The 55,124-nt window shown below is 62.0% G+C and carries 55 protein-coding genes and 1 tRNA gene (1 of these 56 running past the window's edge); 30 read left to right on the top strand and 26 right to left on the bottom strand.

The window, feature by feature from the left end; genetic code table 11:
* Positions 1 to 155 precede the first annotated feature (155 nt).
* A tRNA-Val gene (locus ACWGTI_RS09725) sits at positions 156 to 230 on the top strand.
* A 35-nt stretch (positions 231 to 265) separates the two neighbouring features.
* Here the strand turns inward: ACWGTI_RS09725 and ACWGTI_RS09730 are convergent.
* From ACWGTI_RS09730 to ACWGTI_RS09740, 3 genes are read right to left on the bottom strand one after another with little or no spacing between them, the layout of a single operon-like run.
* Positions 266 to 616, bottom strand: a complete 351-nt coding sequence (locus ACWGTI_RS09730; protein ID WP_454586921.1) for a hypothetical protein — start codon at positions 614 to 616, stop codon at positions 266 to 268.
* 21 nt (positions 617 to 637) lie between these two features.
* Positions 638 to 3,301 (bottom strand): DNA/RNA non-specific endonuclease, encoded by a 2,664-nt coding sequence (locus ACWGTI_RS09735; RefSeq protein WP_454586922.1) that lies wholly within the window; start codon positions 3,299 to 3,301, stop codon positions 638 to 640.
* Positions 3,298 to 4,248 carry a hypothetical protein gene (locus ACWGTI_RS09740; protein WP_454586923.1) on the bottom strand — a complete coding sequence of 317 codons (951 nt, stop codon included), beginning with the start codon at positions 4,246 to 4,248 and terminating at the stop codon, positions 3,298 to 3,300. The genes ACWGTI_RS09735 and ACWGTI_RS09740 overlap by 4 nt, the downstream gene beginning before the upstream one ends.
* Here ACWGTI_RS09740 and ACWGTI_RS09745 point away from each other — a divergent pair.
* Complete coding sequence (locus tag ACWGTI_RS09745) at positions 4,174 to 4,617, top strand: hypothetical protein (protein ID WP_454586924.1); 444 nt, start codon at positions 4,174 to 4,176, stop codon at positions 4,615 to 4,617. The two genes, ACWGTI_RS09740 and ACWGTI_RS09745, sit on opposite strands and share 75 nt — an antisense overlap.
* Before the next feature lie 90 nt (positions 4,618 to 4,707).
* Here ACWGTI_RS09745 and ACWGTI_RS09750 read toward each other — a convergent pair whose 3' ends face one another.
* Both ACWGTI_RS09750 and ACWGTI_RS09755 read right to left on the bottom strand, forming a co-directional pair.
* Positions 4,708 to 5,706: a trypsin-like peptidase domain-containing protein gene (locus ACWGTI_RS09750; protein WP_454586925.1), complete on the bottom strand. Its 999-nt coding sequence runs from the start codon at positions 5,704 to 5,706 to the stop codon at positions 4,708 to 4,710.
* Between the two features lie 9 nt (positions 5,707 to 5,715).
* Positions 5,716 to 7,980 (bottom strand): DNA/RNA non-specific endonuclease, encoded by a 2,265-nt coding sequence (locus ACWGTI_RS09755; protein ID WP_454586926.1) that lies wholly within the window; start codon positions 7,978 to 7,980, stop codon positions 5,716 to 5,718.
* A gap of 502 nt (positions 7,981 to 8,482) precedes the next feature.
* Here ACWGTI_RS09755 and ACWGTI_RS09760 point away from each other — a divergent pair.
* The gene (locus ACWGTI_RS09760) at positions 8,483 to 9,169 is read left to right on the top strand and encodes a Crp/Fnr family transcriptional regulator (protein ID WP_454586927.1); all 687 of its coding nucleotides are present in this window, start codon (positions 8,483 to 8,485) and stop codon (positions 9,167 to 9,169) included.
* Positions 9,170 to 9,176: 7 nt separating this feature from the next.
* Here ACWGTI_RS09760 and ACWGTI_RS09765 read toward each other — a convergent pair whose 3' ends face one another.
* A complete protein-coding gene (locus ACWGTI_RS09765) occupies positions 9,177 to 13,502 on the bottom strand; it encodes a cytochrome P450 (RefSeq protein ID WP_454586928.1) in 4,326 nt (1,441 codons plus the stop codon).
* 130 nt (positions 13,503 to 13,632) lie between these two features.
* Entirely contained in the window at positions 13,633 to 15,405 is a 1,773-nt protein-coding gene (locus ACWGTI_RS09770; protein WP_454586929.1) for an adenylate/guanylate cyclase domain-containing protein, read from the bottom strand.
* A 346-nt stretch (positions 15,406 to 15,751) separates the two neighbouring features.
* On the opposite strand from ACWGTI_RS09770, the gene ACWGTI_RS09775 reads away from it, so the two are divergent.
* The 3 genes from ACWGTI_RS09775 to ACWGTI_RS09785 all read left to right on the top strand — a co-directional run bounded on the left by ACWGTI_RS09775 (position 15,752) and on the right by ACWGTI_RS09785 (position 17,393).
* The gene (locus tag ACWGTI_RS09775; protein ID WP_454586930.1) at positions 15,752 to 16,009 is read left to right on the top strand and encodes a PepSY domain-containing protein; all 258 of its coding nucleotides are present in this window, start codon (positions 15,752 to 15,754) and stop codon (positions 16,007 to 16,009) included.
* An 81-nt stretch (positions 16,010 to 16,090) separates the two neighbouring features.
* Entirely contained in the window at positions 16,091 to 16,831 is a 741-nt protein-coding gene (locus ACWGTI_RS09780; protein ID WP_454586931.1) for a lysozyme inhibitor LprI family protein, read from the top strand.
* 97 nt (positions 16,832 to 16,928) lie between these two features.
* The gene (locus ACWGTI_RS09785; RefSeq protein WP_454586932.1) at positions 16,929 to 17,393 is read left to right on the top strand and encodes a hypothetical protein; all 465 of its coding nucleotides are present in this window, start codon (positions 16,929 to 16,931) and stop codon (positions 17,391 to 17,393) included.
* Between the two features lie 91 nt (positions 17,394 to 17,484).
* On the opposite strand, the gene ACWGTI_RS09790 is transcribed toward ACWGTI_RS09785, so the two are convergent.
* Positions 17,485 to 19,359 (bottom strand): L,D-transpeptidase family protein, encoded by a 1,875-nt coding sequence (locus ACWGTI_RS09790; RefSeq protein WP_454586933.1) that lies wholly within the window; start codon positions 19,357 to 19,359, stop codon positions 17,485 to 17,487.
* Positions 19,360 to 19,675: 316 nt separating this feature from the next.
* Between ACWGTI_RS09790 and ACWGTI_RS09795 the strand changes: the two genes are divergently transcribed.
* Complete coding sequence (locus ACWGTI_RS09795; protein ID WP_454586934.1) at positions 19,676 to 20,074, top strand: rhodanese-like domain-containing protein; 399 nt, start codon at positions 19,676 to 19,678, stop codon at positions 20,072 to 20,074.
* Between the two features lie 21 nt (positions 20,075 to 20,095).
* On the opposite strand, the gene ACWGTI_RS09800 is transcribed toward ACWGTI_RS09795, so the two are convergent.
* A complete protein-coding gene (locus ACWGTI_RS09800; protein WP_454586935.1) occupies positions 20,096 to 21,004 on the bottom strand; it encodes an alpha/beta hydrolase in 909 nt (302 codons plus the stop codon).
* A 48-nt stretch (positions 21,005 to 21,052) separates the two neighbouring features.
* Here ACWGTI_RS09800 and ACWGTI_RS09805 point away from each other — a divergent pair, with 48 nt between their 5' ends.
* Positions 21,053 to 21,505, top strand: coding sequence for a MarR family winged helix-turn-helix transcriptional regulator (locus ACWGTI_RS09805; RefSeq protein WP_454586936.1), 453 nt, complete (start codon positions 21,053 to 21,055; stop codon positions 21,503 to 21,505).
* 57 nt (positions 21,506 to 21,562) lie between these two features.
* Positions 21,563 to 22,729, top strand: a complete 1,167-nt coding sequence (locus ACWGTI_RS09810) for a TolB family protein (RefSeq protein WP_454586937.1) — start codon at positions 21,563 to 21,565, stop codon at positions 22,727 to 22,729.
* Between the two features lie 19 nt (positions 22,730 to 22,748).
* On the opposite strand, the gene ACWGTI_RS09815 is transcribed toward ACWGTI_RS09810, so the two are convergent.
* Together ACWGTI_RS09815 and ACWGTI_RS09820 are read right to left on the bottom strand one after the other, a co-directional pair.
* Positions 22,749 to 23,360, bottom strand: coding sequence for a pyridoxamine 5'-phosphate oxidase family protein (locus ACWGTI_RS09815; RefSeq protein WP_454586938.1), 612 nt, complete (start codon positions 23,358 to 23,360; stop codon positions 22,749 to 22,751).
* 66 nt (positions 23,361 to 23,426) lie between these two features.
* Positions 23,427 to 23,780 carry a gamma-butyrobetaine hydroxylase-like domain-containing protein gene (locus ACWGTI_RS09820; RefSeq protein ID WP_454575091.1) on the bottom strand — a complete coding sequence of 118 codons (354 nt, stop codon included), beginning with the start codon at positions 23,778 to 23,780 and terminating at the stop codon, positions 23,427 to 23,429.
* A gap of 200 nt (positions 23,781 to 23,980) precedes the next feature.
* Between ACWGTI_RS09820 and moaA the strand changes: the two genes are divergently transcribed.
* The 13 genes from moaA to ACWGTI_RS09885 all read left to right on the top strand — a co-directional run bounded on the left by moaA (position 23,981) and on the right by ACWGTI_RS09885 (position 33,660).
* Positions 23,981 to 24,976 (top strand): GTP 3',8-cyclase MoaA, encoded by a 996-nt coding sequence (gene moaA / locus ACWGTI_RS09825; RefSeq protein ID WP_454586939.1) that lies wholly within the window; start codon positions 23,981 to 23,983, stop codon positions 24,974 to 24,976.
* Positions 24,977 to 25,031: 55 nt separating this feature from the next.
* A complete protein-coding gene (locus ACWGTI_RS09830; RefSeq protein WP_454586940.1) occupies positions 25,032 to 25,544 on the top strand; it encodes a hypothetical protein in 513 nt (170 codons plus the stop codon).
* A gap of 97 nt (positions 25,545 to 25,641) precedes the next feature.
* Complete coding sequence (locus ACWGTI_RS09835; RefSeq protein WP_454586941.1) at positions 25,642 to 25,998, top strand: hypothetical protein; 357 nt, start codon at positions 25,642 to 25,644, stop codon at positions 25,996 to 25,998.
* 136 nt (positions 25,999 to 26,134) lie between these two features.
* Complete coding sequence (locus tag ACWGTI_RS09840) at positions 26,135 to 27,055, top strand: DMT family transporter (protein WP_454586942.1); 921 nt, start codon at positions 26,135 to 26,137, stop codon at positions 27,053 to 27,055.
* Between the two features lie 4 nt (positions 27,056 to 27,059).
* A complete protein-coding gene (gene mobA, locus ACWGTI_RS09845; RefSeq protein ID WP_454586943.1) occupies positions 27,060 to 27,692 on the top strand; it encodes a molybdenum cofactor guanylyltransferase MobA in 633 nt (210 codons plus the stop codon).
* Positions 27,689 to 28,192: a molybdopterin-guanine dinucleotide biosynthesis protein B gene (gene mobB / locus ACWGTI_RS09850; protein ID WP_454586944.1), complete on the top strand. Its 504-nt coding sequence runs from the start codon at positions 27,689 to 27,691 to the stop codon at positions 28,190 to 28,192. The genes mobA and mobB overlap by 4 nt, the downstream gene beginning before the upstream one ends.
* 216 nt (positions 28,193 to 28,408) lie before the next feature.
* Positions 28,409 to 29,194: an ABC transporter substrate-binding protein gene (locus ACWGTI_RS09855; RefSeq protein WP_454575084.1), complete on the top strand. Its 786-nt coding sequence runs from the start codon at positions 28,409 to 28,411 to the stop codon at positions 29,192 to 29,194.
* 77 nt (positions 29,195 to 29,271) lie between these two features.
* Positions 29,272 to 29,988 (top strand): ABC transporter permease, encoded by a 717-nt coding sequence (locus ACWGTI_RS09860; protein WP_454586945.1) that lies wholly within the window; start codon positions 29,272 to 29,274, stop codon positions 29,986 to 29,988.
* Positions 29,985 to 30,809, top strand: a complete 825-nt coding sequence (locus ACWGTI_RS09865; RefSeq protein ID WP_454586946.1) for an ABC transporter permease — start codon at positions 29,985 to 29,987, stop codon at positions 30,807 to 30,809. Before ACWGTI_RS09860 ends, ACWGTI_RS09865 begins: the two co-directional genes overlap by 4 nt.
* A gap of 111 nt (positions 30,810 to 30,920) precedes the next feature.
* Positions 30,921 to 31,790, top strand: coding sequence for an NAD(P)-dependent oxidoreductase (locus tag ACWGTI_RS09870; RefSeq protein ID WP_454586947.1), 870 nt, complete (start codon positions 30,921 to 30,923; stop codon positions 31,788 to 31,790).
* Between the two features lie 6 nt (positions 31,791 to 31,796).
* The gene (locus tag ACWGTI_RS09875; RefSeq protein WP_454586948.1) at positions 31,797 to 32,501 is read left to right on the top strand and encodes a DNA alkylation repair protein; all 705 of its coding nucleotides are present in this window, start codon (positions 31,797 to 31,799) and stop codon (positions 32,499 to 32,501) included.
* Between the two features lie 93 nt (positions 32,502 to 32,594).
* Positions 32,595 to 33,044 carry a GNAT family N-acetyltransferase gene (locus ACWGTI_RS09880; RefSeq protein WP_454587313.1) on the top strand — a complete coding sequence of 150 codons (450 nt, stop codon included), beginning with the start codon at positions 32,595 to 32,597 and terminating at the stop codon, positions 33,042 to 33,044.
* 46 nt (positions 33,045 to 33,090) lie between these two features.
* Positions 33,091 to 33,660 carry a DUF3299 domain-containing protein gene (locus tag ACWGTI_RS09885; RefSeq protein WP_454586949.1) on the top strand — a complete coding sequence of 190 codons (570 nt, stop codon included), beginning with the start codon at positions 33,091 to 33,093 and terminating at the stop codon, positions 33,658 to 33,660.
* An 11-nt stretch (positions 33,661 to 33,671) separates the two neighbouring features.
* Here ACWGTI_RS09885 and ACWGTI_RS09890 read toward each other — a convergent pair whose 3' ends face one another.
* From ACWGTI_RS09890 to ACWGTI_RS09905, 4 genes are all read right to left on the bottom strand, one after another.
* Positions 33,672 to 34,163, bottom strand: coding sequence for an Lrp/AsnC family transcriptional regulator (locus tag ACWGTI_RS09890; RefSeq protein ID WP_006333679.1), 492 nt, complete (start codon positions 34,161 to 34,163; stop codon positions 33,672 to 33,674).
* A gap of 144 nt (positions 34,164 to 34,307) precedes the next feature.
* Complete coding sequence (locus ACWGTI_RS09895) at positions 34,308 to 34,925, bottom strand: uracil-DNA glycosylase family protein (RefSeq protein ID WP_454586950.1); 618 nt, start codon at positions 34,923 to 34,925, stop codon at positions 34,308 to 34,310.
* A 1-nt stretch (position 34,926) separates the two neighbouring features.
* Positions 34,927 to 35,538 carry a glutathione S-transferase gene (locus ACWGTI_RS09900; RefSeq protein WP_454586951.1) on the bottom strand — a complete coding sequence of 204 codons (612 nt, stop codon included), beginning with the start codon at positions 35,536 to 35,538 and terminating at the stop codon, positions 34,927 to 34,929.
* 48 nt (positions 35,539 to 35,586) lie between these two features.
* On the bottom strand, positions 35,587 to 36,210 hold the full coding sequence (locus ACWGTI_RS09905; protein ID WP_454586952.1) for a thermonuclease family protein: 624 nt from the start codon (positions 36,208 to 36,210) through the stop codon (positions 35,587 to 35,589).
* Positions 36,211 to 36,285: 75 nt separating this feature from the next.
* On the opposite strand from ACWGTI_RS09905, the gene ACWGTI_RS09910 reads away from it, so the two are divergent.
* Positions 36,286 to 37,812 carry a sensor histidine kinase gene (locus ACWGTI_RS09910; RefSeq protein WP_454586953.1) on the top strand — a complete coding sequence of 509 codons (1,527 nt, stop codon included), beginning with the start codon at positions 36,286 to 36,288 and terminating at the stop codon, positions 37,810 to 37,812.
* A 13-nt stretch (positions 37,813 to 37,825) separates the two neighbouring features.
* Here the strand turns inward: ACWGTI_RS09910 and ACWGTI_RS09915 are convergent, their stop codons facing one another.
* Entirely contained in the window at positions 37,826 to 38,824 is a 999-nt protein-coding gene (locus ACWGTI_RS09915) for a nicotinate-nucleotide--dimethylbenzimidazole phosphoribosyltransferase (protein ID WP_454586954.1), read from the bottom strand.
* A 198-nt stretch (positions 38,825 to 39,022) separates the two neighbouring features.
* Between ACWGTI_RS09915 and ACWGTI_RS09920 the strand changes: the two genes are divergently transcribed.
* A complete protein-coding gene (locus ACWGTI_RS09920) occupies positions 39,023 to 39,256 on the top strand; it encodes a DUF1289 domain-containing protein (RefSeq protein WP_454575072.1) in 234 nt (77 codons plus the stop codon).
* Between the two features lie 13 nt (positions 39,257 to 39,269).
* Positions 39,270 to 39,974: a TIGR02281 family clan AA aspartic protease gene (locus tag ACWGTI_RS09925; RefSeq protein ID WP_454586955.1), complete on the top strand. Its 705-nt coding sequence runs from the start codon at positions 39,270 to 39,272 to the stop codon at positions 39,972 to 39,974.
* A 5-nt stretch (positions 39,975 to 39,979) separates the two neighbouring features.
* On the opposite strand, the gene dusA is transcribed toward ACWGTI_RS09925, so the two are convergent.
* A complete protein-coding gene (dusA, locus tag ACWGTI_RS09930; RefSeq protein ID WP_454586956.1) occupies positions 39,980 to 41,011 on the bottom strand; it encodes a tRNA dihydrouridine(20/20a) synthase DusA in 1,032 nt (343 codons plus the stop codon).
* A 528-nt stretch (positions 41,012 to 41,539) separates the two neighbouring features.
* On the opposite strand from dusA, the gene ACWGTI_RS09935 reads away from it, so the two are divergent.
* A complete protein-coding gene (locus tag ACWGTI_RS09935) occupies positions 41,540 to 42,835 on the top strand; it encodes a TubC N-terminal docking domain-related protein (RefSeq protein ID WP_454586957.1) in 1,296 nt (431 codons plus the stop codon).
* 403 nt (positions 42,836 to 43,238) lie between these two features.
* On the opposite strand, the gene ACWGTI_RS09940 is transcribed toward ACWGTI_RS09935, so the two are convergent.
* Entirely contained in the window at positions 43,239 to 43,448 is a 210-nt protein-coding gene (locus ACWGTI_RS09940; RefSeq protein ID WP_454575068.1) for a hypothetical protein, read from the bottom strand.
* Between the two features lie 234 nt (positions 43,449 to 43,682).
* Here ACWGTI_RS09940 and ACWGTI_RS09945 point away from each other — a divergent pair, with 234 nt between their 5' ends.
* Both ACWGTI_RS09945 and ACWGTI_RS09950 read left to right on the top strand, forming a co-directional pair.
* Entirely contained in the window at positions 43,683 to 43,946 is a 264-nt protein-coding gene (locus ACWGTI_RS09945; RefSeq protein WP_454586958.1) for a hypothetical protein, read from the top strand.
* A 26-nt stretch (positions 43,947 to 43,972) separates the two neighbouring features.
* Positions 43,973 to 44,878: a LysR family transcriptional regulator gene (locus tag ACWGTI_RS09950; RefSeq protein WP_454586959.1), complete on the top strand. Its 906-nt coding sequence runs from the start codon at positions 43,973 to 43,975 to the stop codon at positions 44,876 to 44,878.
* On the opposite strand, the gene ACWGTI_RS09955 is transcribed toward ACWGTI_RS09950, so the two are convergent.
* The 4 genes from ACWGTI_RS09955 to ACWGTI_RS09970 all read right to left on the bottom strand — a co-directional run bounded on the left by ACWGTI_RS09955 (position 44,862) and on the right by ACWGTI_RS09970 (position 49,320).
* The gene (locus ACWGTI_RS09955; RefSeq protein ID WP_454586960.1) at positions 44,862 to 45,566 is read right to left on the bottom strand and encodes a peroxiredoxin-like family protein; all 705 of its coding nucleotides are present in this window, start codon (positions 45,564 to 45,566) and stop codon (positions 44,862 to 44,864) included. The two genes, ACWGTI_RS09950 and ACWGTI_RS09955, sit on opposite strands and share 17 nt — an antisense overlap.
* 353 nt (positions 45,567 to 45,919) lie before the next feature.
* Positions 45,920 to 47,314, bottom strand: a complete 1,395-nt coding sequence (locus ACWGTI_RS09960) for an NAD(P)/FAD-dependent oxidoreductase (protein ID WP_454586961.1) — start codon at positions 47,312 to 47,314, stop codon at positions 45,920 to 45,922.
* A gap of 42 nt (positions 47,315 to 47,356) precedes the next feature.
* Positions 47,357 to 48,514 (bottom strand): patatin-like phospholipase family protein, encoded by a 1,158-nt coding sequence (locus ACWGTI_RS09965; RefSeq protein WP_454586962.1) that lies wholly within the window; start codon positions 48,512 to 48,514, stop codon positions 47,357 to 47,359.
* 23 nt (positions 48,515 to 48,537) lie between these two features.
* Positions 48,538 to 49,320, bottom strand: coding sequence for a 3-hydroxybutyrate dehydrogenase (locus ACWGTI_RS09970; protein WP_454586963.1), 783 nt, complete (start codon positions 49,318 to 49,320; stop codon positions 48,538 to 48,540).
* 278 nt (positions 49,321 to 49,598) lie between these two features.
* Here ACWGTI_RS09970 and ACWGTI_RS09975 point away from each other — a divergent pair, with 278 nt between their 5' ends.
* On the top strand, positions 49,599 to 50,510 hold the full coding sequence (locus ACWGTI_RS09975; protein ID WP_454586964.1) for a LysR family transcriptional regulator: 912 nt from the start codon (positions 49,599 to 49,601) through the stop codon (positions 50,508 to 50,510).
* A 61-nt stretch (positions 50,511 to 50,571) separates the two neighbouring features.
* On the opposite strand, the gene ACWGTI_RS09980 is transcribed toward ACWGTI_RS09975, so the two are convergent.
* The 4 genes from ACWGTI_RS09980 to ACWGTI_RS09995 all read right to left on the bottom strand — a co-directional run bounded on the left by ACWGTI_RS09980 (position 50,572) and on the right by ACWGTI_RS09995 (position 53,963).
* Entirely contained in the window at positions 50,572 to 51,036 is a 465-nt protein-coding gene (locus ACWGTI_RS09980) for a DUF302 domain-containing protein (protein ID WP_454575061.1), read from the bottom strand.
* Between the two features lie 43 nt (positions 51,037 to 51,079).
* Positions 51,080 to 52,279 (bottom strand): MFS transporter, encoded by a 1,200-nt coding sequence (locus ACWGTI_RS09985; RefSeq protein WP_454586965.1) that lies wholly within the window; start codon positions 52,277 to 52,279, stop codon positions 51,080 to 51,082.
* 91 nt (positions 52,280 to 52,370) lie between these two features.
* Complete coding sequence (locus ACWGTI_RS09990) at positions 52,371 to 52,853, bottom strand: cupin domain-containing protein (RefSeq protein ID WP_454586966.1); 483 nt, start codon at positions 52,851 to 52,853, stop codon at positions 52,371 to 52,373.
* Between the two features lie 195 nt (positions 52,854 to 53,048).
* Positions 53,049 to 53,963, bottom strand: a complete 915-nt coding sequence (locus ACWGTI_RS09995; RefSeq protein WP_454586967.1) for a LysR family transcriptional regulator — start codon at positions 53,961 to 53,963, stop codon at positions 53,049 to 53,051.
* Positions 53,964 to 54,340: 377 nt separating this feature from the next.
* On the opposite strand from ACWGTI_RS09995, the gene ACWGTI_RS10000 reads away from it, so the two are divergent.
* A protein-coding gene (locus ACWGTI_RS10000) for a patatin-like phospholipase family protein (protein WP_454586968.1) crosses the window boundary here: on the top strand, positions 54,341 to 55,124 show its 5' portion. 65 nt of this gene lie beyond the right edge of the window; 784 of the gene's 849 nt are visible here — the first part of the coding sequence; it begins with the start codon at positions 54,341 to 54,343; the stop codon falls past the right edge of the window.

A 55,124-nucleotide genomic window follows, 5' to 3' on the forward strand; every position in this document is an offset into this window, starting at 1 on the left:
CCCAATCGAATCAATTGGGGACTCACAGATTCAGCACTGGCGCCATATGTCACGTGTTAACTCACCCGATTGCCCTGAGAAGGCAGGCGCATTGCCTTGACTTCACAACCCTGCCTCCCTTATATCGCGGCTCGCTTGGCCTTCGGGCAACGAGCGGGCGATTAGCTCAGCGGGAGAGCACACCCTTCACACGGGTGGGGTCGCAGGTTCAATCCCTGCATCGCCCACCATTTTTCTTTCCCTTGGACGTCGCACTCCAGCCGCGCTAACAGCTACAGGTCGCCCCCTCCCCCCCCAAATTCTTCTGGGCAAAGTTCAGGGCGCTCGAGTAGCTCGTATAGCTCTGGAACTGGCAGACATCGGAGCCGTTCCGCACCTTCATCTGCTCGAGATCCCAGAACGAGACCTCGATGTGGTCGTCGGCGCAATAGACCGTGTATTTTTCGGGCTCCAGGGCGCGTGCCTTGTCAAGCGGCATGGAGACGACAGGAACGGAAAGCACGGAAATTGCGAGCATGACGGCGTGACGCGTGCGCATGGAAAACCCCCGAAGTGAACCAACGCATGGTGCGACCGTCACAGTCAGCAGCGGCATCGCGGCTTTTTTGCGCACCATCGTCGTTCGGCTTTCGCTGCCCTATGGCCCGATAAAGATCATCAGCATCCTGCCGCCAATCAAGGGCGATGCCCGGACGGTCACTGGTTGGCCGGCCGCGGCGAGGTCGGCGGCCAAAAGCTCGGCAGCGTCGTGTGCGACGTCGACGTTGGGGCTGTAGAGAACCTGGTTCTTGCCTGCCGCGCTTTTCACCTGTTCTTCGCCGGACATGACCCAGCCCAATGCGCGCAACTTGGCGGAGAGCGCCTGGACGTCCTCCTGCGCCATGCCGAAGAACTCGACGTAGACGTTCTGCGCACTCTTCTGCATACTCAGCCGATCCCTCAATATACCGAGCGCCTCGCGATCCTGTTCGTCGATGATGGTCTGACCGCCGGCCGCCGATGTTTCGAGATCGGCGACGGCCCGACGTGCGCCGGCGAACACAGGCAGCCAGTCAGGGCGGCTCCACAATTCGGGCGGAACCACCAGCAAGGCCTGAAGGACGTTGAAGCGCGCGGCCGGGGTCAGCCCGGTCATGCTTTGCAGGCCCGCCATTTCGACAAGCGCCGCCAAGATCTTGCGCCGTTCGGATACTGGGAGGTTCCGATTGCCGAGGACCACGGCCAGTTCGCCGCGCAGCGCTTCGTTGGGGCCGTCGGGCTGCTTGACGTGCCCTGCCAGTTCGTCGGCCACGGTTCCATTCGGGCCGGGATTCTTCATCGAATCCGTCCATTCGATGAGGGTGCCGAAGTTCAGGTTCGTGCGTTTTTCAAGCTCGGCAACCGGAAGCCGATACTGCTCGACGTCGAACGCGCCCGTGGCGTCGCCCGGAATGAGGAACGCATCGACGACGAATTCCGGCCCCATCGCCTCCCCCTTCACGGCAGCCGGTACGGACGAGACGGCGAGTTTCCAATAGGCATTGGGGACCGGCACGTCATCGATCGGGTGGCTGGTGGGCTTGAAGACGGTGCCGCTGAAGATGGTCACCCTATTGGCCAGCGGATTGTGTCGTGCGCGGACCCAGTTTTCGAGTAGCGCCCACCTGGTTTCGTAGAAAGCGCTGGACTGCGGCATCGTGTTGGGCAGCACATAGGTGTACCGGGCCAGTTTGAGCGCCGCCGTTGCCGGATCGCCGGAAAATTCGGGACCCCAGGCGATGTCGTTGGCATTGGCCAACCGCGCCGGCAGCCAGCGCCGGTCGGGCCTGAGGTACCAGGCGCGGTCCGGCTGCAAGTCGTGCAACAGCCTGTTGTCGTACCTCAATCCGCCGCCGGTGACCTGCAAGGTCATCCTTTGCGAGCGGTCCAGATTGACCGCGGAATAAATGGCCATGCGGTGGCTTCGGCCCATGACCAGCGAGTAGTTGATGTAGTCCAGCGGTGTCGCCGAGACATCGCCTGCCAAATCGCCGGTCAATCTGGGCAAGCCAATGTTGGCCTGGATAAAATCGACGTTGTATCCCGTAAGACTATTGGGCTGCTTGTCGGTATCCTTGCCGAGCAGCGGCTTCAGCGCGCCCCGCAGCGCCTCCGGCAACTCATTGAGCTTGACTTGGCCGCTTTTGACCCGGTCAGCCAGTTCGAGAAGCACCGCCGGCCGCAAATCGGACGTCAACTCATCCAGGGCCATGCGGCCGCCGTTGACCTGATCGGCCAAAAACACGATCGCCGACCGCAAGGTGGTCTGAGTGGCTTGCTGCTCTGCGATCGTCTTGCCGGCGTCGTCCGCCTTCTTCTTGGCAAGAACAAGAGCGGCTTCGGCATCTTTGCGTGCGCTTGCTTCCTGCTCAAGGGAAGCTGCGAGTTTTGCGTTTAGCTCCGTAATCTCTTCCGCCTTAGCCGAAGCAGCTAAGCCCAAGGCGACCGCATCATTTCTCTGTTTAAAAGCAAAATAGGTGGTTCCGGCGAGGATCGCCGCCAGGATGGCAAACAGCGCGATCAATATGTTCTTGCTGCGATCGCGCTGCTTCTGGCTGTCCGTCTCCGCCTTGGCGCTTGCCTCGACGAACTCGGCAATGTCAGGACCCTGTGGAAGCTCCGACGCCTCCTTTAGCGCTTCGCCACGCAGGAGATAGCCGGGGTAGCCGGTGTTCTTCCATTGCCGGGCCTGGGCGGCCACGCGGATGTGAAAGCGCTCGGTCAGCTCGTCCGAACTCAGTTCGTCGTCCGATGCGAAGCCGTCGCCGGATTCGGAACCATATTTGGTTGTGACAGTGGCCGATTCAGGAACGGCAATGGCGACTTCTCCGGAATTGGTGATTTCATGCGATGCGGCCTCCTCCCCAGCCGCAACGGCGATTGGCTCAGCTGTTTCGAGGCCGCCACCCGCGAAAGCCGCAAGGCGCGCCGGGCTGACATCGGCTGAGGTGATGCCGGGGCGCGTGACCAGTTCGGCCGACCAATAGTCGAGGATGCGCTGCGCCGCGCGGCGGTCGGATTCGCGCTCGATGGTGCTGCCCGCGCGCCGCGCCTGTGCCAGGAAGGCGCGGATGGTTTGCGCATTGGGAACCGTGTTGTCGGCATTGGCGTCCGCCACCTCGGCGCCGGCCTGATCGCTGCGCTTCATCGAGGGATCGACGGCTTCGTTGCTGCTGGCGATCCGCATCAGCTCGAGATGCGCGACCCGGATGTCGCTCAGCGAGTCAAAATCTCCATCGGCGGAGGTTACGGCTTCAGTGCCTGTCGCTGCTCGATCGCTCATGGCCCCAGGTCCTCAATGATCTTGTGCAAAGGCTTGCTGACGCGGACGATCGAGGCGCATTCCGTTTTCAGCGCCAGATCGACCTGGACGAAGCGTTGCTGGGCCTCGTCCCGATAGGCTTCGAAGGCAAGAATGAAGGCGGTGTCGATGGTCTCGCGCGTCAGCTGGTCGTTGACGTCGGTGGAGTAGGTCGCGAGCGTGGACCGCCACACGCCATTGGGGTCGAGATCGGCAAGGACCCGAACCTTCACTTCCAGGTTTCGCCACAGCGGCGAGAACTGGAACGGCAACGATTTGTCCGCCGCGGCACCCCCTTCTATCGGCTCGATCATATCGGTGAGGCTGGCCAGCTTGTTATCGATGTCCTGCCAGAGCTTGTGCTCGACGACCCGCGCATAGATGGTCGAGGACAGTACCTTGATTGCGTCATGCGCGGCTTTGATCGCCGATACCGACGGCTCGTCGGCCTGAAGTTTGCCGGCTATTGTTTCGAGCCCCGTTGCCAGGATGCCGAAAGGCAAGTTCTTGGCGGTGACGAAGATCTGCTGGTTCAGCCGCGAGGGTACGACGCGCAGCACGGTACGCACATCCAGCAAGGCGTCGTAAGCGTCAGCCGATGTGTCGGGAATAGCGCCCTGCAGTTTCGTCGCGGCCTGTCCGAGGTCGTCGAGCCATGCCTGCTCGATGTCGCGAAGCGCCGGCCCGGGGGGCAATACCGTGACCTTGTCGCCGGCGGATGCACAGAAGAGTCTCAACTGGTTCAGGAATTTGCGCAGGACGCGGACTTGGTTCAAATCCGCGCCCATGTCCCGCCCGGCGATCATGAGGCTCTGGAAGCTGCCGATGCCATATTGAAAGCTCTGCAGGCCATCATGCAGGTTCTTGTAAGTCGCAAGAACATCGATCTGGCTGGTAACTGCGGTGAGCCCATCGCCGGCGGCGAGCACGGCCTGGATGTCCTTGGGCTGCTGGTTGACGGCGTCGAAGCCGGCAACCGCGGTATTGACCCGATCGTCGGTGGTCAGGCCCGGCAGTTCAGGCGTCGGTTTCTCGCCCGCTGCGAGTTCATCCAGATACGCTTTGCATATTGCGGCGCATTGCGGATTTTGCTGAACGACAATGTTCACCAGCGGCTGCGACAGCTTCTTTGCTTGCGCATAGTCGAGGATGTTGAACCAAACTGTAAGCGCCGCCCCCTGGAGGTTGATGGCGCCTGCGACGATCCCAGCCTGCTTGGTTACCTGCAACCAATCGGGAGGCAATGGGTAGAGATCAGCCAGTTGAAGCCTGAGGTCGAAATAGGCGCTGATCTCTGAACTCCCCTGGCGTTCGGTGTGGCCTTATAGTCCGTTACATCCGAAAGAATTCACATGGCATAGTCTCAAATCGTCGCGCATCTCGCTACGTCATCCGTCTTCAACCAGAACAGGCTTGGCCGCGAGATCCTGGATGATGCTTTCGATCGCGATACCCTCGTTGCGATAGTATGTGCTCTTGCTGGCCGCGTTGGGCTCGGTGAGCCAGCCGCCGCTGTGATGCAGCGCAATCAGGTTCCAATCGGTGTCGAAGACCGGCGAGCCTGACGAGCCCGGTAGCGTGTCGGTCAGATACTGGACGCGGCCGCCGCCGGCGAAGGCCACGACATTGGCGACGAATGAAATCTGCTTTTGCGCGCCGCCGGGATGCTGGATGATGTTGACATGGTCGCCGACCTTGACGGTCATCGGTTTCAATTCCAACTCGCCCCATTTGGAAGCATCGCCCTTGATGCGGACGGCTGACCAGTCATTGTCCTTGGAGGTGCGAAGAGGCACGGCAGTGTCGATGTCGAACTGGTCGAGCGGCGCGTCGAGCCCGGCAATTGTGCGCTGATAGTTGAACTGGACCACCGTACCCACCAATGAAGCGTCGTCAGGCAGAACATGGTTGTTGGTGATCAGGATCCCGCCGGTGGTCATGAACCCGGTGCCGGAACTGCCATCCGCACGCTTGATCCGCACCACCGATCTTGCTCTGACAAGGCCGAGCTCGAGATAGCTGATCGGCACCAGTGTGCTCTTGTCGCCGAGGATTTTTTCAAGCTGTGCCGGCGCCGTCGCGCCGCTCCAATTGGCGGTGGGAGGTCCTTCGACCGGCGGTGGCGGAGCATGCTGCTTTGCCTGAAGCAATGCCTGGTCGCCGGGATTCTCATCCAGGGCGAAAGCGACGAGATCGTCGGCTTTTGTCTCCTGTTTTGCGCGTTGGACAATGGCGAACCAGTTGTTGATCGCCTTGTTGTCGAAGGCGATCTGTGCCGTCGACAGCCCGACGCCCTTGGCGACGCGCACGCCGTCGCTGATCATCGGGTAAAGATTGGCGAGGATGCGGTTGAGGCTGTTGAGCTCTGATTGCGTCCATTCGGTCATTGGACGCCCCTACCCCTTCTTCTTGCGCTTCCGCGACCCTGCCCGCAGGGCGATCTCGGCGCCGCGGACCGTTTCGTACTGGTCGGCGTCGATGAGCGACTGGTCGAAGCTGACGCCGGTCATTTCCGAGATTTCTGACAGGGGGTACATCGCACCGATGAACTCCTCTGAGACCGTGAACTCCAGCTCCGTGTCGGTGAGATCCTGTTCGAGCACGAAACCATAGCTGGCGAGGCCGTCGGCGACGCGGGCGACGACGACCTTCCAAAAGCGGCGCGGCACGAGCGCCCGAAGGCTGCTGCCCTTGGGGCCTTTGCCGGCAAAGGTCCGGTCGTCTTTGGCCAGGATCGGCCCGGCGAAGACGCAAAGCCGCTCGCTGGCCGCCTCGGACAGGACATGGTTCTCGAGATCGCCCCAGTTCTTCTCGCCACTGTCGGAGCGGTTGTAGCCCTCGACCTGGGGCGAGCAGTTGGTGACATGGAAGGAGCAGACATTGCCCCGGAGCAGAAGCTCGAAGGTGCTGCCCCACGCCACGTCATCACGCCTGACGATATGGCCCTTGTCAAAAGCGCCCTGATCCTTGACATAGAAGACGTCGGGGATCTGGTATTTGTCGTCGAGCCGCAGATCCGGGAACCAGCGCTCGCTGAACAGGCCGCCGCGCGAATAGTTGCGGCCCTTTTCCGGCTCGCGCAGATTGCTCTCCTCGGTGACGTTGGAGGCCGTGAACAGGGCCAACCGCCGCTTGGCGTGCATCTTGAGCGAGAAGTTCTGGTAGTCGAGCCGCGTGCCGCCGGCCTTGAGCGGCGCCAGCACGGACGGGTCGGTGGCCTCCGGCATGGGCACCACGACCGGCGCGAGCTTGGTGCCGCCAGAGAGGAATTTTTCGTCGTAGCCCTCGTAGCCGTCATAGTCGGCGACCGATTTGGGAACGAACGCGCCGCCTGGAGGGGTCGGCTTGGCCGCTTCGAGTTCGACCGATTCCGTTACCGCCTCATGGGCAGGCGTTGCGCCGAGCGAGACGGAGATGCGCAACGGCACTTCGAAGGTGACACTGGCGCCGGGCGAAACGACGACGCCTCCACCGGTGGGCGGCGTCTGGGTGGCGACGCCCGGGATCTGCTTTACGCCGCCGACCTCGACCAGGTTTACCCCCTCGGCCGGCGACGCGCTGTCGGCCTTGTTCCACCAGGCGCCCCAATCGTTGGTCCCGCCGGTGGCTCCGGCGAAATTGAGGCCGAGGTCGACGACCCGCTGGTCCCTGGCGAGCACGCCGGTGGGTACGGCGTAGTTGCGTTCGAGATAGCGCCCGGCGAAATGCAGCCCGACGACCTCACCGTTGGCGAGATTGATCATGGCGGTACCGGAGTTGCCGCCAGTCGTCGAGCAGTCATGTGTGGCCGCGCTGACGATCTTGCCGAAACTCTCGGTGTCGAAACCGCCTTGCAGCATGCCCGGCTGCAGGCGCTTGACCTGGAAGCGGTTGCGCATCAGCTCGGTCTGGACATCGACCGCGTTGCGATTGTCGAACGCCGGATAGCCGATGGCGACGACCTCCTGGCGCGACAGATCGCGCGCGTCGGCGACGGCGAGCGACAGAGGCGTGATGTTGTCGGGCAGGTCCTCGACTTCGAGGATCGCCATGTCCCAATAGGGATGGATCATCCGGACATCGCGGATCTTGAAGACGTTTCCTGCTGCCGAATCGCGCTTGAAGTCGATGCCGGCGGCGCGGCCGTTGATGAACTGCAGATTGCGGTCACCGAGGCCTGCGGCGAAGATCTGCGCGACATGGCGGTTGGTCATCAGGAGGTTGCGCCCGACGACAAAGCCGGTGCCGCCATAGGGGATGTTGGTGTTCCACAACAGCTCGATGCGCCCGATCGCCGGCAGGGCGGATTCGATGCGCTGTCTCAATGCGGCCTCGCTGGTAAGCTTCGTCCACAGCGAGTGACCAGGTGTCGGAGCGCCGTCGAACGTCAGCGTCGTAAAAGTGCCATCCTTTATGTCATAGACCGGCCGCAACTCCGGGATGATTATGGCTTCCAGATCCGAAAGCTGCTCGGGCGCGACTTTGGCCCCTCGCGCGAGCTTCTCAGCACCGGCGCGCGCCGATTCAAACGCCGCTTCCGTCTTGCCGCCGTCCGTAGGCGCAAGCGACTCCAGCGCGTCACCGGCCATCGTGTCCATGTTGGCGAGGACCGATTCAGTCCCCTCGCCCCCGGTGACGAGATCAAGATATTGACGGATTCGCTGCTCTCTGCTGACCGGCATGGTCGCCCCTCCCCCAAAGGTTCTGCCAAAGTAAAGAACTGTATTGCCCCATTTTAGACTGGCGCAATTCTGGATGGCACGCAAGAAAACAAATCAACGCGCGTCTAATATCACTGAGGCGTGACGTTGGCATGTCTCTTCGCCGGCAGTCGCTCGCGCGATATGTAACGGTCGCACTATTTTAGCGCCGTAGTATGTGATCTCGATCACAGACGATGATGCCGTTTGCGCCGACCTATCGCAGCGGGCGGAAATGAGCATTGCGTATCCGCTCGGTTTGCTGGAATTTGATCACCTAGCCATTTTTTCAGTTGCCGTCTGCACGCGGCCGGCTCCTCCCGCCGCCCGTGCAGACGGCTTTCCGCCTGGCGCAAGCCAACACTGGGCGCAACCACTGCTCCACGCCGTTAGAAGGCGTAATGGCAAAGGGATGAACACCGGGCTTTGATGCCGTGCACTCTTGCCGTAAACTTTGCTGATTGCGGCAATTGGGAAGGTCAACATGGCTTTTGGCGGCGCGAACGACAGAAACGATCTGCCGCGCCTGGCACGTATCGATCCAAAGCTGTTCGATATCCTGTTCAGCGGCTGCAAGGTCGAGCGCTGCGCCGCGGGCCAGCATCTGTTCGTCCAGGAAGATGCCGCCGACCGCATCTATGGGGTTATGAGCGGCACGGTCGAAATCTCGATCTATTCGCCCGGTGGCCAGAAGCTGGTGGCCAATATCGAGCTTTCGCGCAGCCTGGTCGGCGAGATCGGTGCGCTTGACGGACGACCCCGCACCGCCACCGCCATCTGTCTTACCGCCTGCGAGCTGGTCTCGCTCAGCAGAACACAACTCTTTGATCGCATTGAAAAAAATCCGCCCCTGGCGCGCGCGATGATCGAGCTCCTGTGCGCCCGGCTGCGCTGGGTCAGCGGCGAGCTCGGCGACCAGGCCTTTTTCGGCATCGAGGCGAGGCTGGCCAAGCGCCTGGTCTTCCTGGCCGAGGTGATGGCCGACGCCGCCGGCTGGATACCGATCTCGCAATCGGAGCTCGGAGAGTTCCTCGGAGCCACGCGGGAGTCCGTCAACAAGACGCTCAACGACTGGCGCAGCCGCTCGTTCATTGCCATCAAACGCGGCGGCCTGCGCATTACCGACACCGGCGCGCTGCGCCACATCGCCGAGTCGCAGGACGACGATTGACGCCGAATCAGAGCCGCGAAATCAGGTAGCGCAGCGCCGAGCGGCTGGGCATGAAAAAATATCCGCCCCCCTTGGTGGTGACGAATTGCGGCATGTCACGGAGCGTCGTGACCTTTTCCCATGACGGAATGGTGAACCTGCCATCGCGGTCGCGCGAACCGATCGTCGGGTCCTTTTCAGCGACGAGGCCTTGGAAAGTGGCCGACGAAACCCAGGTCTGCTGGATGAATTCATACTGGCGCTCGATGTCGGCGTTAAGGCACATGAAGAGCAGCCCCTTTTCGACCTTCCCATTCTTGCCATCCTGCTTCTCATAGGTGCGGCCGACCCGCAGGATACGATGGCGCTTGCCGATATTGATCTGCGTATCGCGGTCCTCGCCCAGCGAATCGCGCGGGTTGGACCGGCGTATGTGGGCACCAAGCGGGCAGCGATGGCCTTGCGGATCCTCGGCGCCAGTGGCGAAGTTGTTGTCGATGACGCGTCCCGGATGATCGGGATTGCGCACCAGCGAGCTACCGTTCTGCCAGCGGCCGAGCATCTTGGCGGCAATCCAATCTTGCGTGATGGTTTGGTTGCCGAGTTCGCTCGCGACCAGGGCTGCAGCCTTTTTGCAGTAGTCGTTGAAGACGTCGACATGCTGCTCGAACTGGCGAATAACGAGGAATGAGCCGTTGCGGCCGAAATCGCGCGGCGGTGTCGGCAGGCCCGGAATCGGCCGGCTACGGCGCACCTGCGAAAGGATTCCGGTCCGATCGCGTGATGCGCTTACCGAGGGCGAGGCTGGATAGAACCCATGCTCGTCACGATAACCGAACAGGAACTCGCCGGGCGCGACCAGATGCATGGGCGCGGCGCCCCTGCTGGCGCGGGTCGTGCCGCGGACAATCGGCTGTGAAATCCCGTCCGCGAAACCGAAATGCTCGTAGGCAGGCCCACGTTCCGACCTATCATCACGCTTTGCCGCCTCGGGCGACTTTGTATTCGTGTCGGTCGGACCCCGATTTACGGCGAGCGGCAGTTCGGCGACGACCTTCATGCCTGCACCGGTCGTCTTTCGTTTCACGGTGGCAATCTCGGTCTTCAACCTTTCCGGTTCTTCAGCATAGCAGACGATGACCACGTCCACAGGGTTCTCCAACGACCCCCACTCCCATTCGTCCGGGCCGTCGCGGCCTTGGTCGTCTAGTATGCGCCCACGCTCCGGATTGCCCATGCCGTGGCGAAAGGCGATCGGAAATGTTTCCAGTGGATCGTCCGCCACACTCTCGTCGAGCCCAAGCTGCCGCAGGCCACCGGGACCAAAGGCTACTATCATGGCTCGCCCGACCGGCCTGCCTTCGCCGAAACTCGTCTGTTCGACAACGAAATCGAGCCAGGCCCTGCGCTTGGGCGCCGGCAATTTGTCCGGCACGCGAATCGCTAGCATATGCGAATAACCGAGCGGGCCGAGCGGGCCGAAGAAGATGGACTGGATCTCGCCGGTTTCGAGCTGCTGCTCGAGAGGCGCCGGAAAGGCAGAGCTGATATTGGCAAGCAGCGAGGTGGTCTTTTGAACGGTGGTTGTTTCGCTCGCCGGGCGCCGTAGCGAACCGAACAAGCTCAGCCAGTCGCGCGCCTCGTTGCCGACGGCGGAAGCAATGCCGCGCCTGACCCAGGAATTGATCCGGATGCGCGTTGTGTTGATTTGGGGATAGGCGGAGTACCAGAACAGTGTCGGCACCTGCTGGCGCCGCGCCCAGCGCTTGAAGCGATCGCCGTCGCGCGCGCCGTCAAGGAACAGCCATCGTGTACGTGGATACCCCACGGTGTTGCTCCACACGCCGGTCAGGCCAGCGGATGCCTTGGCGATGAAGTCTTCAAGATAGCTTTCCCAGCTGCCACCGTAGTTGGAGAAGAACATCAGTCGGTTGGAGCCGGGCAGCAGTATCCAGCGGGCAAAATGGATGGTGTTGATGGTGTTGAGGAAGCCTGGCTTGAACACCTTCTGGGCAGCTATCGAGATCAGGTAGAAGGCAAACCTGAGCGCCAGCCGCCGCAAGATGCCAGCCTTCATCGTCGAAATCGCAGTCAGATGGTTCTGCGCCGCGTGGTCTTCCTTGACGAGTATCGCGTTCAATTCAGATATGCTGATCGATGTGCTTTCCGGCTTGTCCCGGTCCTCGCGGCGCCGCAGCGCCAGCAAGCACGAAAACACCAGCAGCGCCGCTGCCACCAACACTCCAAGTCCCGACAACAGAAGTGAAGTGATTGCTACGGCTATGGCGGTGAAGGAGATGTCCTGGGAACTGATGTCGATAGATCTGCCGAACACCACGCTGTAGGTCATGTACCAGCAAGCAGCCCAGATGATCGCCACTGTGACGAAGACCGGCGGTACCAGCAAGGTTGTCATCAGAGCACGGCCCCAATGGCCCGGCGGCTTTTCCAGCAGGCTTTCGGCCGGCTCGAACGCCCAGGCAAAGGTCCCCAATGACTGAAGATGCTGGCGAGCTTCAGCGAGCACGGCGGGGGCGTTGCCGGCGCCTTTGCGTGGCCGCTCCACGATGCCGCGCACAGCTTCGAAAAGCTCTGCCTCGGCCCTGATGCGCTGGACCGAGTGACCGGGCGTGCCGGAAAACACCAGCCCGGCGTTGCTGCCGAAGGACGGCGATATGTCGACATTGTGCTTGCGCAGGAAGTCGTTCAAGGCGCCACCGTCGCGCAGGTCGCAGACATCCTTGAAGATCGGCCGCAGCCGGTGCCCGATGGCGTGCGTCACGGCATTGATGACGTCATCGATGCTGCCGTCACCGGAAATCTCGAGCACCAGAGCTCCTTTTTCCTGACGGGAATCAGCATCGATCTCGCCAGTGCCGACAACGGCCAGGCTGGTGAAATGGATGGTGCCGACAATGTCGAGCGCGGTGCGAACCTCTTCGCCGGCCGGATTGCCGAGGCTGGCGACCTTCCCGCGGACAGCGTCCAGCGATCCGGATCGAGTGACTGGACAGACAACCGTCACCATAGACTGCGTGACGGTGCGGCAGAGTGCTGCCGGTTCGAAATCGACCTTGAGGGTTTCCGGATAGGCGCCGATGCGCGTCATCCGCCCGGCCTTGCCAGGCAGACGGCGCAGGCCCTGCTTCTGGAACAGAGCGCGCAGGCTTTCGCCGATCTGGATCCTGGCGATCTCGGCGCCGATGCATTGATGGATGCCGTGGCCGAAGACCATGTAGTCGCGATGCGGCCGCGATGTATCGAACCGGTCCGGATTCTGCACGGCGTCCGTGTCGAACATCGCCGACAAGGTGGCCGGCATCACCACGGTGCCTGCCTTCACCAGGCGCTCGCGGCGCGTGCCCTTGCCGATGATCGCATCGCGGGCGGTGTAGCGCCACGGACCGATCCAGATCGGCTTGAAGCGCATGGCTTCAAGGACGGCCTTGTCGAGCCTGGCGGTGTCGTTTTCGGCAAGTGCCGCGTCAATCGCTTGCCGAGCGTCGGGGCGCGACAGGATCACGTCGAGGCAATTGCCGGCGGCCAGCACATTGGTCGGGACAAAGCCGGCGATCATGCCGAGCATGATCGAATTGAGGTCGTCCCGCGACAAGCGGCCCTGGTCCATCTGGGCAACCAGCCTCGCCAGCGGCTGCTCGGTCTTCAAGCCCCGGTCCCGGACCGACTGGATGGAGCGGTCGATGACTTTGAGAAGCCTATCGCCCGCCACCACCGCGAGTTCGCGCATCACGGGGCTCGCCCCCGGATCCGAAAAGAACAGCGCACTCAGCGCGATCGCCCAGTCGGCAAATTCGGATTCGTCGTCGATCTCGACGCCGAAATAATCGCGGCAGATGTGCACCGGGACGATTTTCATCAACCTGGAGATCGCATCGAAGCCGGGGCTGGCGCGCATCATGATCTCTTGCGAATGACGCGCCGCGATCGGCCTGACGGCGGCTTCGACTTCGGCTGGTGGAAAGGCGCTCAGCACCGACGATTTCATGCGCCGATAGTCGGCGCCGTCCTGCATGCCGAGGATGAAATTAGAGCCTCGCGCGAACTCGGTCATTTCCGGGCCGTACGGGGTCTGGAATTCGTCGCCGCGCTCCAGTATGTCGCGGACATCGGCGTTCTTGGTGACCAGGAGAACGCCGAAGAGTTTTCCGGTCGGGCGGAAGCGCCGCAAGAACGCCAACCACACGCGCGGATGATCTTCGACGATAAATTCGGCGATGCGCGCCAACAGGCCCGTTTTGCGGATCCGGCCGAGATCGAAAGGCGGCATTTCCGACAGCGGTCGCTGGTTTTTCTGGGCCTCTCGAATGCCGTCGAAATACTTCAGTTTGGTCATGCGCGTTCAAGCCCCCCGGGCTGTCCACGTCATTGCGATGCCGGCTGTTCAACGCCTAGGTTTGCATCGGTTGTACGTATGTGAATTTTTTCACAGTTAATCCGTGTTCGGCCAGCATTGAGCCTCATGCTCATTTGGCCAGTTGGAAATTGGCGACGAGGAACTCGTTCGCGGCCTTGTCGGTGAAGGGTATCCAGCGCACGCGCTGTTCTGAAAAATCGGGATGTCGGGTGGCGAAAATGGCCATCTCGCGCCGCGCCTGTTCCGGCCGGCCGCTGCGCATCAGCGCGCCGATTTTCAGGAACCTGGCATAGAAATATCCGGGAGACAGGTTGAGCGAGCGGTCGGCGGCGGCGATCGCCGCCGGCCAGTCCTCGACGAAACTGTAAGCGGCCGTCAGTTCCCCCAGATTGTGGAAGCGGTAGAGATCGAACGGGCTCAATCGCTCGGTGTCCAGAAAGAACGGTATCGCTGACGCGGCATTGCCGAGCAGCAGCTGGGCGCTGCCCATGGCCGAACGCGCGAAGGCAAAGCTCGGATTGATGTGAATCGCTTCCTCGAGATGGTCGACCGCCGATCGCGGCTCGCCCCGCATGATGTCGACGGCGCCGAGATGGGCGTGCGGGCGCGCATCCAGGCTGTCCATCAGCAAGGCCTTGCGGGCAAACTGCTCGACCTTGTTCAAATCGTCGCTATCGCCGAAACGCAGCCATGCCCGCCAGAAATACCACCACGCCATTTCGTTCAGCACAGCGCTTGAATTGGGATCCTCGCGGTAGGCCTTCTGGAAGAATTCCAGCGCGGTTTCGGTGTCGCCGCGGGTGCGGCGATTCATGTGCCAGCGACCGCGCCGCACCAGCTGCCAGGTCTCCAGGCTTTCCCAGGGCACCTGGAAGGTGCGCGCCTGCTCCGCCCGATCGACCTCCTTGTCGAGGATCGAAACGATCTCGGCGCCGATCTGATCACGCAGGTTGAAGATGTCGACCAGCTCGCGATCGAAGCGCTGTGACCAGACCAGCCGCCCGTTGGACGCGTCCGCCAGTGAGGTGTTGAGGCGGATCTGGCTGCCATTGCGCATCAGCGTGCCGCTGACGATGTAGCGCGCGCCAAGCGCGTTGCCGATCACCCGCGTGCCCAGCGTATCGTCGCGAAACTGGAAGCTGGAACCCTTGGCGATGACCGAGAGCCACTTGGTGTTGGAAAGACCGTAGATGATGTCCTCGGCGATGCCGTCGGCCATATAGCCGATGTCGTGTTCGCCACCATCGCCATGGAAGGGCAGCACGGCGATAGCCGGCGGCCCCTTGGACGAAAGCTTCTGCTGAGCGTTCACCTGAGGAACGGCGGCGAACGATGCCGCAGGCGAGGATCCGTTGCCGCCGCGGCCGGCGATAAGCACGCGCACCGGCAGCGCAATGTTCTTCAGCATGAATTCGCCAAGATCGGTGAATTCGGCTGCCGTCTTGTCCTTCACATGGTGCCACGTCGTCTCCGAAACGGCGAGACCGTCACCCGGCGCGAACTCCTGGATGCGGGCGGCGATGTTGACGTCGTCGCCGTAAAGGCGGCCGCCACGCACGATGACGTCGCCGGTGTTGATGCCAGCGCGAAACGGCATACGCATATCGTCGGCAGCGGATGCGTTAAGGGCGACGATGCGGCCCTGAAAATCGAAGGCCGCGCGCAGGGCCTCGATCGGATTGCCGAATTCGGCCATGATGCTGTCGCCGGCGTCGCCGAACGTGCGGCCGCCAAACGTGCCACAGCTGTCGGCGATGATGTCTCGCCGCTCCTCAAATGCCGCGACAGCAGACTCATCGTCGATGCCCATCAGCCGTGAAAACCCGACGGCATCGATAGAAATGATTGTCGCCAGCTGACGGGTGTAGTTCCGTACAGCCATGTTGGAGCCCCGGTCCCTTCTGGTTCTGATCCAGCACAGGCGACGACCCGTTCCTGAAACATTCCGCCGCGCACTGAGAGAAGAAATCCTTGCGGGTTTGGCGCGCCATGCCACCCCGCCAGGACCAGAACTTTAGCAGGGTCTTGGCGAAAGCTCTACCACCATCAATCTGCCAGGCGCAGGTCGTGGTAACGCACATGGTTAGCCAGCAGTTAGCACAAATATCACGAGCATGGTCGTTCCAACCAAAGCCTGGCGTACCTTCCCGACGCTAGCCTTGGCGGAACAAACTGGCCTGCGAGCGAGTTTCCCGTGCGATCCATGCCAACATGAAATGAGGGCAATCATGCGAAATCTTGTTTTGGCGACCGGCGTTGCTGTTCTTCTAGCCGGCTCAACAGCCTTTGCCGAGGATGACAGGCCGCTGCCGCCGACGAACGCCCAGAAACTGTCGGCAATCATCGCCAAGGTCGAACAGCGTGATGGCTTTCGCTATGTGAAGGAGGTCGACTGGGACAAGGACGGTTACACCGTCACCTACTACACGGCCGACAAGGCGAAAGTCGAGATCACCTTCGATCCGGTGACCGCCGAACCGAAATAGCGCTGCTCGCACCGCTTCGGCAATTCCGTCCGCCGCGCTTTTTGCCTAGAATGGCGGCAGTTGTCGGACAACGGGGCGGCTATGCTTTCTTCCCATCGAATTGCCAACTGGCTCTTGTTCGTCATGGCGCTGGCAGGCGGAGCGATCTGCCTTGATCCAGCACGTGCCGAGGGGCCTTCCTTCGATTGCCGCAAAGGCAATCTGCCGGTGGAAAAGGCGATCTGTGCCGACCCGCAACTGTCGGCCATCGATGCGCTGGTGGCCAAGGCCTTCGTAGGCTTCGAGCCCGCCTTTGGCGGCGACAAGCGCAAGATCGCCCGCGCGCTGATCGCCGACAGGAATGCCTGCGGGCAGGACGCCGCCTGCATCGTCAGTGCCCAGAACAACGCCCTGCAGACCTATGGCAATGCGCCATCCTGGGTGCAGGACTACAATGTCGCCCTGATCGGCAAGAAGGCGCTCGACACCGCCGCGCGCCATCCGGGCAGCCCCGACCAGCCCCTGCCCTCGTCGATCGGAAAATGTGCCTTTACCCACATCACGGCGCTGACGACGCGGCTCGGCGACGACCCGCTGGAAACCGCAAGTCCGGAAGCCGGCAGTCTGGCGCGATTCAGCAATGATGGTGCTGGGGTCTCCTATGAGCGCGAGCCGGGCCTGGCCAGCTCGAAAGTCGGCGACCCCGTCGTGATGTGCCTGATATCAATCCCGCGGGACTGCCCGGAGGGCGATGAACGCGGCCGCGTCTACTATGGCGTCGACCTCACGATAAAGGGCACATGGGTGCTGCCCGATTCGCAGCATATGTGCGGCGGCGCCTGAAGAATTGCCGCAAAGCACTGCTGGGTGCACTCTTGCGCCGATACGTCTTTGATGGCTCATTGCGCGCAACAGTTGCGGGCACGGGGGTGCATTGGCGATGGTAAAGCATGTTTTGAAGCGCATCCTGATGATGCTTGCCGGGTTTCTCGTTTCGGTGCTGATCGGGTTGATCGCCGTGGTGGTGATCTACAGCGCGCTCGCCGCGCTGCCCAACGCGCCGGACTATTTTGGCGCCATGGGGGTGACGCCCGTCGTGGTGCTTTTGTGGCCGCCGCTCGGCATGTTCGTCTATTTCCTGACCATCATATTGACCGGCCTGCAGACGCTGATCTTCGCGCTGATCGCCGAGTTCTTCGCGCTGCGCAATTTCCTGGTCCACATGCTGTTTGGCGCGGCTGCCGCAGCGGCGGGCTTCTTCCTGATCTGGCCGGGTGCGGAAGAAGACACACAACGCTGGGCCGATATCGGCATCATCGCCGCCGCCGGCCTGGTCGCCGGCCTGGTCTATTGGCTGATCGCCGGCCGCGACGCCGGCTTCCGGCGTCCGCTCATCCAGCGCTGATCGCACGAAACGCGCGGCCATCTGATAGTTTAAAGAAACCAAAGGGATGGGACAGGTTCCTCGTTTCGATGAACGAGGAACCCTGGTGGCGTCAGCTCGACGGCGAACGCACCGCCTCGGTTGCGTCCAGTGCCTGCATCAGCCGCGTGTCGCGGTCGTAGACGTCGTTGAAATATTCGACGTTGCCGGACAGGTCCGGCCAGGCGGTGAAGTATGCGACGTAGACGGGAATCTTGCGCGCAACGTCTTCGGTCGCATGGCCGTGCTTCAGCTTTTCGGCGATGTCGTCGACCGAGATGCCGAGCACCGCCGCCGCCATGCCGCGCGGATCCTGCAGGCGAATACAGCCATGGCTCAGTGCGCGCATGTCACGCTGGAAAAACGACTTCTGCGGCGTGTCGTGCATGTAGATGGCGTGCTTGTTGGGGAACAGGATCTTCAGCTCACCCAGCGCATTGGCTTCGCTCGGCTGCTGGCGCACGCTGTAGGGAATGTTGGCACCGTAGGCGCCCCAATCGACGGACGACGAGGGAACCTGCCTGCCGCGCGAATCGGTCACCTCGTAGCCGGCGCGATCGAGATAACCCGGATCGCCACGCAGCCTGGGCAGCATCTCGTTGACGATGATCGACTGCGGTACACCCCAATAGGGATGGAAATCGACTTGCTTGATCTCCTTGAAGAAGAAGGCGGTCTGATTGGTGGTCCTGCCGATGACGACGCGGGTCTTCAGCTTCTCCTCGCCATTGTCGATATAGCTGGCGGTAAAGGCGGGCTGGTTGATGAAGACGCGCGGGCTGCCGAGATCGGACGGCATCCAGCGCAGCTCTTCAAGTGCTACCTGCACTTTCTGCAGCCGGTCGGCCTTGGAGGCGCCGGCGAGCGAAGCGACGGTGCGCGGGCCGATGACGCCATCGCCCTTCATGCCGGCCTTCACCTGCACGGCCTTGATGACCGGCACCAGTTCGGGAACATAGACGTCGCTGGTGCCGAGCTTGGCCAGGATTTCGCCAAAGGCGCCGCCCATCTCGTCATCGAGATTGCGCGCAATCAGCGTCAGCAGCTTCGGGAGTTCAGCGCTGGTCTCACCGGGCTTCAGCAACAGCTTGGGATCGACGACGATTTCGTTTTCGGCGCTGGCCTGCAGCGATTCCAGTTCGACGCGCAGCGCCTGATATTCCGCATTCTGCGGATGTCGCGATTCGAGATAGGTGCGCACTTGCTGGGTGTGGGCGAGCGTCTTCAGCACGCCTTCCATGTCGACCGGCTTCGGCGGAAATTCATAGTAGCCGGTGATGCGGTTGGGATCGACGCGGCCGCTCTGGGCGTCATGGGCATAGCGCAGCACCCGCGCCGACAGCGCCATCTCGAAGCGCACGAGCTCCTTCAGATGCGCGTCTGCATCGGCCGCCGATGCATTGGCTGCCGGCACCTCGACCCAGTAGTCTGCCGGCGTGAGACCGTAGCTTGCCGCTTCGCCAAGCACCCGCACCGCATCCTGGGCGCGGGCATTGGGGTTGCCTTCGTTCACCCAGATGAAGTCCGGATTGGCCGAGTAGTAGGCAATCAGCGCCTTGGCGATATCGGGCTCGGCATAGAGTTCGTAGTCGCTGAGGCCTGCAACGGCTTCGCGGAAGGCGGTGCTTGTCGCCGATGGTACAAAGGCAGCGTCCTCGGCAGTTGCCACCTGAGGTGGCGCGGCCACCAATGTCGTGAAGTCGACGCGAACCAGACGGTCGGCTTTGTAGGTGTAGTAGGACGGGCTGCTAATCCTGCTGCCACCTGATACGGCCGGCTTCGGCTTGCGCTTGGGTGGCGGCGGGAATTCGCCTTGCGGGTCGTGCCTGACGCCGCCGCCAAACAGCATGTCGAACAGCCCCTGCGCGCCAGCCTGCGGTACCCCGAAGGCCAGTGTTGCCGCAACCGCAAGCGGCATCACAGTGGCTTTACTTCCCAGAAATTTCATGGATCACCCGCTCCGGCTGCAAGCCGGCTCCCGTTCCGCGCCGCTAGACGATCTTGCCAACCGCATGGCGGATGTAAGGCGCTACTATACTGATTCATACCGATTTCGTTAAGCTTCCATAAATTTCGACGGGTCTGTTGCAGAACGGTTTCACAACATCGTGACGGCTGGGGCGGCGTTGCCGCCGCCCTCCCCCATATGAACGGCCGGAGCGATGGCGGCATGGCAGGGGCTGGCCGGAACGGCGTGACAAAGTACCGATGTTGTGCTGGAAATCGGGTCAGCGGCGAAACCGCGCGGCCGGGAGGAATTGTTCGTGAAAAAAGGGTATCGCGAGTTGCTCGACGAGGCCAATGCCGAGATCGAGGTGGTGTCGCCGGAAGAAGCGGCCGGGCTGCTCGACGATGAGGACACCATCTTTGTCGATCTGCGCGACCCTCGCGAGGTGGAGCGGGATGGCCAAATTCCCGGCGCCAAGCATGTCACCCGCGGCATGCTGGAATTCTGGATCGATCCCGAAAGCCCCTACCACAAGCCGTTCTTCGCCTCGGGCAAGAGCTTTGTTTTCTTCTGCGCCGGCGGCTGGCGCTCGGCGCTGGCCACCAAGACGGCGCAGGATATGGGGCTGTCGCCGGTCAAGCACATACTCGGCGGCTACACCGCCTGGAAGGCGGCCGGATTGCCGGTCGAGCCGGGCGGCAGGAAGAGGGGCTAGCTCATTTCGCCGACGTCTCGATCAATGCAGCATCGGCTCGCGTTCACTTCTAACAAAGGTCACGGCGCGCTCGACGACGCCTTTGTCGGCGAGAATGCGGCGGTGGCCGAGCCCGTCGGCCCAATGCAGCCGCACATGGCTGCCCGCGCCGGCGTAGCGTTTGGCATGGTCGGCAGAAACCTCGCGGTCATCGGGCGCGTGGATAACCAGCGTCGGCACCGGCGCTTCGGCCAATTGGCGGTCGCCGGTGAATTCGTTGAGCGGCCTGCCGGATAGCCGCTTCACCTGATTGGCCATGGAGACCTGCGAACGCGGGCCGACATTGAGCATGCGGCTGAAGTCGGCGAAGATTGCCGGCAAGGAGCTGGGTGCGGCGATCAGCACCAGTTGTTCAGCCGCCACCGGTTGGATCCCTCTGATCGAACCGGCAATGGCATTGGCGGCAACAGCGCCGCCGAAGGAATGGCCGACGATCGCCTTGAACGGCCCGAACCATTCACCAGCGACCTTTACCGCTTCGACCGCGTTGACCATGTTGAGATGGCGGCCCAGTGACTGGCCGTGGCCCGGCAGGTCGAGCGAGGCGACCCTGTAACCGGCATTGCGAAAGCCTTCAATCAGCGCGCGCATATATTCGGTGCGCGAGCGCCAACCATGGATAACCAGCACTGTGCCGGCGGACGCCCTGCCCGGGTCGGGCCGGAATTCGTGCACCATGACGCAGCCGTTCCTGGTCTTCAGCCGATGGTGGCGCGCCTCGGCCATGAAGCCCGCCGCACGGTCGACCGCGCGCCGCTCGCCGTCGCTGAGCGCCTTCACGCTCGGCGTGCGGCAGAACAGTTCGAAGGCGGCGCGGCCGCTCAGGCGTGGCGCCACATGCTCGGCGGCGCCGAACACGCCCCGGATGACCTTCAGTCCAAATGATGCCATAGTGGCGATCCATCCATTCCGTTCAAGCATGAACATAATAGTTCAAACATGAACATTAAACAAGACCTGCCCTGGGACAACCCGCGCTTCCGCAACTGGGTCGCGGTGGCGCGCGCCTGCCATGTGCTGGAGCGCGCGTTGGTGATGAAGCTGGCGCCGCTGGACTTGAAGCCGGCGCAGCTCGACGTGCTGATGAACCTCTATCGCCATCCCGGCATGTCGCAACACGATCTCGCCCGCAAACTGCTGGTCGGCCGCTCCAACATTACCATGCTGTTGCCGCAACTGGAGGCGCGTGGCCTGTTGCGCCGCGAAGGCGACGAGAAGGACAAGCGCGTGCTGCGGCTGACGCTGACCGAGGCCGGCACGGACCTTTTGATGAAGGCGCTGAAGGTGCATATGGCGCTGATCGAGAAGGCGATGAGCCAATCGACGCCGGAACAATGCGACATGATCGGCGATCAGATGCGCAAGATCTACGATGTTCTGAAGGATACCTGAGCAGCCGGGGCATGATCCAGGATCATGCTCTTGCATTTCGTCTGAGGGCGGATCGATATGCATCTCACTCTGCGCAGTTTTTCCATGCTTGTCGCTGGCATCGTTGCGGCTCTGTGCGGGCCTGCGGCCGCACAGGATTACGCGGGATATCGTGTCCTCGACACCAGGGTCATCGAAAACATGTGGACCAGTGCGGGCCAGAAGGCGGCACTGCTTTCACCCGACGGCAGCCGGGTGCTTCACCTCAACGACCCCGAGTTCTGCCTGCTGGCTCCGTCTCAGGTCGGGCCTTGGGCAAAAATCGGCTGCGCGCAATCCACACCCGAAAACCGACCGGGCGAAGCGGCCGACATGTTCTGGTCGCCATCCGGCAGCCAGTTGCTGATGCCGACATACACCAATGCATTGCTAGCTTTCCGCGACACCGACATTCGGCTTGTCGATCCGACGACATTTGCCGTCAGGAATTTGACCGAGGATAATTTTGACGGCAGCATCCTGAAAGGCAAGGGGCCGGCGAACCTGGACCTCCTCGCCCATTGGATCGACAGCAACACCATTGTCTTCGTGCGCTGCGCGATCCCCGCAGGTGGCTTCACGCAGGGCGCTTCGACAAGCCTGATGACGATCAAGGCCGATGGCGGCGATCCGCAACTTGCGTTCGAAATCACCGCCAAGGGCAAATTCCAGGTTTGGGCGATGACGGTGTCAGGGGATGGCAAGCAGGTCGCCTATAGCCTGGCGGACAAGGACAATCCCGACAAGGCCGGCATCTATCTCTTGAACCTCGGCGAAGCGACGCCAAAGCGCATCGCTTCCACGATTGACGCCGGCCAGCCGGCTGGCATGGCTTTTTCGGCCGACGGGAAGTTCCTGCTGCTGCTCGGGCGAACTGCCAGCGGCGTCGACGCCAAGGTCATCGATCTCGCCAGCGGCAAGATCGTGCCTGTCGATCATGCCCAGAACGTCGTCGGGGTAGCTTGGTCGCCGAAAGGGTCGGCGCTTGCCTACATCACTTACGACAGAAAGAACGCCGATATGCCCGGCGGCCTGTTTCTCGCCGAGGCGCCCGGCAAGCCGGCCCGGTTGCTTATCGGCGGAGGATTGTTCCCCACAGTCTGTTGCGGCCAGGAGCCGTTCATTTGGGCCTCGAACGACACGATGATCCTTGCGCAACTGGGCGACAAAATAGGGTCTGTGCTGTTCGTCAAGTTGGGGCAATAGCGCCGCGTACTAGGCCCGCTCACCACATCGTCTTCTTGGCCCGTTCCGGCCATTCCTTGTCGTAGGTTTCGCCGTCAATGTTCTTGCGGCTGGTGACTTCCAGGATTTTTCCGGGCGTGGGCAGAGATTTCGGGTCGACATGCTTTGCCGGGTTCCACAGCTCGGAGCGGACGATGGCGCGGGCGCACTGGAAATAGACCGAATCGACATCGACCACAGTGACCGAGCGCGCCGGCTTGCCTTCGACGGTGAAAGAGGCGCAAAGCGCGGCGTCAGTGGTGATGCGGGCGCGGCCGTTGACACGCAGCGTCGTGCCCGAGCCCGGCACCAGGAACAGCAGCCCGACGCGCGGATCCCTGATGATGTTCTTCAGCGAATCGGCGCGATTGTTGCCGCGCCGGTCCGGCATCATCAGGGTCTTCGGATCATGGATGCGCACGAAGCCGGCGAGATCGCCGCGCGGCGAACAGTCGAGCCCTTCCGGCCCGCTCGTCGCCAGCGCGACAAAGGGCGAGGCTTCGATGAAGGCGGCATATTCGGGGATGACATGGTCGAGTTCCTTGACCGTCGACGCTTCGCCGGGCAGACCGTAGAGCGCTTCGAGTTGTTCAACCGATGTGATCTCAGACATTTATTCCGTCTCCGAACCTTTGCCGGCGCTACTCCCAATCAATGACGTTTTGACGACAGCGACGAACTAGCGGTCGCGGCTCAGCCCCTTCTCCTGGAGTTCGGCGAGATAGGCATTCCAGCGCTCGTCCTTTTCGTGGCCGAGCGTATGCAGATAGTTCCAGGTGAAGATGCCGGTGTCGTGGAAATCGTCGAAGGTGATGCGCACGGCATAATTGCCGACCGGCTCGATCTTCAGGATAGTGACGTTGCGCTTGCCCGGCACCGTCACCCGCTGGTCCGGCGAGTGGCCCTGCACTTCGGCCGAGGGCGATGCGACGCGTAGCAGCTCGGCCGGCAGTTCGAACGGGCGATGATCGGGAAAGGTGACCGACAGCAGCTTTCTGTCCTTAGAGACCCGGAGTTCCTTCGGCGCCGTCATCGTTTTCAATCCTGCCTCAATCCGCCCTTCCCTACGCTGCTTCGCGCGGCCGGAAAAGGCCATTTGGACGTGGCCGACATCGGATGTCGGCCAGGGAATGTTACCAAAGATCAAGAGCCGCTATCTTGAATGGCGGGTTGGTTCGTATCACATAGCTGTATATAACGGCGCCACTCGCAGCCATTGGAAACGCTTGACGCATGAACATGATCGATCCTTTCGGGCGCACGATCAGCTACTTGCGCGTGTCGGTCACCGACCGCTGCGATTTCCGCTGCACCTATTGCATGGCCGAGGACATGGCGTTCCTGCCCAAGAAGGACTTGCTGTCGCTCGAGGAACTCGACCGGCTCTGCACCGTCTTCATCGAAAAGGGCGTGCGCAAACTGCGCCTTACCGGCGGCGAGCCACTGGTGCGCAAGAACATCATGCATCTGGTTCGCCAGCTGTCGCGGCACCTGAAAAGCAGCGCGCTGGAAGAGCTGACGTTGACCACCAACGGTTCGCAGCTGTCGCGTTTTGCCGCCGAACTCGCCGATTGCGGCGTCAAGCGCATCAATGTCTCGCTGGATACGCTGGATGCCGACAAGTTCCACGCCATCACCCGCTGGGGCCATCTCGGGAAGGTTATGGCAGGCATCGATGCCGCGCAGGCGGCCGGCCTTCAGATCAAGCTCAATGCCGTTGCGCTGAAGGATTTCAACGACGCCGAACTGCCGGAGATGATGCGCTGGGCGCATGGTCGCGGCATGGACCTCACCGTCATCGAAACCATGCCGATGGGCGAGATCGATGCCGACCGCACCGATCAGTATCTGCCGCTGTCCCTGCTGCGCGCCTCGCTGGAACGCCAGTTCACGCTGAGCGACATTCCCTACAAGACCGGCGGCCCGGCCCGCTATGTCCACGTCGCCGAGACCGGCGGCCGGCTCGGCTTCATCACGCCGATGACGCATAATTTCTGCGAAAGCTGCAACCGCGTGCGGCTGACCTGCACCGGCACGCTCTATATGTGCCTGGGCCAGGAGGATGCCGCCGACCTGCGCGCGCCGTTGCGCGCGTCAGAAGGCAACGAACTGGTCGCTGCCGCCATCGATGAAGCGATCGGTCGCAAGCCGAAGGGCCATGATTTCATCATCGACCGCCGCACCAGCCGCCCCTCGGTGTCCAGGCATATGAGCGTCACTGGCGGCTGATTTCTTCCGCGATTTGGTGCAAGGAGTGTCTTTGGTCGCAGGCCAAGGAGGTCCCATGCTGCGTGTTTGTCGTACCGGTTTGTCGTCGCTGGCTGCGGTTCTGTCGTTGGTGACGGTCATCACAACAACCGCGACCGCGAAGCCTTTCACCTACATCAATGCGCGCTTCGGTACCGTGTGCGCCGTCCCGGAAAACATTTTCAGCAAACGCATGCCCGAGCCAGATAATGGCGACGGGCAACAATGGCTTAGCGCCGACGGCGCCAGCCTTGCCTGTTACGGCAGCTACAATGCCTTGGACAATACGCCCGATAGTATTGTGGACGAGGAAAAAGCCAGCACCGAGCCAGGCTACACAGTCACCTACAGCAAGACCGGCAAGAACTGGGTGGTTGTCTCCGGCACCAAGGGCGACAAGATCTTTTATGCGAGAAGCGTATTCGGAAGAAAGGATGTCATCCATACCGTCCGGATCGAATATCCAGCGTCGCTCAAGGCGAAATATGATCCACTGATCGGCGCCATCGCCCGCAGCCTGCACGAGGCATCCGGGTCGCACTGGGAATAAACCTTCCTCCAATCTGCAAACCCGATTTACCGCCATCGCGTTCCGCCTTAAATTTCGGCCTATAGCGGCTCTTCGCTCGTCTTTGGGGGAATACGACATGCGCACCGTTCTGATTTCACTTGCAATGCTTGGATTTTTAGTCGCGCCGGCTTCGGCCCAGTCGATCGGCGGCACCTACACCGTCGCCGGCACCAACTTCGACGGCTCGAAATATGGCGGCGAGGCCACCATCACGCTGACCAGCGAGACCACCTGCACCATCCACTGGGAGACGGGCGGGTCGTCCTCGGACGGCATCTGCATGCGCAACGACAATGCCTTCTCCGCCGGCTATGTCATGGGCGAGGAAATCGGCCTCGTCGTCTACAAGGTAGAGGATGACGGCTCGCTGCACGGCCTGTGGACCATCGCCGGCAAGAACGGCAGCGGCACCGAGGTGCTGACGCCGAAATGAGGCTGCGGGTCACCTGACCGGCCCTCTCTCGAGGATTTTGCAGGCCACGGATGAAAGTCCGTGGCCTATTTCTTTGACGTTGCTGTCTTGCCGCCGGCTGCTACAGGCTTGATCCCGTGCAAAACCGGTAACGCCCTTGCCTCTTTCCCCAAATCTTCGCGGTGCGCTGTTCATGATGGTGGCCATGATCGGCTTCACCCTTAACGACGCCATCACCAAGTTCTCGTCGGAATCGATGAACATGGCGCAGGTCATGCTGGTGCGCAGCGCCTTTGCGTCGGTGCTCGTCGGCCTGCTCGCCTGGCAGCAAGGCGCGCTCAAACGACCGGGCTCGATGCTGCAGCCGCTGGTGGCGCTGCGCGTCGTCGGCGAGGCCGGCGCCACCGTCGCCTTCCTCGTTGCGCTGGCGCATTTGCCGATCGCCAATGTCTCGGCAGTGCTGCAGGCGCTGCCGCTGGCGGTGACGATGGGGGCAGCCCTTGTGTTCGGTGAAGGCGTCGGCTGGCGGCGATGGCTGGCGATCGCCGTGGGCTTCGTCGGCGTGATGATCATCGTGCGGCCAGGCTTCGAAGGGTTCAGCGTCTATTCGCTATACGCACTCGTCAGCGTCGCCTGTTGTGCTGTGCGCGATCTCGCCACCAAGCGCATCCCGCAGGCTATCCCCACATTGCTGGTGTCGACAGCGACCGCGATCGCCATGACCATCGTCGGCGCACTCCTGCTGTCGCCGATGGGCGGCTGGACACCGATGTCGGGTAAAGGCACGGCACTGTTGGCATTAGCGGCGGTGCTGGTGCTGATCGGCTACCAGTTCATCATCATGGCGATGCGCGCCGGCGACATCTCCTTCGTCGCGCCGTTCCGCTACACCGCGCTGTTGTGGTCGATCTTGCTGGGCCTCGGAATCTTCGGTGATATCCCCGACGTCCCGATGATCGTCGGCTCCGCCATCATCATCGGCTCCGGTCTTTACGCGCTCTATCGCGAGCGGGTCGTCGGCCGGCAAAAGCCCGCCGCCGAAAGCGCTGGACCCGACATGGCGCCGGACGGCATATAGGGCCATGAGCCGAGACATTGCAGGGATCATCCTGGCCGGAGGCCTGTCACGGCGCATGGGCGGCGGCGACAAGACCTTGCTCGCCCTTGGTGGGCGTCCGTTGCTCGACCATGTCGTTGCCCGCCTTGCGCCGCAGGTCGGATCGCTGGTGCTGAGCGCCAATGGCGATCCGGCACGCTTTGCGGCGTCCGGGCTTTCGGTTCTCGCCGATACGGTCGAAGCCCATGCCGGACCGCTGGCAGGGGTCCTTACCGGCCTCGAATGGGCGGCAGCAAACGATGCCTCCGAGGCATTGGTGACGGCCGCCGGCGACACGCCGTTCCTGCCGGTCGATCTGGTCACGAGGCTGGCCACCGCCGCAGCCAGTCGGGCGGGCTCGATCGCGGTTGCCAGTTCCAGCGGCAGGCGGCATCCGACCTTCGCGCTGTGGCCGCTCGGGCTGCGTCAGGCCTTGCGCCGTTTCCTGGTCGACGAGGACAACAGGCGAGTCTCCGCCTTCATCGAGCGCCACGACTCTATCGAGGTGGAGTTTCCGCTGCTGGCGGCTGACGGCGGTCAGTTCGACCCGTTCTTCAACATCAATACCCCAGACGATCTTGCGGTGGCCGAGCGTCTGTTGCAGAGCATCGCGCCATGAACATATTCGGCATCACCGGCTGGAAGAATTCCGGCAAGACCACATTGACTGAGAAGCTGGTCTCCGAACTGGTCGCTCGGGGCTGGACGGTGTCGACTGTAAAACACGCCCATCACGAGTTCGACATCGACAAGCCGGGCGCCGACTCTTTTCGCCACCGCCAGGCGGGCGCCACCGAAGTCGCGGTGGTGTCTGGCACACGCTGGGCGCTGATGCACGAACTGCGCGGTGAGGACGAGCCGAGGCTGGAGACGATCCTGTCGCGGCTTGCACCGTGCGACATCGTGCTGGTCGAAGGCTACAAGCGCGAGGCGCACAGCAAGATCGAGACCCGGCGGCTCGACGCCAAGGATCGGTCGCCGCTCTCGGCAAACGACGGCCATATCGTAGCGATCGCCGCCGACTTCGCGGTCGCCGGCGAAAGCCTGCCGGTGTTCGATCTCAACGACACGGGATCGATAGCCGACTTCATCGAGCGCGCCACCGGCCTCAAAACCTGACGCCCCTGCCCGAGCCCGATTCAGCCGGTCTCCTGAGCGGTTCCATTGTCTGACCCGGCGTCAGCATTGGCTGGACCTGCAAATCCCGCAAGCAACGGTTTTACTGTTGCTTTTGTCCCGAAAACAGTGGGAGTATCGCGCCAGCGGGCGGTCAAAAGCACCGCCCCACAGAGCCGTTTCGGAACGACGGCCGGGAGCCATAAAGAGAGGACTATCATGCGTATTGCACTGCGTATCGCGCTCGCCGCATCGGCTGCGCTGCTGACGCTCGGCGTCGCCCAGGCTCAGGAAAAGACCCTGAGAATCGGCACCGAAGGCGCCTACCCCCCATTCAACAATCTGACCTCCGACGGCCAGCTCGTCGGCTTCGACATCGACATCGCCAAGGCGCTCTGCGACGAGATGAAGGTCAAGTGCACCTTCGTCGCCCAGGATTGGGACGGCATCATCCCGGCACTGCAGGCCGGCAAGTTCGATGCCATCGTCGCCTCGATGTCGATCACGCCGGAGCGTCAGGAAAAGGTCGACTTCACCAACAAATACTACAACACCCCCTCGGCGCTGGCTGTGCCGAAGGACTCGACACTTAAGGGCGTTACCAAGGAAGACCTCGCCGGCAAGACGATCGGCGTCGCCACCACCACGACGCATTTCAACTACGCCTCGAAGACCTATACGGACAGCACGGTCAAGGGCTATCCGAGCAGCCCCGAGGAGCAGGCCGATCTCGCCAATGGGCGTCTCGACGCGATCCAGGACGATATTGTCGTGTTGCAGCAGTTCCTGGATTCGCCCGACGGCGCCTGCTGCAAGATTCTAGGCCAGCCTTCGCCGCAGCCGGTCGAGATTTTTGGGCCGGGCGCCGGCATCGCCGTGCGCAAGGGCGAGACCGATCTCGTCAAGCAGTTCAACGACGCGATCGCTGCCATTCGCAAGAACGGAAAATACAAGGAAATCAACGACAAGTATTTCAAGTTCGACGTTTACGGCGCCGAGTCCTGATCACTGTGGTCAACAGCGGCGGGGTTTTTCCCCGCCGCCTTCCTCATCTCTGATCGCCGTGGAGACAAGGCCCGTCAATGCCAAGCCAGAGCATATGGATACTTCTGAGTTGGGGACCCGATGGCTGGATTGACGATATTGCCTATGGCGCACTGGTCACCATCGCGCTTGCACTGGCGACACTGCCCATCGGCTTGACGATCGGCTTTTTCGTCGCCTGGGCCAAACAGTCCGAAGAACCGTCGCTGCGGCTTGCCGCCAATATCTACACCACCGTCTTCCGCGGCTTGCCGGAACTGGTGACGCTGTTCCTGTTCTTCTTCGGCATGCCGATCCTGCTTCAGTACGTCATCCGGCTGTTCAGGCCCGAGGCGACGGTCGATGTCGACAGCTTCCTCGCCGGCCTCATTGTCTTGTCGCTGATCTTCTCGTCCTATTCCAGCGAGGTCTTCCTTTCGGCCTTTCGCGCCATTCCCAAGGGCCAGTATGAGGGCGGCTATGCGATCGGGCTGTCGAAATGGCAGACCATGCGCAAGGTGATCCTGCCGCAACTGCTGCGCATCGCTTTCCCGGGCCTCGAGAACTGCTGGCTGAGCCTGCTCAAGGACACGGCGCTGGTTTCGGTCGTCAATCTGGCGGAGACCTTGCGCAACGCCGGCGTCGCGGCCCGCGTTACCAAGCATGCCTTCCTGTTCTACAGCGTTGCGGCGATGGTCTTTCTCATCCTGGCGATCCTATCGTCGATCGCCACCGGTTTCATCTTGCGCTCGCTCGGGCGGAGGGAGGCACGATGAGCGTTGCCGAAATCACCGCCGTCGAACGGCCGCCGCCCCGCGCCCGCGGCTGGCCGCGCGCCCGCATCATCGGCTACTCGCTGGTCGGTTTCTGGATCCTCTTCGGCATCGGCATCGTCGCCTATCTGATCTATGCCTGGAATGGTGAGTTCTTCGCCCGATATGCGCCAGCCTATCTGCAGGGGCTGGAAACCACGCTGTTGCTGGTGGCCATCTCGATGGTGCTCGGCGCACTATTTTCGCTGCCGGTCACTTACGCCCGCATGTCGAATAACCGGTGGTTGTCCGGGCTTGCCTATTGCTACGTCTATTTCTTCCGCGGCACCCCGCTGCTCGTCCAGGTCTATCTCGTCTATTACGGCTTGGGCTCTTTCCGGGTGCAGATGGAAACCGTCGGACTATGGTGGTTCTTCCGCGACGCGTTCAATTGCGGCGTGTTCGCCTTTGCGCTCAACACCGCCGCCTACCAGGCCGAGATCCTGCGCGGCGCCATCGAGAGCGTGCCAAGGGGCCAGTGGGAGGGTGCGGCCTCGCTTGGCCTGCACAAGCTGCAGACGCTGCGCAAGGTCATCCTGCCGCAGGCGATCATCGTGGCGCTCAGGCCCTATGGCAACGAGCTCGTGCTGATGATCAAGGCTTCGGCCATCGTCGCCATCATCACGGTTTACGATCTGATGGGCAATGCAAAGCTCGCCTATGCCAAGTCCTTCGACTTCCAGGCCTATGTCTGGGTCGCCATCGTCTATCTGGTGATGGTCGAGATCCTGCGCCACGGCGTCGAATGGATCGAACGCCGCATCACCGTACATCTGAAGCGCTGACTGGTCTCGATAGGCTGTGCCAGTCAGTCGGCTCACGCGCGTCTTGACGAATTGCGCGCAGAGCCTAGAGCTTTCGCAGCAAATTTCGCTTTCCATCTGAAGGGCAAACCTATGGCATCTGTGGCATTTCTTGGTCTGGGCGTGATGGGATATCCCATGGCCGGGCACCTCAGGAACAAAGGCGGCCACGAGGTCACCGTCTACAACCGCACTGCCGCGAAAGCCGAGCAATGGGTGGCCCAGCACGGCGGCAAGTTCGCCATGACACCGGCAGAGGCGGCAGAGGGTCAGGATTTCGTCTTCTCGTGCGTCGGCAATGACGACGACCTGCGCTCGGTAACGACCGGGGCCAAGGGCGCGTTCGCCGCGATGAAGAAAGGCTCCGTTTTCATTGACAACACCACGGCGTCGGCCGAGGTCGCGCGCGAACTGGCCGAAGCCGCTGAAAAGGCCGGCTTTTCCTTCCTCGACGCGCCGGTCTCCGGCGGCCAGGCAGGCGCGGAAAATGGCGTGCTGACGGTGATGGTCGGCGGCGAGGAGAGCGCTTTCGACAAGGCCAAACCGGTCATCGATGCCTTTGCCCGCATGGTCGGGCTGATGGGGCCGTCCGGCGCGGGCCAACTCACCAAGATGATCAACCAGATCACCATTGCCGGGCTGGTGCAGGGCTTGGCCGAAGGCATTCATTTTGGCAAGAAGGCCGGGCTCGACATCGAGAAGGTGATCGAGGTGATCTCCAAGGGCGCGGCCGGTTCCTGGCAGATGGAGAACCGCCACAAGACGATGAATGCCGGCAAGTATGATTTCGGCTTTGCCGTCGACTGGATGCGCAAGGATCTCGGCATCTGCCTCGATGAAGCCGACCGCAATGGCGCCAAACTGCCGGTGACCGCCCTCGTCGACCAGTTCTACAAGGATGTGCAGGCGATGGGCGGCAAGCGCTGGGACACGTCGTCGTTGCTGGCGCGCCTGGAGAAATAAGCTGGGATGACCGAGCTTTCGCCCCAATCCAGCGCCGACGAGATTGTCGCGCATTTGCGGTCGATCGGCTCGGAAGAAAATCGCCGCGGCATGCTGCGCTATGGCATCAAGATCGAGCGGGCGCTCGGCATTTCGCATGGCATGCAGCGGCAGATCGCCAGGAAGATCAAGCGCAACCACGAGCGAGCCTTCGAGCTTTGGCAGACCGGCATCACGGAGGCGCAGTTCATCGCTTCCGTCACGGCCGACCCGAAGCGCTTTTCCGCAGCGGATGCAAGGCAATGGGCAGCGTCCTTCGATTCCTGGGATGTCGTTGACGGCGTCTCCGATCTCTTCGTCGACACGGACGCCTGGAAGGAACTGATCGAAGAGTTCGCGGCGGACGAACGGGAGTTCGTTCGACGCACGGCCTTTGCCATGATGGCCTGGTCTGTCGTTCACCGGAAGCAAGAGCCGGTAGCGACTTTCCTCGGCTTCCTGCCGATCATTGAAGCGCACGCCACCGATGGCCGCAATTTCGTGAAGAAGGCGGTAAACTGGGCGCTTCGTTCGATCGGCAAGCGCTCGATGGAGATGCATGGCGCTGCCCTTTCCGTCGCGCAGAAGCTCGCTATGTCACCGGACAAGACAGCGCGCTGGATCGGCAAGGACGCGGTGCGGGAACTGAGCAATGCCAAGACGCTCGAGCGGATCGCCGCCAGAAAAGCCTGACCTGGACAAAGTCCGGTTCAGCGCGGTGACGCGAAAGACGCGAACTGATTTCGAGGGGCTCTTCGAAGCGCAGGGCGGCCCGAAATATTGCTGGTGCATGGCCTGGCGGCCCCTGCCCGGCCGCCGCGAGCACGTCCAGAGCACCGAGCTGAAACGGGCCATGATGGCGCTCGTCGACGCCGGACGCCGGTCGGCATTCTCGCCGAGCTCGATGGCAAGACTGTCGGCTGGTGCTCGGTCGCGCCACGCCAGACCTACCGCAATTTGTCGTCGCACCAGGACGGTGGCGAGACCGGCATCTGGTCGATCGTCTGCTTCTATGTTCCAAGAGAGCTGCGCGGCGGCGGGCTGGCGGCAGCGCTGCTTGACGCCGCCATCGATCACGCCTTTGCCAAGGGCGCCAGCACGATCGAGGCCTACCCCGTCGACCCGGCATCGCCGAGCTACCGTTTCATGGGATTTCGCGACATGTTTGCCGTTCGCGGGTTTCATGAGATCGGCATGGCCGGCTCCCGCAGACATGTGATGCGGCTCAAGCGTTGACGCGATCGGCCACGGCGTCTTTACTTCTGCCCAAAGGAAGCAACGAATGAGCAGTCCTCTCAAATCGACCCCGGCGCTTGCAGCCGCGTTGTTGGCGTTCATCGCTACCAACGCGTCGGGCCAAACCGCGCACATCTTCTGGAAGGATCTGCGTCCGGCCACACAAGCGGTGGCCGAGGATGCCGGCCTGCCGATGATCGCCGCAAAACTGCCCGATCATGGCGAGACTCTGTCTACAAATCTGCAGGACAAGACGATACAATTATCCGGCTATGCATTGCCGGTCGACCGCGACGGCGACCTCGTCTACCAATTCCTTCTGGTGCCGTGGACGGGCGCCTGCAGCCACATGCCGACGCCGCCGCCGAACCAGATCGTGCTGGTGACGCCGGCCCATCCCTACAAGATGTCGGAAGCCTATGAATCAGTTGCCGTGACCGGCGCCTTGCAGCCCGGCATGGAGAAGAGCCAGCTTTTCATTCTCGACGGCGTCAGCATCATCCAGTCCGGCTATACCGTGCGCAAGGCCGAGGTGGTGGCTGTCGACACCGTGCCGGACACGATAACGCTGCCGGTCAACTCGCCGTGGAGTTTTCTTAACAAAAAGAAGAACTAGCGGGTTGAGCCTCAAGCAGCGTTGGCGCCCGATTCCTTGTCCAGCACCATGTAGTCCAGCGGCATTTCGGTCGTGTATTTGATTTGCTCCATGGCGAAGGACGACGACACGTCGCGGATCTCGATCTTGGCGATCAGCCGCTTGTAGAAGGCGTCGTAGGCGGCGATGTCGGGCACCACCACGCGCAGGAGATAGTCGACGTCGCCGCTCATGCGGTAGAACTCGACCACTTCGGGAAATTCCTGGATGACTTCGGAGAAGCGGCGCAGCCATTCATGGCTGTGCGAATTGGTGCGGATCGACACGAAGACCGTGACGCGTACATTGACCTTCTCATGGTCGAGAATGGCGACGCGCCGCTTGATGACGCCCTCTTCCTCGAGCTTCTGAATGCGGCGCCAGCAGGGCGTCGTCGACAGGCCGACTTTCTTGGCGACATCGGCAACCGCGAGCGTCGCGTCCTCCTGCAGGAGGCGGAGAATTTTTCTGTCGAGGCGATCCATTGAGGTGCTCCCTGGTGCAGGCCGCGTTCCCTCGGGCGCGGCGCGCTTTGGGAATAGATTGGCTATACTCCCTCTTATTTAGGCCTTTCACAAGAAAGAAATTCTGCCGAATGGCACAAAAGCGAGTGATATCTTGCTTAAAGCTTAAGCAGTGCGATAGCGGATTTCCGATCTCAGGAAGGGCAGCAAATCCATTTCAAACCACGGATTCTGTTTGAGCCAGCCTGTGTTGCGCCATGACGGATGCGGTAGCGGCAGCACTTTGGGACCTACCGCAGCGTCCCAGATGGCGCGCCAGTTCATCACGGTTTCAGTCAGTGACGCCCGGCGAGCCGGGCCCATATGCCAGGCCTGCGCGTAGGAGCCGACGGTCAGCACGAGATCGATCTGCGGCATCAGCGCCATCAGCGGCGCGCGCCAGGTCGGCGCGCATTCGCGGCGCGGCGGCAGGTCGCCGCCCTTGGCATCCTGGCCGGGAAAGCAAAAACCCATCGGCACGATGGCGAATTTTTCCGTGTCATAGAATTCGCCCGCGCTGACACCCAGCCAGCTGCGCAAACGGTCTCCTGAGGCGTCGGTGAACGGCATGCCGGATAAATGCACCTTGGTGCCCGGCGCCTGGCTGGCAAGCAGGATACGGGCGCTGGATGAGGGCAGCAGCACCGGACGCGGCTCGTGCGGCAGCGGCCGACCCACCGGATTGTCGACGCAGATGCGGCAGGCGCGGATCTTTGCCGTCAAGCGTTCGAGGTTCGTCTCCATCTCAGGCAGAGGCGCTCGGCCGGCTGGAGACTGCCGCATACCAGCGCAGCACATTGGTGCACTCGTCCGGTACCTTGATGCGCGCCGGGTTCATGAAATCGATGGCGATCATGCCGGTGATGTCGGCAATCGAATAGCTATCGCCGGCGGCGAATTCCCGGTTTGCCAGTTCGGTGTCGAGCAGGTTCAGGAACTCGACCGCTTTCGTCTTGTTGGCCTCGCCCCACTCAGGAATTTGCGGAATTTCCCACTCCTTCATCGCTGGATGGATGTGGCGAAAGGCCTGAGCGACGCAACTGAGCAGATTGAGCTCCATGCGCCTTTGCCACATCTCGACCTTTGCCTTGCCGAGCGCGCCTTGCCCGAACAGTGGCGGCTCTGGATGCAGTTCCTCGAAATAGCGGCAGATGGCGACGGACTCGGTGATGATGCTGCCGTCGTCGAGTTCGAGCACCGGCAAGCGCTGCAGCGGGTTGCGCGAACTGACCGGCTCCTGCCTGTGACCCATTGCGCCCATGTCGACCGGCACCAGCGGCACCTCAATGCTTTTCTCGGCTAGGAAGACCCTGACACGCCGCGGATTGGGGGCGCGGCCACCGTCAAACAGTTTCATCTCAATCCTCCCGATCTTGCCGACAGACTATAGGACATGGCGCGGTCCTCACCAGAAGCGAAAGATTTCGCGCAAGGCGTCGCCGATCGAAGCCAGCGTGCCGTGCCGTCTTTCGGCCGGTCCCTCATGGTGGCTTTCGCGCCAGTCCTGCGGGGCATCAAAGGTGCCGGCCCAGATGCCGGCCTTGCCGGCGCGGGCAACGGCCTGCTCGCTTTCGTAGTCGCCATAGGCAATGGCCCAGCCGGCCTCGACCTGGGCCCGGTTGAGGTCCTTGCCGCCGGCCTTGCAGTCGCCGAGCAGGCGGCCGTAGCGGTCGCGCTGCCAGCCGCTGCAGGTCACCGGATTGCCGGATATCAGCCGCACCAGCGCCTGCCGCGCCAGCCTGCCGCAGGCATAGTCGGCGCCGTCCTTGCGGCATATCTGCCGGTATTCCGGAGCATCGATGCCACGCATGCGGATGCGCTCAGTGCCAAGCGTGAGTGAATCGCCGTCATTGACGATCGCAGCGCCCTCCGCCTTGCGCGTCTCGAAGCGGTCGAGCCGCGCTGCGACCAGGATCAGCAGGCCGAGCAGGATGATCGTCAGCCCGTAGTCCAGCGTCTTGCGCCACAGGCTTCGCGGTGGCGGCGGATAGTATCGCCGGCGCGGCCTTGGCGACCACGAACGGCTCATATGGCAAACAGTCTCTTAATCATTCGAACGTAGCTTAACGAATTAAGATCGCTGCGCGCATAAATTGAAGTTTCCATGCCTCTGCTACGCTCGAACACAGCGGATAAATTCATTGTGGACCGCAGGAAACCGCACCGCAACAGCGATGTGGCGCGCGCGGTGCGCAAGACTCGCGACCGTCTTTCGCAACAGGTCGGCAATCTCGACTTCGACCGCGAGCTCCTGAGGCTGCATGCGCGCGCCATGATGGGACGTGCGACCGTCATTCCGCTTCTGGTGCTGGTGATCGCGGCGAGCGGGCTGCTGGCGGGCATGGACAAGCAGATCAGCATCTGGGCGCTGTTCACGCTGATCTGCTATTCGATCGTTGCCTTCATGGCGCGGCGCGTCGAACGCACCGAAGCGGCCGAACTCGACCCTTTAGTGACACGCCGGGTTTTTCTGATCGGCCATTCGCTGTGCGGCCTCGGCTGGGCCTGGTTCGCCTGGCTCGGCTGTGCCGCCTGCCAGATCGATTATTTCCCGGTGATCAAGGCGATGGTGCTGCTGCTGGCAATGGCCGCGACCGCCATTACGGCGTCGTCCTTGCGCGGCTCGCTGCTCGCCACCTTCGTCATTCCGGTGGCGGTCTATGCCTATGCCGAATCAAAACTGTGGATGTCGGTCGAGACGATGATGGTCGCACTGCTGGTCGCGGCGCTGCCGTTCTTCGCCTACATCGCGCGCCATCTCAACCAATCGTCGCTGATGTTGTTGTCGTTCCGCTCCGAAACTGACGCGCTGCTCGCCGAGGTGGAGACAGCGAAATCGATGTCGGACGAAGCCCGTCGGCGGGCCGAAGACGCCAATCTGGCGAAGTCGCGCTTTCTTGCCTCGATGAGCCATGAGTTGAGAACCCCGCTCAACGCCATTCTCGGTTTTTCGGAAGTGATGGCCAATGAGGTGCTGGGGCCGATGAGCAACCCCACCTATCGCGACTACGCCCGCGACGTACACGATTCCGGCCAGCATCTGCTCGACCTGATCAACGAAATCCTCGACCTGTCGCGCATCGAGGCCGGCCGCTACCAGCTCAACGAGGAGCCGGTGATGCTGCTCAACATCGCCGAAGATTGCTGCCACATGATGGAGCTGAAGGCGCGCAACAAGGACATCCGCATGGTCCAGGATTTTGAAACCGCCTTGCCGCGCCTTTTTGCCGACGAACGCGCGGTGCGTCAGATCATCCTCAACCTTCTGTCCAACGCCATCAAATTCACCGCCACCGGCGGCGAAGTTCGTGTGCGCGTCGGCTGGACGGCGGGCGGCGGCCAATACATTTCGGTCAAGGACAACGGGCCGGGCATTCCGGAAGACGAAATCCCGATCGTGCTGTCAGCCTTCGGCCAGGGCTCGATCGCCATCAAGAGCGCCGAACAGGGCACCGGGCTCGGGCTGCCGATTGTCCAGGGCCTGCTCGCCATGCATGGCGGTGAATTCGAACTTCAGTCCAAATTGCGTGAAGGCACAGAGGCGATCGCCATCTTCCCGCTCAGCCGGGTGATGGAGGAATTGCCGGCCCTGCCGACCAATACGGTGGCTGCGGCGGCGCGGCGGCGCTGATCGCCGGAGTCGCTTAGCCTTTGACCGCTGCGGCCATGCCCGAACTGGTAAGCGCGGCGGCCTTGACCAGGCCGGCGGCCAGCGCTGCCCCCACCCCCTCGCCGTGGCTGACGCCGAGATCGAACAGCGGATTGAGGCCGAGCCGCTCGGCGGCGCGCCTTTGGCCGGGCTCCGGCGACAGGCTGGCCAGCAGACAATGGTCGAGCGCAGTGGAATTGGCTGCGTGCAGCACAGCGGCGGCGGCGGTCGCGGCAAAGCCGTCGAGCAGCACCGGCATCTTCTGCATCCGGGCAGCGATTATGGCGCCGGCGATGGCAGCGAACTCACGGCCACCCACGCGTCGCAGTGCCTCCAGCGGGTCCTTGAGAGCAGCGCCGTGGAAGGCAAGGGCTGCATCGACCACTCCCGCCTTGCGCGCCTGCATGGCCGCGTCTGCACCCGATCCCGGACCGACCCAGTCGGCGCCGCTGCCGCCGAACAGGGCCGCGCACAAGGCTGCCGCGACGGTGGAGTTGCCGACGCCGAGATCGCCAAGGCAGATCAGGTCGGCGCCGCCGGCGATGGCTTCCATGCCGAAGGCCATGGTGGCGGCGCAGCCGCGCTCATCGAGGGCCGCGTCCTCGGTGATATCGGCGGTCGCAATGTGCAGCGCCAGGTCGAACACCTTGAGGCCGAGGTCGTTGGCGATGCAAACCTGGTTGATCGCAGCACCACCGGCGGCGCAAAGCTCGACACCATTGGCCGTCGCCGCGACAGCGCGCGGCGAAATGCCGTGACGGGTGACGCCATGGTTGCCGGCGAAGATCGCCACCAGCGGCCGGTTCACCGCCGGCGGCGCGCGCCCGCTCCAGGCGGCAAGCCAGGCCGCGATGTCCTCGATGCGGCCGAGCGAGCCCGCCGGCTTGTCAGCCTTGGCAAACAGCGTGCGCACGCGCGCTTCGGGCGTCTCGTCAGCCGGCGGCAGGTTCGCCAGCAGATCGCGGAAATCGTCAAAAGGCAGTGCGCTGGTCATGGCGTCGGTGCTCGTCCGATGAATTGCCAAGCGGCATAGCCGCCTTGCGCGGGTGGCACAACCACCAAGCCGCAACACTGGGCCGTGCCGCAAAAGCAGCTGCCGGCGGCGAAATCCGGAGGGCTTGCATTGGCTTTGCCGTTGCACCATGTGGAAGCGAGGCAAGGGATCTCCAAAGAGAATCCCCAAGAGAACATCATGACGGCCATCGAATCCCCGTGCATCCTGGTCTGTTCGATCGACATGAAAACCGGCTTCTGTTTCGGTTGCGGCCGCACGCGCGATGAAATCGGCGCCTGGTTGGGCATGACGCCGGAAACCCGTCGCGACGTCATGGCTGAATTGCCGGCCCGGCTGGAAACGGTCGAGCGCCGGCCGCGCCGGGAAACACGCCGCACCCGCATGGCGCGCGAGCGCGACGTCCTCTCGTGAAACGGCAGCCCCAATGAACCGACTGTTCTGGATCGTGATGGCGGCAATCGGCATCGGGCTGGTGCTGCTGATGGTCAACAATGACGCCGGCAGCACGTTCGGCATCGAGAACTTCGATTTCAGCCGGCTAGTCTGGCTGGGGGCGATCGGCGTGCTGGTCAGCGCCGGCCTCATCCGATCCGGCAGGCCGCTCGGCGCCATGGCCCGCAATCTCGGCACGTGGGCCGTGATCGTGCTGGCGCTCGTCGCCGGCTACCAGTACCGCTACGAGTTGCAGGATTTCGCCAGCCGGGTGACGGCCGGCCTCGTTCCCGGCAGCCCGCTGGCGCTGGGCGTTGAGGACGGCCATGCGACCGTGACCCTGGACAAGGCCGACAGCGGCCATTTCGAAGCCCGCATCACCATTAACGGTGCGCCGATCCGAACCGTGGTCGACACCGGCGCGACCAGCACGGTGCTGACGGCCGAAGACGCGCAAGCCGCCGGCTTCAACCCGGCAGCATTGAGCTTCACCGTCCCGGTCTCGACCGCCAACGGCATGGCGCGCGCGGCGTCGGTGCGCACCGACGAACTGGCGATCGGTGGCATCGTACGCAAGAACATGCAGGTCATGGTCGCAGCCCCTGGCACGCTCAGCCAGAGCCTGCTCGGCATGAATTTTATAGGCTCGCTGTCGGGTTTCGACGTGCGCGGCGACCGGATGATTTTGCGCGACTGAACCGCTCAAGCGGCCTTTTCAACACGGTCGAAATCGACGGCAGCGAACGCTGCCTTCAGCACATCCGGTCCCGCACCGGGTTTCGTTGCGTCGGTCGACAGAATCTGCCGGAAGCGGCGCGCGCCAGGCAGGCCGTGGAACAGCCCAACCATGTGGCGGGTGACGTGGCCGAGCCGGCCGCCCTGCGCGATATGGCGCGCGGCATAGTCGGCCATCGTATCAATCAGCGCGGCAAAATCGAATGCGCCGGGTTCATTCCCATAAAACGCTGCATCGACGCCCGCCAGAATGCCCGGCGTGTGGTAGGCGGCGCGGCCAAGCATGGCGCCATCGACATGGTCGAGGTGACGGGCAGCCTCATCGAGCGATTGAATACCGCCATTGATGCCGATGAATTTATTCGGTTTTCCCGCTTTGAGACGATAGACCCTGTCATAGTCGAGCGGCGGGATATCGCGATTTTCCTTCGGGCTCAGCCCCTCCAGCCAGGCTTTGCGCGCGTGCACCCAGAGCGCGTCGGCGCCAGCCGCGAACACGCCGTCGGTCAGCGCGTTGAGCGCGGGCTCGGGATCCTGCTCGTCAACGCCGATGCGGCATTTTACGGTCACCGGGATCTTTACCGCGGCCTTCATCGCCGCAACACAGTCGGCGACGAGGTCAGGCACCTTCATCAGGCAGGCGCCGAACGTGCCCGACTGGACGCGGTCCGACGGGCAGCCGACATTGAGGTTGATCTCGTCATAACCGAACGCCTCGCCGATGCGCGCCGCCTCGGCCAGTTTCTGCGGATCGGAGCCGCCGAGCTGGAGCGCGACCGGATGTTCGGTCTCGTCAAAGCCAAGCAGCCGCTCACGCGCACCATGGATGACAGCATCTGCCACCACCATCTCGGTATAAAGCAGCGCCCGGCGCGTCAGCTGGCGATGGAAGAACCGGCAATGCCGGTCCGTCCAGTCCATCATGGGCGCGACGGACATGACGCGAGCCCTTGCGTTCTGGGCTTTTCCGTAGAGTTCTGTGGGTTTGAGGGCTTCCATATGTTGTAACTTGTTGTACCGCATTGTTGCCTTTTTCAGGCTTTGTTGTAGTGGATACAACATTGTTGTAGGCGACGTCACCCAAAGTCTTTACGTCTTGGGTGGCGGCCTTGAATGTTTTCGGGTCATTCAACTCGGCTTCACGTTGGCGGAGCCAGGCTTTTGCAGTCTTGTGATCTCGGAAGGTCCGGTTCTCGCGGATCGTCTTCCCGTCGCTCTTTCTGGCGATCTGGCAAAGATTGGAAGGTTTCCCGTCACGGCGCGTTCTGGCTCATCGAGCCAAATATGGCGGTAACTGGGCACAAACCAAAAGCCGCCATTAGGTGCGCTGGTCGGGTAGGCTCTCGGTCCCGATCGCGATTCGGTTGCATCCCTCGGGGCGCCCGCCCTCGGGAGCCCCGAGGTGGTCCCTCCAAAGGGTAGCGTGCGGATCCGGGGTAGCCCGTCTGCCCGATTGCCCCGGCCGTGCTGCCACCGCACAATATTCCGCCGGAATACGCCGGACAGGCAGGGCCTCGGTGGTCGATGATGGACGCCAGCACGCTTCTTTCGGATCTGCGCAGCCGGAAGGTGAACCTATGGGTCGAAGATTCCCGGCTTAAGTGCAATGCTCCCGTGGGGGCCATCGACGCGGAATTGAAATCGGCGCTCGTCGCCCGCAAAGCCGAGTTGATTGCCCTTCTGCAGGCCGAACTCGAACCGTCCGCAAGTCCCACCCTGCCGACGGTTTGCCGCGATATTCCCGCACCGGTCCCGGTGGCGCGCGAGCGCATGGCCCAGTTCGTCATGGTATTGCGCAGTCGCGGCTTCGATCTCGCCAACTGCGCCGGACGGCTGGGTGTCTTCCCCCGCCTGGGCGTGAATTTCTGGGCTGCGATGCGACCCGGTTGGTCCCCCCGTGCCGACGATCCGGTCGACAACCTCGTTTCGCTTTTCATCGACGGCCAGCCGGTCGACGCGGACCTTCTCGCCAGACAGGTCTCATCGAGCTTCATCGACACGGCGCTCGACATGCGGCTGATCGAGCGCGCAAACGGCCTCCTGCAGGCGAACGTGTGTCTGTTCCCATGCTACGGTAGCTACATCGTGACCGACCATGCGGCCAAGAATACCGCGATCAACCAGATCATGTGGCTGTGGGGCGAGAGCTTCATGCTCGGCGGCCTGGTCAAGCGAAGTCGGCGGCGGCGCGCCATCGACCTGGGAACGGGATCCGGTATTCACGCGCTGCTGGCGGCGGACCACTGCGCGTCGGTGGTCGGCGCAGACGTCAATCCGCGCGCCGTCGAATTCGCCACGTTCAATGCACTGCTCAACGGAAAGCGCAACGCTCAATTCGTCTTGAGCGACCTCCTCGATTCGATCGACGGGACCTGCGATCTGCTGCTGGCCAATCCGCCCTACGCCCCCGACGCAGCGGCCAGGGCGGGAGACAATTTCTGGAGCGGCGGCCTCAACGGCACCGACCTTTTGCGGCGGATCGTCGAATCGCTGCCCGCCAGGTTGGATCCCGACGGGACGGCCCATCTGATCGCGCTCTATCCGAATCCGCCAGCAACCAGGATCAGAGATCATTTCGACATGTGGCTCGGCGGCAGGATGGCCGACTGGGACGTGCTGGACCATACCTGGCCGGTGCCGACCTACGACGACTTGTTCTCCGTGCAGCCCTACCAGGGCGACAAGAGCGCATGGCGTTTCGGCGTCGTCAGCCTGCGTCGGTCCGCGTCTGGAAACGGCTGGTGGAAAGAGGTCTCCGGCCAAGGCATGTTCTTCGCGCCGGACGGGCGCTGCGACCTCGTCGCCGATCACGACGCCCACTGACCTCCGCGCGATCCGCGGAGAAAGGTCTCCGGCGCCGCTTGAAGGCGTCCGTCCGGATCGATAGATCACTTCCGCAAGAGCCGCGTACTTCAGCCTGAAAACGTCGGCTCGAAACGCGGGAAGCTTTCATCTGCGAGCCGCTTTCGCCGGTCCAAGGCCGCAGCCCTCGATATGCTGCAGAGGCATCTTGGGACGTCCAGCACCGCCACCGTCGATCGCGAACGGCTCATTCGCTTGGTCGTAATCGAGCCGCCCAAGGTGCCGGACCAATGACTCCCGATATCGACATCGGCTTTTAGGAACCGCTGCACGCGGCCAGCTCTCCTTGCAGCGAAGGTGCCGGAGGTTTTCGGCCAGAGAAACGAAGCCCGCGAACGGGCCCCGTCGCAGGCATAAGATATGCTTAGCCCTTCTTCATTGCTTTCATGGCCATATCCATGTGCATCATGCAATCGTCCGCCTTGTTAGCCTTCATAGCGTCCTTGGCCATTTCCATCTCTTTCATTGCCGCTTCCTTCTGCGGCTTCATTGCTTCGCCGGTCATCGCGTCCATGTCAGCCTGCATCTTCATCATCGACGCATCGTCGCATTTCATCATGGCATCGTCAGCCATCGCCGGCAGAGCACCGACAGCGGAAAGAACGATGGCTGCGCATAGCGATTTCAACATAGTGTTCTCCTACCTTTTTCGCGGGGAAGAATTTCCCCGTTATCAAGGTTCGGCGGAACGGAGGTGTCGTTACACGTCTCTAGTCAGATTTTTTTGTTTTTGCCGGGAACTTTGCTGCTGCTGCGTTCAGGGCCATCCGATTGTGCAGAAAGTTGACGCCGCCAGGGGACGCGCGGTTTGAACGTCGAGATTCAAACCGGATACAATATCGCCAGCAAATGCTCGCTTGGTGTCGGCCCCTTGCGCCTGGGACGTGACGAGCCGGATTTGCATGAGAACATCGGCGCAAATCATGGCGACGCACGTTCGAAATTGACTTGCGCCTCGGAACAATCCAGATTCCAGACAAGCCTCGACCCCAATAGTACACACTTGTTAAGCTTCCTTTGCCGCAAGCCTTCCATTGCATTAGTCTGCGAACATGTCGTAGTTCATGATTGATCGTTTCGCTGAGGGGGCGAAAACTCATGGAGATGCAGCAGGTCCGCTATTTTCTGGCCCTGTCCAACACGCTTAATTTCACCAGAGCAGCGGAAGAGTGCAATGTCACGCAGCCGGCCCTGACGCGTGCCATCAAGACCCTGGAAGACGAGTTGGGTGGGGAGCTGCTTCGGCGCGAGCGCCAGCATTCCCATCTGACCGAGCTTGGCCGGCGCATGCTGCCCCTGCTGCAACAATGTTACGATGCTGCAACCTCCGCGAAATCTCTTGCCAAGGCAGTGCAAAGCAGCGACGTCGCTCCACTCAACGTCACCATTTCCAACAGCATCAACATAGCGCTGCTGGTTTCACCCTTCACCGAGCTTTTCCGAGCCTACCCTGGAGTGCATCTCAAGATCAGTCGCGGTTCGCCGACCGCTGTCATCGAAGCCCTCAAGAATGGCGAGGTCGAACTGGCGGTTGCCGGCCCGCTGGGACAGGCGTGGGATCGGCTCGACGCATGGCCGCTTTTCCAGGAAGGGATCGAACTCGTCGTGAACTCCGATCACCCTCTTGCCCGCCGAAACGAGGCGGACGTCGCGCTAAGCCAGTTGGCCGCGGAGCCCGTGCTCAGTCGGATCGACTGGGAAACGAGCGAAGATCTGTCGCGCGGTCTCTCGGCCAGAGGAATTTCGCCTCGCAGCGCACATGAGGTTGAAACCGATCAGGACCTGTTGGCGCTGCTGGAAGCCAATGCGGGCGTTGGCTTTGTCTCCACGACTGCACCCCGCTCGCCCAACGTCCGCCGACTCAAACTGCGTGATCTGGATGTTTCGCGGATCGTCGCCGTATATGCGGTCGCCGGCCGACATCGCTCACAGGTGGCCATGACGCTCCTCAACCTCCTGCGATCGACCGACTGGTCGACATTTGGCGTTAGCGAGCCCGCCTGAGTGCGGCGATCAAGTCGTCGATGTCCATTCGCCGACGGTAATCGGGATCGACGAACCGATCTGTGATGATGCCATCAGTTCCGACAACGAAGGTAGCCGGGATCGGCAGGAACCAGCTGTTGTTGCCCTGATAGTTCGGCAGATCGAGGCCAAGGCCCATCAACCGCTCCATCTCGGCTCCAACCCAAATCGCGAGGTTGAGGGACAAGGCGTAGCCATTGTCCATATCGGTCAGGAAAGGAAATTGCGCACCAACCGATGCCTTCATCGCCTTTGCGAATTTGCGCCGCTCCGGCATGATCACCACGACCTGGCCGCCCAGTGTCGCAATCTCCTGTTGGGCCTCGACGATGCCGATCGCATTCAAGCGGCAATAGGGACACCAATGTCCGCGCTGAAAGGTTATGACGGCCGGCCCGTGAGCAAGGATTTCAGACAGACTCACGAGCCTGCCCTCGTCGTCAGGCAGCAGGAATACGGGCATGACATCGCCGGGAGCGGGAGCACTTGCCCCGGCCCCCTGCTCCCGGAGGCGCGCTACCAGCCGGTCAACCGCGTCAGCGAAATCCGAATTCAGTCGGCGAACTGCACTCGCGATCACCGCCAGCCGCTCGTTGAGAGGAGCATCGAGTTCTATGGCAGCCTGAACGGACTGTTCAAATGTCATTGGCTGTTCGTCGGCGGCCATGTCTGGACTTTCACAATTTGCATACAGCCTATCATTGAAGCCCCGTGAGCACGGCCATGCTTTTCCTGCATGGAGTCGATGCCTTGCGTGCATCGAAGCTGCGGAGGTTCATCTTCTGTTCGATATCTTGAGACGAATCGTTACAGCATATTCGTGATATCTGAAGCGAAGGTCGAAAAGCCCGCAGACCACTTGTCGGCCCATTGTGCCTTTTGGCCGTTCGACCTCTTGAAACGTGAGCCGCCGCGACGAGGACTCTCTTCGGAAAGCATCCGCCATTCATCCCGCAAGGTTGCGCGTCTCTATCATCGCTATCGACAGCCCAGGAGTACATATGCTCGGCCTTCCGCGACTCAATGCAGTTTGACTCGCGGCCTGGCGCGGCGTGACAGGAAGCCGATTGCCGTGTCCAGCACCGTCTTGAAGGTCCCGTGCACCGCCTTGAGATGCATCTTGTAGAGCGACCGATACATCAGCCGGGCAAGCAGACCCTCGACCTTCAGTCCGCCGATCAGGCTGCCGAAAGAGCCGTAATCCGCCAGTGAAACGAGAGAACCGTAATCGCGGTAACGGAACGTCGGCGCCGCCTGCCCTTTGAGGCGTGCCGCGATCACCTTGACCATATGATCGGCCTGCTGATGGGCCGTCTGGGCGCGCGGCGGCAAGGGGCCTTCGCCGCCGGGCAATACACAACTCGCGCAGTCGCCGATCGCAAACACATTTTCGTCTCCCTTCGCCCGCAGCGTCTCATCCACGACCAAGCGGTTGATGCGATCTGTATCGAGGCCATCGAGCCCTTTCAGAAAATCCGGCGCCTTGATCCCGGCGGACCACACGACGAGTTCGGCCGGAACGAACAGCTTCTCGTCAAGCCTGACACCGGCTTCTGTCACTTCGGTGACCTTGATGCCGCATCGGATCTGAACGCCCAGATCTACAAGCCGGTGCGCAGAAGAGCGCGCAAGGTGTTCCGGCAAAGCCGGCAGGATGCGCGGTCCCGCTTCGACGATGGTGATGCGGATCAGCCTCTCGAAATCGATGTCGTCGAGATTGTGCGAGGCGATTTCCCGCATCGACTTGTGCAACTCGGCGGCCAGTTCAACGCCGGTGGCTCCGGCACCGACGATGACGCAGTGGAGCTGACCTGGTGACAGTTGCTCGTATTGCGCATTGGCACGCAGGCACGCGTCGATCATGCGCCTGTTGAAGCGGGCGGCCTGACCGGCGGTATCGAGCGCGATGGCATGACGCGCCGCCCCCGGCGTGCCGAAATCGTTGCTGACGCTGCCCACGGCCAGCACCAGCGTGTCGTAGCCCAGCACGCGTGGCGGAATGATCTGTCTGCCATCGTCGTCGAAGCTCGGCGCCACAAAGACTTGGCGCTTGGCGCGGTCGATGCCGACGACTTCGCCGATCCGGTAGCGATAGTGGTGTGTGCTGGCATGTGCGATGTATTCCACCGCATCGTTCGACGGGTTCAACGTGCCCGAGGCCACCTCGTGCAGAAGCGGCTTCCAGATATGTGTGCGGTTGCGATCGACAAGCGTTACGGAAAGCCGTCGCTTGCCGAATTTGCTGCCAAGCCGCGTTGCCAACTCGAGTCCGCCAGCGCCGCCGCCGACGATGACCACGCGGTGCCGAGTGCTGTCCGCGTGCGATGGCGTCTCCGCTATCGTGCGGAAAAGCGCGGCATTGTTGGCAAGCACAGCTTCCGGAACCAGCCGCATTCCTGGAGCGATGATCTGCATCAATATTCTCCGTCTTTCTTCTCGGCGCCGCGATCGAACCGATCACTCTTGCGATTCGTGGATGACGATGCCCTGCAGCATGTCGACGTCGCATTCCCACGGCTTCTCCGAGAGGACGCGCTGGCCGTGCTCGTAGCCGGCCTGCCAGCGCGTGCGGATGCCGACGCGGGTGAAGTCGATGTCCTTTGTGTGGTCCTCGCCGTCCAGGCGTGGCGAAAGCAGCCGCACAAGGTGCATGACCGACGGGCAGCCGTAGGAAGCAAGTTCCTTGAACATCGGATCCTCACGCCGCTCCTCGGGAACCAGCTTTCCCATTTCACGCACGACATGCCGCAGGCGATGCAGTTGCTCTTGTCTCGCAACATGGCTCCGGCCACGGCTGGCGTATTGAAGGTCTTTCTGCCGGCCCATGACCTGCCAGATCGATTTGGGCTCGGTGGCGCGAGGCTGCCACATGTTGACGGCAAAGATCAGCGAGTCGCGCCGCGGACGCGCGTCGAGCACGACCTCGATGGGCGTGTTCGAATAGATGCCGCCGTCCCAGTAAGGCTCGCCGTCGATACAGATCGCCGGAAACGCCGGCGGCAAGGCGCCTGACGCCATGATGTGCGCCGCCGACAAGGTCATCTCTCGAGTGTCGAAGTATTTGAGTTCACTGGTGTTGACGTTGACTGCGCCGACCGTCAGGCGGGTATGGCGCCGGTTGAGATAGTCGAAGTCGATCAGGTCATTCAGCGTCCTCTTGAGCGGATCGGTCGTGTAGTAGGAGGCGTTCTCGACGCCCACTTCGCGGTTCACTCCAAACATGGCGCCTGGATTCGGCTCGAAGAATCCCGGTATGCCCCGCATCACGGTGCCCATATTGGCGAAGACATTGCTTGGCACCATCATTCGGAAAAACTCATCGAGAGGGCTGATACGGCTGACGCCTTCCCAGAATTCCTGAAGCCTCGCCAGCCGAACCGTTGGATCGTTTCCGGCAATCAACGCCGCGTTGATGGCGCCGATCGAGGTGCCGATGACCCAATCCGGCTCTATTCCGCCTTCGACGAGCGCCTGGTAGACACCGGCCTGGTAGGCACCCAGAGCGCCGCCGCCTTGCAGCACCAACACCGTTTGCCGCTTAACGGCAGCATCGGCCGGATGGGCGACCTCCGGCAAAGGGTCGGCGATCGGAGGGTTTCGGGTGATCTTGTTCATGGTCTTTTCTCCTCGCTGCCGGTTCAATGAGCGGTCCAGCCGCCTTCGATCGGGATAATGGCGCCGGTGATCGAGGCCGCATCGGTCGAGGCCAGGAACAGGCAGAGGGCCGCGACCTCGGCCACGGTCACGAACTGCTTGGTCGGCTGCGCCGCCAGGAGCACATCCTTGATCACTTGTTCTTCTGTGATCCCCCGGGCCTTGGCCGTATCCGGTATCTGCTTTTCGACCAGCGGTGTGAGCACGTATCCCGGGCAAACCGCATTGACGGTGATGCCCTGTTCGGCGACCTCCAGCGCAACCGTCTTGGTCAGACCGGCAACGCCGTGCTTGGAAGCGACATAGGCGGATTTATACGGCGAGGCGACAAGGGCGTGGGCCGACGCAACATTGATGATGCGGCCCCATTTGCGTTCTTTCATGGCCTGCAGCGCGCGCCGGATCGTGTAGAAGGACGACATCAGATCGATCGCCACGACTGCTTCGAATTTCTCGATCGGAAAGTCATCGATCGGCGCGACATGCTGGATGCCGGCATTGTTGACGAGGATGTCGACCGCGCCGAACTCGGCGATTGCCTTGTCCATCATCGCGGTGATCGCGCTGCCCTTGCTCATGTCCGCACCGTCGTAGCGAACAGTCACCCCATGGTCCGCGGCAAGCTTTGCCCGCAGCAACTCAATCTCGCCGGGATCGCCGAACCCGTTCAGAACGATGTTGCAGCCCTTCGCGGCGAAGGCTTCGGCAATGCCTTGGCCGATGCCGCTGGTCGAGCCTGTAATCAGTGCCGTCTTTCCTCTGAGCATCGTTGTTTCCTTCGGTTGAAGCCGCGGCCGAAATGGCCTGCAAAAAGCTGCGTGCACGGGCCTTGACGCCCGGGTCTCGATTTCTAGGCCGAGTATGGCGGGCGGCTAGAGACAGCGGAAATGCCGTTGAGACATGGATTCGATAGCCGACGGTCGGATCGTCAACTGTTGCCTGGGACATCAATCACCAGATCGGGTTGTTTGACGTTGGGGCAACTAGTAAGATCATGCGGCAAAGCGGGTCGTGCCGCATGCCAGCCGCTGGGGGAGAGCGCGCAGTGGAGATCAGCCAGGTCAGATATTTCTTGGCCGTCGCCAAGGAACTGAATTTCACCAGGGCGGCCGAGCTGTGCAACGTTACGCAGCCGGCACTGTCACGCGCGATCAAACTGCTCGAAGACGAGTTCGGCGGCGCGCTGTTTCACCGCGAGCGACGCTTTACACATCTGACGGAACTCGGTCGCATGGTCGAGACCTATCTCGAAGGCGTTTTCGAGAACTCCCGGCAGGCAAAAGAGATCGCCGAGCAATATGTGCACCTCAAGAAAACGCCTCTCCGGGTCGGCATCATGAGCACGATAGCTCCGGATGAAATCATCGAACTCATCTCGTCCGTGCGCACGCACCATCCCGGCGTTGAGCTTCATCTATGCGATGCCGATGCACCGAGCTTGCGACGGCGGCTGCTCGGAGGCGACCTTGAGGCAGCTATTTACGCGCTGCCGTCAAAAGTGCCCGATGAGGAAGTTCACTCCCTGCCGTTGTTTCAGGAACAGATGGTGATGGCTGTTCATCTCAACCATCGCATGGCCAACCAGCGCAGCGTGCGGGTGACGGACATGAGCAATGAGACCTACATCCACCGCAACAATTGTGAATTTGCCGGTTATGCTGATGCTATTCTGGCCGACCAGGGTGTCACGGTCAGTCCCGTTTACTGGAGCGATCGTGACGATTGGACACTCGCGATGATCGCCGCCGGGCTTGGTTTCGGGTTCATGCCTGAGCATACCGCCAAGCACCCCGGAGTGGTGCCGTTGCCGATCACCGAGCCGGAATTCTGGCGCGAAGTCAATCTCGTCACGGTGCGCGGCCGCAGGCATTCGCCGGCGGTTGGCGCACTCGTGCGCGAAGCCACGCAGAAGAAGTGGTTCGGCGAGCGTGCAAAGGCGTTATCCGCCGCGCAATAGCCTCTGCGCGAAGACAGCCTTTCCCAGGCCAGGGCGACGGATCTCCGGCACCTGCCCACGCTCAGTTCTTCCTGATCGTCGAGGTCACGGACTGGATGACCTCGGTCGCCATCTTGAACTGCGGGGCGCGATCGGTGATGCCATGGCGCTTGGCGATCCAGTCGAAATCGCTATAGGCGGCGTAAACCGCGCCATCCGCAGTCTGGTAGACCAGCACGCGCACCGGCCAGTCGAGACCGGCTTCGGGATTGGATGTGATGAAGGTCGTGCCGAGCGCCGGGTTGCCGAACATCACCAGCCGCGACGGCCTGACATCGTTGCCGGCATTGTTGCCAAGCTTTGCCTGGTCGATGACGCCGAAGAACTTGATGCCCTTCTTGAGGACATCCTTCTTGATGCGGGCGACGGTTTCAGTGACGGAATAGTCGCTCTTCACCGTGACAACGCCATCAGAAGCGGCGGCCGGGATGACTGCGGCTATCAGTATGGCGGCTCCGGCAATCATGGTCTTCAGGTAGTTGGTCATGTCAGTCTCCTTTGTTGAATAGCCATTTTTTCGGTCTTGGGTGTCACGACTTTGGTTGAAGCGCGCGCGCCACTGCGATCGCGCCGGCAAGGAAGGCAGCGAGCACGGCCACGCATGCGGTCCACCCGATCCGGTCGTAAATCTGTCCGATGACGAAGCTGCCAGCGAGCCCACCCGCATAATAGGAGGCCAGGTAGATGCCGCTCGCGGCGGTGCGATCGCGCGAGGCGGTGCGGCTGACGTGCCCCGTGGCTATCGCTTGCGCCAGGAAGGTTCCCATAGCGACGAGCGCCATCCCTGCAAGGACGATCGGCAGGCTGGCCGTGAGCAACAGCAGCAGCCCGACAATCGCCATCGCAAGCGTTGCACCGATGCCGATCCTCGGGCCGAGACCGGCCGTGACACGCCCGGCGAGTGGCGTGGTCAACATCGATGGCAGGAAGACGAAATAGATCAGTCCCAATGCCATCGGCGACAGCGACAGCGGCGGGGCGACAAGCTGGAAATTCACATAAGTGAAGGTTCCAATGAAGACGAAGAGGATCAGGAAGCCGATCGCGAAACAAGCGCGCAGTTCGGCATTTTCCAGCGGGCCCTTCCAGGACGCACGAACAGATTGACCGATCGTATCGGCGCGCATCGTTGCGGAGGTCTTTTGCAACGTGAACCAGACGAGCGCCGCGCCAAATAGATTGAGGGCGGCGAAGGTCAGGAAGTTGGTGGAGATGCCGAACGTGTCGGCGACGGCGGCAGACATCAGCCGTCCGAAGAAATTGCTGGCGACATTGCCCGTTACATAGGCAGCGAGCGCACTGGTCGTCTGCCGTGCGGAGAAATGTTCTGCCAGGTAGGCCATCGTCAGAGTGAACGCGGTCGACATGCACAGGCCTTGCGCCACGCGCAAAAGGGCGAAGACGACGATGCTGTCTGTTTGCGAAAGCAGCGTCGTTGGGATGGCGAGGATGGCGAGGCTGATCCAGATGCCATTGCGGCGATCTATGCCGCGCCCGAAGAGGGCAACGGCGACACCTGCCACCGCCATACCAAATGTGCTGGCGTTGACGGCGAAGCCCATGGTTGCACGGCTGACGCCGAATTTTATCACCAGTGAGGGCAGTATTGCTTGGGTGGCGAACAGATCGACAAGCGTAAGAAATGCGATCAACGCAACAAGGCCAAAGCGCCAACTGTCGGCGGCCACCGTATGCAGCCGTGCCGTCTCTGTCTGTTCACTGGTTGTCATGACGAGGCTCCGTGGCCGGACGTCCCCAGGTAATCACCTGAGGACGCGCTTTCGGTTGCTGAGGGTGGGACTGTTCGCCGAAATGTCCGGATCACATCATGTGGTCGTCGGGCATCGCGGGCGGCAAGACGTCGGCGGAATAGAGCACGGCGGGAACCTTGCCGTTGTTCTTCCACCAATGGGCGAGCTGGCCGAACTCGGCGGTCACATCGCCAGCCGGGTGCTCGATGCCCACCTTGCAGGTGCTGCGGTATTCGGTGATCGAACCTTCGATGACGAGGATGTTGGCCGGGCGCAGATTGTGCTCATGCCACGGCACGACGCCGCCTGGCTGAACGACGAGCTTGCGAAGACGCAGCATATTGCCTTTCCAGGCCTCGCCCTTGCTGCTCAGATCGATGGCCGAGAGAACCGTGTCGACAACGCCAACCGGTTTGCTGGGATGTTCCTGAATATCGGTCGTTGCGGCTTGGCCGGCAGGGCAGTCGCCGGCGAAGGCCGGAGCAGAGGAAAATCCAGCGGTTGCCGAAAGCAGACCTGCCGCAAATGCAAGGGTGAGTTTCTTGATAGCCATCTTGTATTTCTCCTTTGTCGGTGCCCAAACGCGGGAGGCGGGGCATGACGGGGAGAGTGACCGGAGCGATCCGAAAAGAGAAATGCTGACTGGCTCTGAAATCGATACCTGAAAACTATGGTAGACCACGGCAACTGCATCAGGACCACACGCGGCAACCGCCCCCGTGTGATCCCCTAATTCTTCGATTTTGCTTCAGGCAGCGGTCTTTTGGATCGCCTGGGCGATTGCGCTCTCAGGCCAGCCATGCGCCTTGACGCTGGTTACGAAAGCCGACGCCGCAGGCGAGAACCTGCGTCCCGCAACGACAACCAGGGATACTTCCCGCCAGACCTCAGGATCAATGACGGGACGGACCTGCAACCCTGGAATCACCGCACTGAATTCGGGGATGAAGCAGATGCCCAGTCCTCCGGACACCATATTCTGGATCCAGTCCTCGCGTTCGCTGGCGTACGAGATCCTGAGCTTCACGCCCCGATCCGTGCACAGACCGGCGAGGTGATCGCGATACTCGCAATTGAGACGTCTGAGATAATTTTCGCCATCGAGTTCGGAGATGGCTACGTTGTCATTGCGGGCCAGCCGATGGCCGTTTGGAAAGGCGAGGACAAAGCGCTCGCGATAAAGCGGTGTGACGTCGAAGCGGTCCGGGAAACTGTCGCTTGACGCCATGATGGCGACGTCGATCTCGCCGGACTCCAGAAGTTGGGAGAGCGATGCCGGCACGCCCTCAACCAGTTGCAGCTGGATGCCCTGCTGCCGCCGATTGAAGTCGGTCAGCAAGCCGGTGAAGCGACGCGGGCCGATGGTGCACATGACGCCGACCTTCAGGTTGGCGTTTTCCAGGCACAGGAACCTCGATGCCTCCTGGCGCACTCCAGTCAGTTCGTCGAGGATCTGCTGAAAACGGGGGCGAAGCAGCACACCCAGGTCAGTCAGGTGGGTCAAGCTTCGTTCGCGGCGAAACAGCAGCCCTCCGACCTCTTCCTCGAGTTGCTGGATGGCGCGGGACAGAGCCGGCTGAGTGACGTTGCACTTTTCGCCTGCCCGCGTGAAGTTTCGTGTCTCGCACACGGCCAGGAAGTAGCGGATGTGGTGAATGTCCATGCCGATTTGTCCCGAGTTGCAGACGAGGCTGTTCGTGCTTCGGAGACTGCCGCAACGCTCGCTTTGGCGCCAATGCACTGCGGCTATAAAGTCGATAGCGGTCCGTCATGGCGCCCGTGGCGGTGCGCTGCGGACAGCTTGTGTTGCTGACACGCTCCTCTTTGTGCTGAAGGCCTGCCGGCGACTGTCTTGGCCTCCGTTCCAAAGCGAGATTGCGGGATTCTCGCCAGCCTGGCAAAACCTTGCGGTGCGCAAGGGATTGCAGCCAATGCAATCTCCCTATGGAGTTCATGCCACCTTGGCATTTCGCTAATGGAGGATCATGCGGCAGTGTCTCCATCAAACGCCCTGCGTGGCGTTTCGGGAGGAGACCCAAGATGCAAATCCAGGCCGCAACCGACGAAGCCTTCAGCGCTGGCGCAAGACCTGCGATGGAAGACCGCCAGCTGATCGACATTACCCTGGCAAACGACGCGCACGGCGCATTTGTCTGGGGCGTGCTCGATCGCTTGCTGGATGAACCTCGCCTTTCCTTCCGCAGCATCACCGCATCCGGTTTCGGAGGCATGGAAGCAGCGGTTCTTGCCTACGGACTGGCTTTGGGCGGCAGGCGTGGGGCAAAGACGGCGCTTACCAATTTCTGGCGGCGCGTCAGCCACGCATCGATGTCTGTGGCCGCGATCGCCAATCCATTGAAATCGATCCTGGAACAGTCGATCGACATTGCCGAGTTGCACAAAAATAGCTGCCAGTTGAAGCTCAACATCCTGGCTTCAAATGCCCGCACCGACGCCGTGACGATTTTCTCCGGCGACCAATTGTCGATCGAGGCCATCCTGGCGGGAGCGACAGTCCCATTCCTCTTCCCGGCCGTGGAAATCAACGGCGATAGGTATTGGGGCGAAGGCGACTTTTCGGCATTGCCGCCGGTGCAGCCGGTCGAGGCTGGGCATCGGCTCATCGTCAGCGGCAAACCCTCCGGCTGCATGACCCCTTGTGCGGATTACCGCCTCGCTGCAAATGCCGTGAACTCTGCATCTGTCCACATCATCTTCGACAGTCATCACAGAACAAGCGCTGCACCTTTTACCAGGCCTTGGACCGACTGGGGCGAATTGACCGAGATGCGTGACCGCGGACGGCAGCGAGCCGAGGACTGGC

Source organism: Mesorhizobium sp. ArgA1 (assembly GCF_053714375.1).

Bases quoted from the DNA above. Each gene is read 5' to 3' on its own strand.
- ACWGTI_RS09855 (WP_454575084.1), top strand. From the start codon at position 28,409: ATGCGTATTGCACTGCGTATCGCGCTCGCCGCATCGGCTGCGCTGCTG.
- ACWGTI_RS09995 (WP_454586967.1), bottom strand. From the start codon at position 53,963: ATGGACATTCACCACATCCGCTACTTCCTGGCCGTGTGCGAGACACGA.
- ACWGTI_RS09940 (WP_454575068.1), bottom strand. From the start codon at position 43,448: ATGGCTGACGATGCCATGATGAAATGCGACGATGCGTCGATGATGAAG.
- ACWGTI_RS09860 (WP_454586945.1), top strand. From the start codon at position 29,272: ATGCCAAGCCAGAGCATATGGATACTTCTGAGTTGGGGACCCGATGGC.
- ACWGTI_RS09950 (WP_454586959.1), top strand. From the start codon at position 43,973: ATGGAGATGCAGCAGGTCCGCTATTTTCTGGCCCTGTCCAACACGCTT.
- ACWGTI_RS09905 (WP_454586952.1), bottom strand. From the start codon at position 36,210: ATGAGCCGTTCGTGGTCGCCAAGGCCGCGCCGGCGATACTATCCGCCG.
- ACWGTI_RS09910 (WP_454586953.1), top strand. From the start codon at position 36,286: ATGCCTCTGCTACGCTCGAACACAGCGGATAAATTCATTGTGGACCGC.
- ACWGTI_RS09965 (WP_454586962.1), bottom strand. From the start codon at position 48,514: ATGAACAAGATCACCCGAAACCCTCCGATCGCCGACCCTTTGCCGGAG.
- ACWGTI_RS09805 (WP_454586936.1), top strand. From the start codon at position 21,053: ATGAACATTAAACAAGACCTGCCCTGGGACAACCCGCGCTTCCGCAAC.
- ACWGTI_RS09815 (WP_454586938.1), bottom strand. From the start codon at position 23,360: ATGTCTGAGATCACATCGGTTGAACAACTCGAAGCGCTCTACGGTCTG.
- ACWGTI_RS09900 (WP_454586951.1), bottom strand. From the start codon at position 35,538: ATGAAACTGTTTGACGGTGGCCGCGCCCCCAATCCGCGGCGTGTCAGG.
- ACWGTI_RS09980 (WP_454575061.1), bottom strand. From the start codon at position 51,036: ATGACCAACTACCTGAAGACCATGATTGCCGGAGCCGCCATACTGATA.
- ACWGTI_RS09865 (WP_454586946.1), top strand. From the start codon at position 29,985: ATGAGCGTTGCCGAAATCACCGCCGTCGAACGGCCGCCGCCCCGCGCC.
- ACWGTI_RS09800 (WP_454586935.1), bottom strand. From the start codon at position 21,004: ATGGCATCATTTGGACTGAAGGTCATCCGGGGCGTGTTCGGCGCCGCC.
- ACWGTI_RS09935 (WP_454586957.1), top strand. From the start codon at position 41,540: ATGGACGCCAGCACGCTTCTTTCGGATCTGCGCAGCCGGAAGGTGAAC.
- ACWGTI_RS09745 (WP_454586924.1), top strand. From the start codon at position 4,174: ATGCAGGTTCTTGTAAGTCGCAAGAACATCGATCTGGCTGGTAACTGC.
- ACWGTI_RS09760 (WP_454586927.1), top strand. From the start codon at position 8,483: ATGGCTTTTGGCGGCGCGAACGACAGAAACGATCTGCCGCGCCTGGCA.
- ACWGTI_RS09990 (WP_454586966.1), bottom strand. From the start codon at position 52,853: ATGGCTATCAAGAAACTCACCCTTGCATTTGCGGCAGGTCTGCTTTCG.
- mobA (WP_454586943.1), top strand. From the start codon at position 27,060: ATGAGCCGAGACATTGCAGGGATCATCCTGGCCGGAGGCCTGTCACGG.
- ACWGTI_RS09915 (WP_454586954.1), bottom strand. From the start codon at position 38,824: ATGACCAGCGCACTGCCTTTTGACGATTTCCGCGATCTGCTGGCGAAC.
- ACWGTI_RS09870 (WP_454586947.1), top strand. From the start codon at position 30,921: ATGGCATCTGTGGCATTTCTTGGTCTGGGCGTGATGGGATATCCCATG.
- ACWGTI_RS09810 (WP_454586937.1), top strand. From the start codon at position 21,563: ATGCATCTCACTCTGCGCAGTTTTTCCATGCTTGTCGCTGGCATCGTT.
- ACWGTI_RS09885 (WP_454586949.1), top strand. From the start codon at position 33,091: ATGAGCAGTCCTCTCAAATCGACCCCGGCGCTTGCAGCCGCGTTGTTG.
- ACWGTI_RS09765 (WP_454586928.1), bottom strand. From the start codon at position 13,502: ATGACCAAACTGAAGTATTTCGACGGCATTCGAGAGGCCCAGAAAAAC.
- ACWGTI_RS09755 (WP_454586926.1), bottom strand. From the start codon at position 7,980: ATGCCGGTCAGCAGAGAGCAGCGAATCCGTCAATATCTTGATCTCGTC.
- ACWGTI_RS09925 (WP_454586955.1), top strand. From the start codon at position 39,270: ATGAACCGACTGTTCTGGATCGTGATGGCGGCAATCGGCATCGGGCTG.
- ACWGTI_RS09875 (WP_454586948.1), top strand. From the start codon at position 31,797: ATGACCGAGCTTTCGCCCCAATCCAGCGCCGACGAGATTGTCGCGCAT.
- ACWGTI_RS09985 (WP_454586965.1), bottom strand. From the start codon at position 52,279: ATGACAACCAGTGAACAGACAGAGACGGCACGGCTGCATACGGTGGCC.
- ACWGTI_RS09960 (WP_454586961.1), bottom strand. From the start codon at position 47,314: ATGCAGATCATCGCTCCAGGAATGCGGCTGGTTCCGGAAGCTGTGCTT.
- ACWGTI_RS09775 (WP_454586930.1), top strand. From the start codon at position 15,752: ATGCGAAATCTTGTTTTGGCGACCGGCGTTGCTGTTCTTCTAGCCGGC.
- ACWGTI_RS09920 (WP_454575072.1), top strand. From the start codon at position 39,023: ATGACGGCCATCGAATCCCCGTGCATCCTGGTCTGTTCGATCGACATG.
- mobB (WP_454586944.1), top strand. From the start codon at position 27,689: ATGAACATATTCGGCATCACCGGCTGGAAGAATTCCGGCAAGACCACA.
- ACWGTI_RS09730 (WP_454586921.1), bottom strand. From the start codon at position 616: ATGGTGCGCAAAAAAGCCGCGATGCCGCTGCTGACTGTGACGGTCGCA.
- ACWGTI_RS09895 (WP_454586950.1), bottom strand. From the start codon at position 34,925: ATGGAGACGAACCTCGAACGCTTGACGGCAAAGATCCGCGCCTGCCGC.
- ACWGTI_RS09890 (WP_006333679.1), bottom strand. From the start codon at position 34,163: ATGGATCGCCTCGACAGAAAAATTCTCCGCCTCCTGCAGGAGGACGCG.
- ACWGTI_RS09830 (WP_454586940.1), top strand. From the start codon at position 25,032: ATGCTGCGTGTTTGTCGTACCGGTTTGTCGTCGCTGGCTGCGGTTCTG.
- ACWGTI_RS09780 (WP_454586931.1), top strand. From the start codon at position 16,091: ATGCTTTCTTCCCATCGAATTGCCAACTGGCTCTTGTTCGTCATGGCG.
- ACWGTI_RS09835 (WP_454586941.1), top strand. From the start codon at position 25,642: ATGCGCACCGTTCTGATTTCACTTGCAATGCTTGGATTTTTAGTCGCG.
- ACWGTI_RS09750 (WP_454586925.1), bottom strand. From the start codon at position 5,706: ATGACCGAATGGACGCAATCAGAGCTCAACAGCCTCAACCGCATCCTC.
- ACWGTI_RS09820 (WP_454575091.1), bottom strand. From the start codon at position 23,780: ATGACGGCGCCGAAGGAACTCCGGGTCTCTAAGGACAGAAAGCTGCTG.
- ACWGTI_RS09735 (WP_454586922.1), bottom strand. From the start codon at position 3,301: ATGAGCGATCGAGCAGCGACAGGCACTGAAGCCGTAACCTCCGCCGAT.
- dusA (WP_454586956.1), bottom strand. From the start codon at position 41,011: ATGGAAGCCCTCAAACCCACAGAACTCTACGGAAAAGCCCAGAACGCA.
- ACWGTI_RS09785 (WP_454586932.1), top strand. From the start codon at position 16,929: ATGGTAAAGCATGTTTTGAAGCGCATCCTGATGATGCTTGCCGGGTTT.
- ACWGTI_RS09970 (WP_454586963.1), bottom strand. From the start codon at position 49,320: ATGCTCAGAGGAAAGACGGCACTGATTACAGGCTCGACCAGCGGCATC.
- moaA (WP_454586939.1), top strand. From the start codon at position 23,981: ATGAACATGATCGATCCTTTCGGGCGCACGATCAGCTACTTGCGCGTG.
- ACWGTI_RS09770 (WP_454586929.1), bottom strand. From the start codon at position 15,405: ATGGCTGTACGGAACTACACCCGTCAGCTGGCGACAATCATTTCTATC.
- ACWGTI_RS09790 (WP_454586933.1), bottom strand. From the start codon at position 19,359: ATGAAATTTCTGGGAAGTAAAGCCACTGTGATGCCGCTTGCGGTTGCG.
- ACWGTI_RS09955 (WP_454586960.1), bottom strand. From the start codon at position 45,566: ATGGCCGCCGACGAACAGCCAATGACATTTGAACAGTCCGTTCAGGCT.